The organism is Massilia sp. TWP1-3-3 (assembly GCF_049897805.1).
Classification (GTDB): domain Bacteria; phylum Pseudomonadota; class Gammaproteobacteria; order Burkholderiales; family Burkholderiaceae_D; genus Telluria_A.
Genome location: NZ_JAFCWX010000002.1, coordinates 1 through 57,671, shown reverse-complemented (window position 1 = coordinate 57,671; position 57,671 = coordinate 1). Strand labels below are relative to the sequence as shown.

General features: G+C 60.5%; 44 protein-coding genes, 4 tRNA genes and 1 pseudogene (1 of these 49 running past the window's edge). 36 read left to right on the top strand and 13 right to left on the bottom strand.

Features of this window, described 5'->3' with window-relative positions; translation table 11 throughout:
* From ahcY to metF, 3 genes are all read left to right on the top strand, one after another.
* Nucleotides 1-1,364, top strand: the 3' portion of a protein-coding gene (gene ahcY, locus ACP7D4_RS01970) for an adenosylhomocysteinase (RefSeq protein WP_426101652.1). Its footprint begins 61 nt before the window's first position; 1,364 of the gene's 1,425 nt are visible here — the last part of the coding sequence; its start codon lies beyond the left edge, outside the window; the stop codon is at nucleotides 1,362-1,364.
* 77 nt (nucleotides 1,365-1,441) lie between these two features.
* Complete coding sequence (locus ACP7D4_RS01965) at nucleotides 1,442-1,786, top strand: phage holin family protein (RefSeq protein ID WP_426101650.1); 345 nt, start codon at nucleotides 1,442-1,444, stop codon at nucleotides 1,784-1,786.
* Nucleotides 1,787-1,788: 2 nt separating this feature from the next.
* Complete coding sequence (gene metF, locus ACP7D4_RS01960; RefSeq protein WP_426101648.1) at nucleotides 1,789-2,622, top strand: methylenetetrahydrofolate reductase [NAD(P)H]; 834 nt, start codon at nucleotides 1,789-1,791, stop codon at nucleotides 2,620-2,622.
* A gap of 220 nt (nucleotides 2,623-2,842) precedes the next feature.
* Here metF and ACP7D4_RS01955 read toward each other — a convergent pair whose 3' ends face one another.
* Nucleotides 2,843-3,397 (bottom strand): 5-formyltetrahydrofolate cyclo-ligase, encoded by a 555-nt coding sequence (locus ACP7D4_RS01955; protein ID WP_426101646.1) that lies wholly within the window; start codon nucleotides 3,395-3,397, stop codon nucleotides 2,843-2,845.
* 105 nt (nucleotides 3,398-3,502) lie between these two features.
* On the opposite strand from ACP7D4_RS01955, the gene ACP7D4_RS01950 reads away from it, so the two are divergent.
* The 7 genes from ACP7D4_RS01950 to ACP7D4_RS01920 all read left to right on the top strand — a co-directional run bounded on the left by ACP7D4_RS01950 (nucleotide 3,503) and on the right by ACP7D4_RS01920 (nucleotide 12,170).
* Nucleotides 3,503-5,692 (top strand): transglycosylase SLT domain-containing protein, encoded by a 2,190-nt coding sequence (locus ACP7D4_RS01950; protein WP_426207629.1) that lies wholly within the window; start codon nucleotides 3,503-3,505, stop codon nucleotides 5,690-5,692.
* 43 nt (nucleotides 5,693-5,735) lie between these two features.
* Nucleotides 5,736-6,698, top strand: a complete 963-nt coding sequence (locus tag ACP7D4_RS01945; RefSeq protein WP_426101642.1) for a complex I NDUFA9 subunit family protein — start codon at nucleotides 5,736-5,738, stop codon at nucleotides 6,696-6,698.
* Nucleotides 6,699-6,776: 78 nt separating this feature from the next.
* Nucleotides 6,777-7,499 (top strand): glutathione S-transferase family protein, encoded by a 723-nt coding sequence (locus tag ACP7D4_RS01940; RefSeq protein ID WP_426101640.1) that lies wholly within the window; start codon nucleotides 6,777-6,779, stop codon nucleotides 7,497-7,499.
* Nucleotides 7,500-7,534: 35 nt separating this feature from the next.
* Nucleotides 7,535-8,779 (top strand): multifunctional CCA addition/repair protein, encoded by a 1,245-nt coding sequence (locus ACP7D4_RS01935; RefSeq protein WP_426207769.1) that lies wholly within the window; start codon nucleotides 7,535-7,537, stop codon nucleotides 8,777-8,779.
* A 132-nt stretch (nucleotides 8,780-8,911) separates the two neighbouring features.
* Complete coding sequence (locus ACP7D4_RS01930) at nucleotides 8,912-9,892, top strand: cytochrome-c peroxidase (protein ID WP_426207628.1); 981 nt, start codon at nucleotides 8,912-8,914, stop codon at nucleotides 9,890-9,892.
* Entirely contained in the window at nucleotides 9,889-11,409 is a 1,521-nt protein-coding gene (locus ACP7D4_RS01925; protein WP_426101636.1) for a DAHL domain-containing protein, read from the top strand. The genes ACP7D4_RS01930 and ACP7D4_RS01925 overlap by 4 nt, the downstream gene beginning before the upstream one ends.
* 125 nt (nucleotides 11,410-11,534) lie before the next feature.
* The gene (locus ACP7D4_RS01920) at nucleotides 11,535-12,170 is read left to right on the top strand and encodes a GNAT family N-acetyltransferase (protein ID WP_426101887.1); all 636 of its coding nucleotides are present in this window, start codon (nucleotides 11,535-11,537) and stop codon (nucleotides 12,168-12,170) included.
* Between the two features lie 201 nt (nucleotides 12,171-12,371).
* On the opposite strand, the gene ACP7D4_RS01915 is transcribed toward ACP7D4_RS01920, so the two are convergent.
* Nucleotides 12,372-12,881, bottom strand: a complete 510-nt coding sequence (locus ACP7D4_RS01915; RefSeq protein ID WP_426101885.1) for an Lrp/AsnC family transcriptional regulator — start codon at nucleotides 12,879-12,881, stop codon at nucleotides 12,372-12,374.
* A 126-nt stretch (nucleotides 12,882-13,007) separates the two neighbouring features.
* Here ACP7D4_RS01915 and hppD point away from each other — a divergent pair, with 126 nt between their 5' ends.
* From hppD to ACP7D4_RS01900, 3 genes are all read left to right on the top strand, one after another.
* Nucleotides 13,008-14,159, top strand: coding sequence for a 4-hydroxyphenylpyruvate dioxygenase (gene hppD, locus ACP7D4_RS01910; RefSeq protein ID WP_426207627.1), 1,152 nt, complete (start codon nucleotides 13,008-13,010; stop codon nucleotides 14,157-14,159).
* 22 nt (nucleotides 14,160-14,181) lie between these two features.
* The gene (locus ACP7D4_RS01905; RefSeq protein ID WP_426101632.1) at nucleotides 14,182-17,736 is read left to right on the top strand and encodes an indolepyruvate ferredoxin oxidoreductase family protein; all 3,555 of its coding nucleotides are present in this window, start codon (nucleotides 14,182-14,184) and stop codon (nucleotides 17,734-17,736) included.
* Nucleotides 17,737-17,834: 98 nt separating this feature from the next.
* Complete coding sequence (locus ACP7D4_RS01900) at nucleotides 17,835-18,230, top strand: DUF3224 domain-containing protein (RefSeq protein WP_426101630.1); 396 nt, start codon at nucleotides 17,835-17,837, stop codon at nucleotides 18,228-18,230.
* A 55-nt stretch (nucleotides 18,231-18,285) separates the two neighbouring features.
* Here ACP7D4_RS01900 and ACP7D4_RS01895 read toward each other — a convergent pair whose 3' ends face one another.
* Nucleotides 18,286-18,696 (bottom strand): MAPEG family protein, encoded by a 411-nt coding sequence (locus ACP7D4_RS01895; RefSeq protein ID WP_426207626.1) that lies wholly within the window; start codon nucleotides 18,694-18,696, stop codon nucleotides 18,286-18,288.
* Between the two features lie 150 nt (nucleotides 18,697-18,846).
* Here ACP7D4_RS01895 and ACP7D4_RS01890 point away from each other — a divergent pair, with 150 nt between their 5' ends.
* The gene (locus ACP7D4_RS01890) at nucleotides 18,847-20,607 is read left to right on the top strand and encodes a M14 family metallopeptidase (RefSeq protein WP_426207625.1); all 1,761 of its coding nucleotides are present in this window, start codon (nucleotides 18,847-18,849) and stop codon (nucleotides 20,605-20,607) included.
* A gap of 149 nt (nucleotides 20,608-20,756) precedes the next feature.
* A complete protein-coding gene (locus tag ACP7D4_RS01885; protein WP_426207624.1) occupies nucleotides 20,757-21,242 on the top strand; it encodes an outer membrane beta-barrel protein in 486 nt (161 codons plus the stop codon).
* 214 nt (nucleotides 21,243-21,456) lie between these two features.
* Here the strand turns inward: ACP7D4_RS01885 and ACP7D4_RS01880 are convergent.
* Nucleotides 21,457-21,621, bottom strand: a pseudogene (locus ACP7D4_RS01880) (tRNA 2-thiocytidine(32) synthetase TtcA); the annotation flags it as partial.
* Here ACP7D4_RS01880 and ACP7D4_RS01875 point away from each other — a divergent pair.
* Nucleotides 21,557-22,006: an outer membrane beta-barrel protein gene (locus ACP7D4_RS01875; RefSeq protein WP_426207768.1), complete on the top strand. Its 450-nt coding sequence runs from the start codon at nucleotides 21,557-21,559 to the stop codon at nucleotides 22,004-22,006. The pseudogene ACP7D4_RS01880 and the gene ACP7D4_RS01875 overlap by 65 nt on opposite strands.
* A gap of 128 nt (nucleotides 22,007-22,134) precedes the next feature.
* On the opposite strand, the gene katG is transcribed toward ACP7D4_RS01875, so the two are convergent.
* From katG to ACP7D4_RS01855, 4 genes are all read right to left on the bottom strand, one after another.
* Nucleotides 22,135-24,387, bottom strand: a complete 2,253-nt coding sequence (katG, locus tag ACP7D4_RS01870) for a catalase/peroxidase HPI (protein ID WP_426207623.1) — start codon at nucleotides 24,385-24,387, stop codon at nucleotides 22,135-22,137.
* 328 nt (nucleotides 24,388-24,715) lie between these two features.
* A complete protein-coding gene (gene ttcA / locus ACP7D4_RS01865) occupies nucleotides 24,716-25,633 on the bottom strand; it encodes a tRNA 2-thiocytidine(32) synthetase TtcA (RefSeq protein ID WP_426101620.1) in 918 nt (305 codons plus the stop codon).
* Nucleotides 25,630-26,028 carry a dihydroneopterin aldolase gene (locus tag ACP7D4_RS01860; protein WP_426101618.1) on the bottom strand — a complete coding sequence of 133 codons (399 nt, stop codon included), beginning with the start codon at nucleotides 26,026-26,028 and terminating at the stop codon, nucleotides 25,630-25,632. Before ACP7D4_RS01860 ends, ttcA begins: the two co-directional genes overlap by 4 nt.
* A 19-nt stretch (nucleotides 26,029-26,047) precedes the next feature.
* Nucleotides 26,048-26,848, bottom strand: a complete 801-nt coding sequence (locus tag ACP7D4_RS01855) for an SDR family oxidoreductase (RefSeq protein WP_426101616.1) — start codon at nucleotides 26,846-26,848, stop codon at nucleotides 26,048-26,050.
* A 38-nt stretch (nucleotides 26,849-26,886) separates the two neighbouring features.
* Between ACP7D4_RS01855 and ACP7D4_RS01850 the strand changes: the two genes are divergently transcribed.
* Nucleotides 26,887-28,053, top strand: a complete 1,167-nt coding sequence (locus ACP7D4_RS01850; protein ID WP_426207622.1) for a class I SAM-dependent methyltransferase — start codon at nucleotides 26,887-26,889, stop codon at nucleotides 28,051-28,053.
* 16 nt (nucleotides 28,054-28,069) lie between these two features.
* Here the strand turns inward: ACP7D4_RS01850 and ACP7D4_RS01845 are convergent, their stop codons facing one another.
* Nucleotides 28,070-28,564, bottom strand: coding sequence for a GNAT family N-acetyltransferase (locus ACP7D4_RS01845; RefSeq protein WP_426207621.1), 495 nt, complete (start codon nucleotides 28,562-28,564; stop codon nucleotides 28,070-28,072).
* A 113-nt stretch (nucleotides 28,565-28,677) separates the two neighbouring features.
* On the opposite strand from ACP7D4_RS01845, the gene ACP7D4_RS01840 reads away from it, so the two are divergent.
* Nucleotides 28,678-29,631 (top strand): J domain-containing protein, encoded by a 954-nt coding sequence (locus tag ACP7D4_RS01840; protein WP_426207620.1) that lies wholly within the window; start codon nucleotides 28,678-28,680, stop codon nucleotides 29,629-29,631.
* Nucleotides 29,632-29,910: 279 nt separating this feature from the next.
* On the opposite strand, the gene ACP7D4_RS01835 is transcribed toward ACP7D4_RS01840, so the two are convergent.
* Nucleotides 29,911-30,420 (bottom strand): chemotaxis protein CheW, encoded by a 510-nt coding sequence (locus ACP7D4_RS01835; protein ID WP_426101608.1) that lies wholly within the window; start codon nucleotides 30,418-30,420, stop codon nucleotides 29,911-29,913.
* Between the two features lie 254 nt (nucleotides 30,421-30,674).
* Between ACP7D4_RS01835 and ACP7D4_RS01830 the strand changes: the two genes are divergently transcribed.
* The 16 genes from ACP7D4_RS01830 to rpoC all read left to right on the top strand — a co-directional run bounded on the left by ACP7D4_RS01830 (nucleotide 30,675) and on the right by rpoC (nucleotide 50,266).
* Complete coding sequence (locus ACP7D4_RS01830; RefSeq protein ID WP_426101606.1) at nucleotides 30,675-32,258, top strand: DUF3369 domain-containing protein; 1,584 nt, start codon at nucleotides 30,675-30,677, stop codon at nucleotides 32,256-32,258.
* A 131-nt stretch (nucleotides 32,259-32,389) separates the two neighbouring features.
* Entirely contained in the window at nucleotides 32,390-34,021 is a 1,632-nt protein-coding gene (locus tag ACP7D4_RS01825; RefSeq protein ID WP_426101604.1) for a response regulator, read from the top strand.
* A 21-nt stretch (nucleotides 34,022-34,042) separates the two neighbouring features.
* Complete coding sequence (locus ACP7D4_RS01820; RefSeq protein WP_426207619.1) at nucleotides 34,043-35,560, top strand: HDOD domain-containing protein; 1,518 nt, start codon at nucleotides 34,043-34,045, stop codon at nucleotides 35,558-35,560.
* A 412-nt stretch (nucleotides 35,561-35,972) separates the two neighbouring features.
* Nucleotides 35,973-36,057 (top strand) — tRNA-Tyr (locus tag ACP7D4_RS01815).
* A gap of 57 nt (nucleotides 36,058-36,114) precedes the next feature.
* Nucleotides 36,115-36,188 (top strand) — tRNA-Gly (locus ACP7D4_RS01810).
* 43 nt (nucleotides 36,189-36,231) lie between these two features.
* Nucleotides 36,232-36,306 (top strand) — tRNA-Thr (locus tag ACP7D4_RS01805).
* A 100-nt stretch (nucleotides 36,307-36,406) separates the two neighbouring features.
* Nucleotides 36,407-37,609, top strand: coding sequence for an elongation factor Tu (gene tuf, locus ACP7D4_RS01800; RefSeq protein WP_426207618.1), 1,203 nt, complete (start codon nucleotides 36,407-36,409; stop codon nucleotides 37,607-37,609).
* 111 nt (nucleotides 37,610-37,720) lie between these two features.
* Nucleotides 37,721-37,796: transfer RNA gene (locus tag ACP7D4_RS01795), tRNA-Trp, on the top strand.
* 34 nt (nucleotides 37,797-37,830) lie between these two features.
* Nucleotides 37,831-38,217 carry a preprotein translocase subunit SecE gene (secE, locus tag ACP7D4_RS01790; protein ID WP_426207617.1) on the top strand — a complete coding sequence of 129 codons (387 nt, stop codon included), beginning with the start codon at nucleotides 37,831-37,833 and terminating at the stop codon, nucleotides 38,215-38,217.
* A 1-nt stretch (nucleotide 38,218) separates the two neighbouring features.
* Nucleotides 38,219-38,887: a transcription termination/antitermination protein NusG gene (gene nusG / locus ACP7D4_RS01785; RefSeq protein ID WP_426207616.1), complete on the top strand. Its 669-nt coding sequence runs from the start codon at nucleotides 38,219-38,221 to the stop codon at nucleotides 38,885-38,887.
* A gap of 240 nt (nucleotides 38,888-39,127) precedes the next feature.
* Nucleotides 39,128-39,559: a 50S ribosomal protein L11 gene (gene rplK, locus ACP7D4_RS01780; RefSeq protein ID WP_073223395.1), complete on the top strand. Its 432-nt coding sequence runs from the start codon at nucleotides 39,128-39,130 to the stop codon at nucleotides 39,557-39,559.
* Nucleotides 39,559-40,257: a 50S ribosomal protein L1 gene (gene rplA, locus ACP7D4_RS01775; RefSeq protein WP_426207615.1), complete on the top strand. Its 699-nt coding sequence runs from the start codon at nucleotides 39,559-39,561 to the stop codon at nucleotides 40,255-40,257. Before rplK ends, rplA begins: the two co-directional genes overlap by 1 nt.
* A 285-nt stretch (nucleotides 40,258-40,542) precedes the next feature.
* Nucleotides 40,543-41,085: a 50S ribosomal protein L10 gene (rplJ, locus tag ACP7D4_RS01770; RefSeq protein ID WP_426207614.1), complete on the top strand. Its 543-nt coding sequence runs from the start codon at nucleotides 40,543-40,545 to the stop codon at nucleotides 41,083-41,085.
* 61 nt (nucleotides 41,086-41,146) lie between these two features.
* Entirely contained in the window at nucleotides 41,147-41,515 is a 369-nt protein-coding gene (gene rplL / locus ACP7D4_RS01765) for a 50S ribosomal protein L7/L12 (protein ID WP_426207613.1), read from the top strand.
* 257 nt (nucleotides 41,516-41,772) lie between these two features.
* Nucleotides 41,773-45,879 (top strand): DNA-directed RNA polymerase subunit beta, encoded by a 4,107-nt coding sequence (gene rpoB, locus ACP7D4_RS01760; protein ID WP_426207612.1) that lies wholly within the window; start codon nucleotides 41,773-41,775, stop codon nucleotides 45,877-45,879.
* A gap of 148 nt (nucleotides 45,880-46,027) precedes the next feature.
* Nucleotides 46,028-50,266 (top strand): DNA-directed RNA polymerase subunit beta', encoded by a 4,239-nt coding sequence (gene rpoC, locus ACP7D4_RS01755; RefSeq protein ID WP_426207611.1) that lies wholly within the window; start codon nucleotides 46,028-46,030, stop codon nucleotides 50,264-50,266.
* A gap of 100 nt (nucleotides 50,267-50,366) precedes the next feature.
* Here rpoC and ACP7D4_RS01750 read toward each other — a convergent pair whose 3' ends face one another.
* Both ACP7D4_RS01750 and ACP7D4_RS01745 read right to left on the bottom strand, forming a co-directional pair.
* Nucleotides 50,367-52,103 carry a hypothetical protein gene (locus ACP7D4_RS01750; protein WP_426207610.1) on the bottom strand — a complete coding sequence of 579 codons (1,737 nt, stop codon included), beginning with the start codon at nucleotides 52,101-52,103 and terminating at the stop codon, nucleotides 50,367-50,369.
* A gap of 530 nt (nucleotides 52,104-52,633) precedes the next feature.
* Nucleotides 52,634-53,398, bottom strand: a complete 765-nt coding sequence (locus ACP7D4_RS01745) for an SDR family oxidoreductase (RefSeq protein ID WP_426207609.1) — start codon at nucleotides 53,396-53,398, stop codon at nucleotides 52,634-52,636.
* A gap of 532 nt (nucleotides 53,399-53,930) precedes the next feature.
* Between ACP7D4_RS01745 and ACP7D4_RS01740 the strand changes: the two genes are divergently transcribed.
* On the top strand, nucleotides 53,931-55,676 hold the full coding sequence (locus ACP7D4_RS01740; RefSeq protein WP_426207608.1) for a M4 family metallopeptidase: 1,746 nt from the start codon (nucleotides 53,931-53,933) through the stop codon (nucleotides 55,674-55,676).
* 164 nt (nucleotides 55,677-55,840) lie between these two features.
* Here the strand turns inward: ACP7D4_RS01740 and ACP7D4_RS01735 are convergent, their stop codons facing one another.
* Complete coding sequence (locus tag ACP7D4_RS01735; protein ID WP_426207607.1) at nucleotides 55,841-56,041, bottom strand: hypothetical protein; 201 nt, start codon at nucleotides 56,039-56,041, stop codon at nucleotides 55,841-55,843.
* A gap of 186 nt (nucleotides 56,042-56,227) precedes the next feature.
* Here ACP7D4_RS01735 and ACP7D4_RS01730 point away from each other — a divergent pair, with 186 nt between their 5' ends.
* Nucleotides 56,228-57,559, top strand: a complete 1,332-nt coding sequence (locus ACP7D4_RS01730) for a tetratricopeptide repeat protein (RefSeq protein ID WP_426207606.1) — start codon at nucleotides 56,228-56,230, stop codon at nucleotides 57,557-57,559.
* Nucleotides 57,560-57,671: the final 112 nt, after the last annotated feature.

The following is a 57,671-nucleotide window of genomic DNA, read 5'->3' as shown; positions in this document are numbered from 1 at the left end:
GGGGCGACAAGGAAATCAAGATCGCTGAAACCGAAATGCCCGGCCTGATGGCCATCCGCGAGGAATTCGCCGCCGCCCAGCCCTTGAAGGGCGCGCGCATCACCGGTTCGCTGCACATGACCATCCAGACCGCCGTGTTGATCCAGACCCTGGAAGCACTCGGCGCGCGCGTGCGCTGGGCGTCGTGCAATATCTACTCGACCCAGGACCACGCAGCAGCAGCCATTGCCGCCGCCGGCACTCCGGTGTTCGCCGTCAAGGGCGAAACGCTCGAGCAATACTGGGACTACACCCACCGCATTTTCGAGTGGCCAAGCGAGAACGGCCAGCCGGTCTACTCGAACATGATTCTCGACGACGGCGGCGACGCCACGCTGCTGCTGCACCTGGGCACGCGCGCGGAAACCGACATCTCCGTGCTCAACAGTCCGGGCTCGGAAGAGGAAATCTGCCTGTTCAATTCGATCAAGGCGCACCTGGCCAAGGATGCCACCTGGTATTCCAAGCGCTTGCCCCAGATCCTGGGCGTGACCGAGGAAACCACCACCGGCGTGCACCGCCTGTACCAGATGCACAAGGATGGCAAGCTGGCCTTCCCGGCAATTAATGTCAACGATTCCGTGACCAAGTCGAAATTCGACAACCTGTACGGTTGCCGCGAATCGCTGGTCGACGGCATCAAGCGCGCCACCGACGTCATGATCGCCGGCAAAGTGGCCGTCATCGCCGGCTATGGCGACGTGGGCAAGGGCTCGGCCCAGGCCATGCGCGCCTTGTCGGCCCAGGTCTGGGTCACGGAAATCGATCCGATCTGCGCACTGCAGGCGGCCATGGAAGGCTATCGCGTCGTGACCATGGATTACGCGGCCGAACACGGCGACATTTTCGTCACCTGCACCGGCAACTATCACATCCTGACCGAGCAGCACATGCTGGCCATGAAAGACCAGGCCATCGTTTGCAACATCGGCCACTTCGACAATGAAATCGATGTCGCTTCGCTCAAGAAATATGAGTGGGACAATATCAAGCCGCAAGTCGACCATGTGATTTTCCCTAGCGGCAAGCGCATCATCTTGCTGGCCGAAGGCCGCCTGGTGAACCTGGGCTGCGGCACGGGTCACCCGTCGTACGTGATGAGCTCCTCGTTCGCGAACCAGACGATCGCCCAGATCGAACTGTTCTCGCACATCGAGAAGTACCCGGTCGGCGTGTACGTGCTGCCCAAGCACCTGGACGAGAAAGTCGCGCGCCTGCAGCTCAAAAAGCTCAACGCCCAGCTGACCGTCCTCACCGACGAACAGGCCGCCTACATCACGGTCAACAAAGAAGGCCCTTACAAGCCCGACCACTACCGCTATTGATGCGAAAGCGGCCCTGGTCTTCCAAGACCCGGGCCGTTTTTTTATCGACCCACACTTACAAGAACAGGCCAGCCACCATGAACTTACTCTTTACCCTCTTGATCAACGCTGCAGCGCTGTTTGCCCTGCCATTTCTGATGAGCTCCGTGCATGTCAACAATTTCGGTACCGCCATCGTCGCGGCCATCGTGCTGGCCATCGTCAATACCCTGATCAAGCCCATTCTGGTGCTGCTGACCTTGCCCGTCACCGTCCTCACGCTTGGCTTGTTCATCCTGGTGATCAATGCCTTGCTGTTCTGGGCCGTTGCATCGTTCGTTGACGGCATCCACGTCGACGGCTTTGTCTCCGCCTTCATCGCTTCCATTATTTACAGCATTATTTCGTGGGCCTTGTCCGCACTGCTGTTGAACAAAGACTGACCATGGCCAGTAATAATTTCAGTATCGAATTCTATCCGCCCAAGACCCCGGAAGGCGCCGACAAGCTGCGCATCGCGCGCGCCAAGCTGGCGCAGCTCGAGCCGAAGTATTTCTCGGTGACCTTCGGCGCGGGCGGCAGCACCCAGCAGGGCACGCTCGATACCGTGCTCGACATCATGAGCGAGGGCCACGAGGCGGCGCCGCACCTGTCGTGCGTGGGCGGTTCGCGCGAATCGATTCGGGCCATCTTGCACCAATTCAAGGGGCACGGCATCAAGCGCCTGGTGGCCTTGCGCGGCGACTTGCCCAGCGGTTATGGCGGCGGCAGCGAGCTGCGCTACGCCAGCGAACTGGTGGAATTCATCCGCGCCGAAACCGGCGACTGGTTCCATATCGAGGTTGCGGCCTATCCCGAGGTGCATCCCCAAGCGCGCTCGCCGCAAGACGATCTGCTTGCCTTCGAGCGCAAGGTCAAGGCGGGCGCGAACGCGGCCATCACTCAGTATTTCTACAATGCCGATGCGTATTTCGCCTTCATGGACCAGGTTACTAAACTGGGCATCGACGTGCCGGTCGTGGCGGGCATCATGCCGATCACGAACTACACGCAGCTGATGCGTTTTTCCGACATGTGCGGCGCCGAGATTCCACGCTGGGTGCGCCTGAAACTGGCCAGTTTCGGCGACGACAGCGTTTCCATCAAGGCCTTTGGCCTTGATGTGGTTAGCCAGCTGTGCGAGCGCTTGTTGGCCGGGGGCGCGCCCGGATTGCACTTTTACAGCATGAACCAGGCGGCGGCTACCACCGCGCTGTGGCAGCGGCTGGTCAAAACCTAGCTGGAGCAGGCAGCATCAGGTTGTCATAAAAGTGTTGATAACCGCGTAGGTCGGGAAAGGCCGAAGGCCGCATCCCGACAAGCGCCGTCGAGACCTATGGTGGAACCCAGGGCCCGGCCCTTTTCCCCCCGGCCGCCGAGCCACGACAGTGTGACGGGGATTGTGCGCAGCCCCACAAAGGTTCTGCAATACGTTCATTGGCGAGGACGTTGGCTTGCAACTAGCCTTCAGTAATGATCATATCCAGCGCAACATCATGCGGCGCACCCGCAAACTCGGCCCGCAGGCAGGCATATGCCACGCCCACCGTTTGCGGACGCGGCGGCGCCTCCAGCGTGCGGTCGTAAAACCCGCCGCCGTAGCCGAGCCGGTAGCCTTGCCCATTAAAGCCCAGGCAGGGAATGAGCAGCACCGGCGGACGCGGCACCATGCGCAGCTGCGCTGGCACCGCCACCCCCATCCGGTCCTTGACCATGGCTTCGCCCGGCGTCCACTCGGCAAAGCCGAGCGCCGCGTCGCGCGCCAGCACCACGGGCAGCGCCAGGCGCACGCCGGCGGCGGCCAGGTCGGCGTACGCACCCGACAAGTCCGGTTCGCCGCGCAACGGCCAGTAGACGCCGAACGGCCCGGCCCGGCCTGCTTGGGCCGCACCCCACCAGGCCAGCACGCGCGCGCCGATGGCAGCGTCCCACAGCGCCCTTTGCGGCGCCGGGACGCCGGCGCGCAGCTGCGCGAGCGACTTGCGCAGCGCTGCCTTGTCGCCCAATGTTTCCATTGTTGTTTTGTGTACGCTGAGCGACAGTGGCGCCGTCTCGTCGCATGGTATTCTTGGTTCGCCTGTCATGGTTTTAATGATGCATAAATAGAGAGTTGGACACTGATGTATTTGCCGAAACTGATCACCGGCGCGACGCTCGCCGCAGCCTCCATCATGCCAGCTTCGGCGCAAGTGCCGCCGGCGGCGCCTGCAACGGTCCCTGCGACAGTCCCTGCCACCACTGCGCCCACCGCCGCGCCGGTCCAGCTCCAGGCGCCGCTTCAGCCGCGCGCTGCGGCGCCGGCAGGGCCAACGCATGGGCCTGCCGTCAATGCGGCGCCGCCGGCCGCCCCGCCAAGCTTTGACAGGGCACGGGCCGAGGTACACGCGCTCGCCATCGTCAGGGCGCAAGCTGAGCTGGCGGCGGCCCAGCTCCCCGACAACCGCGCCGACGACGACACCTTCATCGCCCTGCGCGAGGCCGCGCGCGCCGGCGACGCCGCCAAGGCCGATTCGCTCGCCGTGCGCCTGCCGCAGTACATGATTCCGTCCTACGTCGAGTACTACCGGCTCAAGCCGCGCCTGGCCACGGCCTCGCCCGATGAATTGCGCGCCTTTCTCGCGCGCTACCAGGGCACGGCAGTCGCCGACCGCCTGCGCAACGACTGGCTGCTGGAACTGGGCCGCGCGCGCGACTGGGCCAATTTCAGCCAGCAGTATCCGCTGTTCGTGCTTAATGACGACGTCCAGGTCAAATGCTATTGGCTCATGGCGCGCGTGGCGCGCGGCGAAAAAGTCGCCGACGAAGCGCGCGCCGCCTTGGCCTCGCCGCCGGCCTACGGCGAAGCCTGCAACGCGCTGATGGTGTCGCTGGCGCAGGCCGGCCAGTTCGACGCCAACGACTTGCTCGTCCAACTGCGCCTGGCCGGCGAAACCGGCTCCACCGGCCCGGCCAAGCGCGCCGCCGAGCTGCTGGGCGCCTCCGACACGCGCGCCGCCCAGGCGGTCGACTTCCCGGCGCTGGCCATGGCGCGCGGCATCGGCAGCACGCGCGCCGAGCACGAAATCTACCTGGTGGCGATCAGCCGCATGGCCCGTTCCAGCCTGAAGCTGGCGCTGATCGCCTTTGAAAAAAACCTGCCCAGTTTTACGCCCCAGGAGCAGGGCATCGGCTGGGCCGTGATTGCCCACGCGGCTTCGCTCAAGCATGATCCTGACGCCCACACTTACTGGAGCAAGAGCGCCGCAGCCCCCCTCACGCTCGAACAGATGCAGTGGAAAACCCGCATCGCCCTGCGCCGCCTGGACTGGAAAGCGGTCAAGGCCAGCATTGAAGCGATGCCCGGCTTTCTCAGCGCGCAGCCGGCCTGGACGTACTGGCTGGCGCGCGCGCTGCAGGCCGAAGGCGGCGCCGCGCGCAATGAGAGCGCTACTGCCAACGCCACCGCGATGTACCGCGGCATCGCCGACCAGCACAATTTCTACGGCCAGCTGGCGCTGGAAGAACTGGGCCAGCTGATCACCATCCCGCCACCGGGCGCGCCGCTCACCGCCGACGAAATCGCGCCCATGGCGGCCAATCCGGCGCTCAAGCGCGCACTGAAGTTTTTCAGCCTGCGCATGCGCGCCGAAGGCATGCGCGAGTGGAACTGGGAAGCGCGCAAGTTCACCGAGCGCGAGCTGCTGGCCGCGGCCGAATTCGCGCGCCGCAACGATGTGCTCGACCGCATGGTCTACACCTCCGAGCGCACCCGCACCCAGTTCGACTACACGCAGCGCTTTCCGGCGCCGCACAGCGACATCCTCAGCCCCACCACGCGCCAGCTGGGCCTGGACAAGGCCTGGGTCTATGGCCTGATCCGCCAGGAGTCGCGCTTTGTCATGGATGCCCGCTCCAGCGTGGGCGCATCGGGGCTGATGCAGGTGATGCCGGCCACCGCGCAATTCGTCGCCCGCAAGATCGGGCTCGATTTTGCCAAGGACAAGCTGACCGACCTGCGCACCAACCTGGTTCTGGGCTCGAACTACCTGAACATGGTGCTTGAAAACGCGGGCGGCTCGCAGCCGCTGGCCACCGCCGCTTACAACGCGGGCCCGGGGCGCATGCGCACCTGGCGCGCCTCGCTCGAGGCGCCAATGGAAGGCGCCATCTGGGCCGAGTCGATTCCGTTTCTCGAAACGCGCGTCTACGTCAAGAACGTGATGGCCAATGCGACCAATTACGCCGCCCTGTTCGACAACAAGCCGCAGTCGCTCAAGGCGCGGCTCGGGACCATTGCGCCACGCGGCGCCCAGGGCGCCGATCTCCCCTAACTTATTTCCCCTAACTTATCTCACCTAACTTTTTTGGAAAAAAATGGACATGCTGACGGTGGTGGTTTTCGGGGGTTCCGGTTTTATCGGCACCCACCTGGTGGCGCTTCTGTCGCAGTTGGGCGCGCGCGTGATCGTGCCGACCCGGCGCCTTGAACGCGCCAAGCACCTGATTTTTTTGCCGCGCGTTGAAGTGGTCGAAGTGAACATCGGCGACGACGCCGCGCTGCGCCGCCTGTTGCAGGGCAAGGATGCGGCCATCAACCTGGTGGGCCTGCTGCATTCGCGCCGCGGCACGCCCTACGGGGACGACTTCAAGCGCGCCCACGTGGTGCTGCCGCGCCGCATCGTGGCCGCCTGCGCCGCGCAAGGCGTGCCGCGCTACCTGCACATGAGCGCCCTAGGCGCGGCCGTGGACGGCCCGTCGATGTACCTGCGCTCCAAGGCGGACGGCGAAGTCGCCGCGCGCGCCGAGCCGGCGGTGGCCGCCACCATCTTCCGCCCGTCGGTGGTGTTTGGCGAAGGCGACCAGTTCCTCACCACCTTCGCGCGCTTGCAGCGCTTTTTGCCTTTTGTGCCGCTGGCCGGTGCCGAGACCGACTTCCAGCCGGTGTATGTGGGCGACGTTGCGCAGGCGTTCGCCAATGCCTTGTTGGAGCCGCGCACGCGCCATCAGGTCTACGAGCTGGGCGGCCCGCAGATTTATGCGCTGGCCGACCTGGTGCGCCTGGCCGGAAAATACGCGCACCACGAGCGGCCCGTGTTCGGCATTCCCGACGCGCTGGCCCGCTGCCAGGCCGCGTTTTTCGAACTGCTCTCTAGCGAGCCGATGATCAGCCGCGACAATCTGGACTCCATGAAGGTGGATAATGTTGTCGATCCGGCTATTCAAGCCACCACTGCCGCCGCTTTAGGGATTAAACTAACGCCACTTGAGGCGATCGCGCCGCGTTACTTGTTCTCGGCGGAGCGCTTCGATGACTTCCGCACCCGCGCCGGGAGGTGAATAAGCAGCCTGCGTTGGAAGGCAGGCTACGTCGCGCGTTATCATTTGCAAACCATCTTCGCGACTGACCGATCACACATGCAAACAACCCAACTTGACCCCACCCTGACCCAGACGCTCGACGACGCCAAAAAATCCGGCCTGACCCTCGTCATCGGCAACAAGAACTATTCATCCTGGTCGATGCGGCCGTGGGTGGCCATGACGGCTTTCGGCATCCCCTTCCACGAAGTGCGCCTGCTGCTCGACCAGCCCGACACCTCCAGCCGCATCGCCGAATATTCGGCGGCCGGCCGGGTGCCGGTGCTGATCGCCGGCGACATCACGGTCTGGGACAGCCTGGCCATCTGCGAATACCTGGCCGAGCAGTTCCAGGAAAAGCACATGTGGCCGCAGGACGTGGCCGCGCGCGCGTTGGCGCGCTCGGTCACGGCCGAAATGCACTCCGGCTTTACGGGCCTGCGCAGCGCCATGTCGATGAACATCCGCATGCACCTGCCCGGGCGCGGGCGCACGCCGGACGCGCAGGGCGACATCGGGCGCATCAGCGAGATCTGGGAAGAGTGCCTGTCGCGCTTTGGCCACCACCAGTTCCTGTTCGGCGACTTTTCGATCGCGGACGCGTTTTTCGCGCCGGTCGTGATGCGTTTTCGCACCTACGGCGTGGCGCTCGCGCCCGCGCTGCAGGCTTACTGCGACCGCATGCAGGCCCATCCCGCCGTGGCGCGCTGGGTCAGCGAAGCGCTGGCCGAAACCGAAACGGCGCCCCGGCACGACGACGAAATCCGCGGCAAGCCGTGACGCCAAGGTCAGGCAAGGTGAAGTGAGATGACATGATGAAGTCCTACATCGTGGGCGGCGCGGTGCGTGATGCGCTGCTCGGCATGCCGGTCCAGGACCGCGACTGGGTGGTGGTGGGCGCCACGCCCGAGGATATGCTGGCGCAGGGCTTTCGCCCGGTAGGCAAGGACTTTCCCGTCTTTTTGCATCCCGAAACGCAGGAAGAATACGCGCTGGCGCGCACCGAGCGCAAGACCGCGCCCGGCTACCGCGGCTTTGTGTTCCACACTTCGCCCGACGTCAAGCTCGAGGACGACCTGGTGCGGCGCGACCTGACCATCAATGCCATGGCGCGCGGGGCCGACGGCAGCATCGTCGACCCCTTCGGCGGCCAGCGCGATATCGCCGACAAGGTGTTTCGCCACGTCTCGGACGCCTTTCTCGAAGACCCGGTGCGCATCTTGCGCCTGGCGCGCTTTGCCGCGCGCTTCCCCGATTTTTCGGTCGCGCCCGAGACCAATGCTTTGATGCGCAAGATGGTCGAGCAGGGCGAAGTCGACGCGCTGGTGCCCGAACGCGTGTGGCAGGAAGTGGCGCGCGGCCTGATGGAGCAGCAACCGTCGCGCATGCTGACCGTGCTGCGCGACTGCGGCGCGCTGGCGCGCATCATGCCCGAACTGAACGTGCTGTGGGGCGTGCCGCAGCCGCCGGCGCACCATCCGGAAGTGGACACGGGCGTCCACATGGAGCTGGTGATCGACTACGCCGCCGAGCGCCGTTTCGAGCTGTGCGTGCGCTTCGCCGCGCTGATGCACGACCTGGGCAAGGGCGCCACCCCTCCCGCGACGTGGCCGCGCCACCACGGGCACGAACAACTTGGGCTGGCGCTGATCGACGCCCTGTGCGCGCGCCTGAAAGTGCCCAACGAATGCCGCGAGCTGGCCATCATGACGGCGCGCGAGCACGGCAACGTCAGCCGCGCCGAAGTTTTGCGCGCCAATACGCTCGTCACCCTGTTCGAACGCTGCGACGCGTTTCGCAAACCGCAGCGCTTCGCGCAAATGCTGCTGGCGGCCGAATGCGATTCACGCGGGCGCGGCGGCGAGGCAGACGACTTTCGCACCCGGCCCTGGCCGCACGGACCGTATCTGCAGGGTGCGCTGGACGCGGCGCGCGCAGTCAACGCCGGCGAGGTGGCGGCGCGCTGCGGCGATAACAAGGGCAATATCGCGCAGGCAGTGCACGTGGCGCGCGTCTCGGCGGTCAAGGCCTTGCTGCGCGAGAGCGATGCCGGGCAATGAGGGGCGCATAAGACAAACGACAACCAAGTTGTCGCGCTGTGCACGCGCTCTGGCGTATTTTTGTTCCGCGCGGCAATAAAATCCGCAAGCTGCTATCCTGAGCGCTGACTGTTTGCCATGGAAGGCGATTGCATGTCGTCCACCTTGCGTTTCGCACTATGCATTCTGGGCAGGCTCGGGTTGCTCGGTATGCTGGTCACCGGCGGCGCGCTCGCCCAGCCCTTGCTGGGCGAACCGATCCGGCCGTTGCCGCAGGCGAGCGGCGCCAATCCGGCCCGCGCCGCGCTCGGACGCGCGCTGTTTTACGACCTGCGCCTTTCGCGCGACAATAACCAGAGCTGCGCCAGTTGCCACCAGCTCCATCGGGGCGGGGCCGATACGCGCGCGCTGTCGCTGGGCGCCGGGGGCGTGGCCAACCGCTTCAATACGCCCACCGTCTACAACAGCACCTTCAACTTCCGCCAGACCTGGACCGGGCGCCATAACACCATCGATGGCTTGCTCGAGCACGTGATCAGCCGGCCCACCGGGCTGGCCTCGAGCTGGGTCATGGTCGCCTCGCGCCTGACCGGCGACGAGGCGATGACGAAGCAGTTCCAGGCCGTGTACGGGGCCGAGGCGAAGGCCGAAAACCTCAAGGACGCGCTCGGGCACTACCTCAAGTCCTTGAACACGCCGTCGCGCTTTGACCGCTACCTGCGTGGCGAGCGGGCCGCCATCTCGGTCGACGAAAAGAACGGCTACGCGAAATTCAAGAGTTTTGGCTGCGTCAGCTGCCACCAGGGCATCAACGTGGGCGGCAATATGTACCAGCGTTTCGGCGCCATGCGCGAGCCGGCTGCGGGCGCGCTCATCGCCGCCGACCAGGGACGGTTCGAACTGACCGGGCGCGAGGCGGACCGCCGCATGCTGCGCGTACCCAGCCTGCGCAACGTGGCGCTGACGGCACCGTACTTCCACAACGGTTCGGTGAACACGCTCGACGAAGCGGTCGACGCCATGTTCAAGTACCAGCTCGGGCGCGATGCCTCAAGCGCCGACAAGGCGCTGATCGTCGCCTTCCTGAAAACGCTGAACGGCGAAGTTTTGCCCCCGCGTGGAGCTGCGCCGTGAGAACCGGCCGGCGCATCGCCGTCATTGCCCTTTTGGTGACACTGTCGGTTACGCTGGGCTACCTGTTCAACCGCACCCGAGCCATCGACATCGACGCCCAGAATCGCGTGACGCTCGAATTGCGCGAGCTTGAAAAACTCGACGCCGGCTGGAACGTCGACATTTTGCGCTCGCACATCGGTCTTAATTCCGACTACGATCCCTTGACCGCACCGCTGGCGCGCATGCACCAGTTGCAGGAGCAGATCGCGCAAGCGCTGCCGATGACGCATGGCGCCGAGGCGGGCGTGGTCTACCAGGAGCTGGTGCGCGCGATGCAGGAAAAGGAGGACCTGGTCGAGCAGTTCAAGAGCCAGAACGCGGTGCTGCGCAATTCGCTGGTCTTCGTGCCGCCCGCGATCACCATTCTCAAGACTGAAATAAGCGGCTTCGAGTCGGCGCTGGTGCCGGCACGCACGGTGCTGGCATTGGACGCCGCGCTCAATACGCTGTTGACCGACGTGCTGCGCTTTAACCTGGTGCCCGACCCGCCGCTCGGCCAGCGCATCGATCGCAATATCGGCGCCATGCTGGTGCTGCGCGCCTGGTTTTCGCCCACGGTGCGCGAGCGGGTCGACGAACTGGCCGGCCATGCACGCGCCATCCTGCGCTACCGCGAGCTCGAGAATAACCTGGAACGCCAGATCGACAACACCGCCAGCGCCGAAACCATGGAACGCCTGGCGACGCTGTTCGACAAGTCGTTCGACCAGGTGCAGCTGGAACGCCAGCGCTACCGCGGCTACCTGTTCGCCTATTCGGGCCTGCTGCTGTTGCTGCTGGTGTTTTTTGCGCGCCGGCTGCGGCGCAGCTACGTGATCATCAACAGCGTGAACCGCGACTTGAAAAAGGCGAATGAAACGCTGGAGCTGCGCGTGGCCGAGCGCACTGCCGCGCTGGAAAGCAAGACCGAGCAACTGGAAAAGCTGGCCATGTACGACACGCTCACGGGCTTGATCAACTATGGCCAGTTCACGCAACTGCTGGACCGGGCGCTGCTGCGGGCGGCGCGCCGCAACGGCAGCGTGGTCGTCATGTTCATCGACCTGGATGGCTTCAAGGCCGTCAACGACACCTTCGGCCACGCCACCGGCAACGTGGTGCTGCAGGAAGTGGCGCGCCGGGTGCAGGACAAGCTGCGCAAGGAAGACGTGCTGGCGCGCCTGGGCGGCGACGAATTCGTGATCCTGCTTGAAGAAGTGCGCGACCGCGACGGCGCCGAGCGCGTGGGCCAGCTGGCGCTGGACCAGATCCGCGGCATTGGCAACGCCGCCGGGCACCCGGTGACCATTTCGGCCAGCATCGGCATCTCCAGCGCGCACGGGCCGCGTGGCCTGGCGCGCGGCGCGCAAGCTTTGCTGGCCGACGCCGACCAGGCCATGTACCTGGCCAAGCAGGAAGGAAAAAACCGGATGTGCGTGAGCGTGCAGGCGCGCTGGAACGAACGGCTGGCCGACACCGACGCCTTGCCAAGCTGAATTCACTAGAGCCCGTATTCCAAAACGTCCCTGCTATTACGCTACAATGAATCAATTGGTGCGATGCACAATAGCAGGAGGGTAACATGTTCAAAATGTCATTGCCGGTGCAAGTGAACCGCTTCATGGGCAGGCCGGACGGCGGGGGTAAGCGGCGCGCGGTGCTGGTCAAGCAGCTTGAAGAACGCGACCGGCGCCGCATGTCGAAGCACTTTCTGGGTCTGGCCGACAGTGACCGCTTACTGCGTTTTGGCAGTCAGTTGCCTGACGAGCTGGTGCAGTCGTACGTGGACCGCATCGATTTCGCGCGCGACACGGTCTACGGCGTGTACAACCGCGTGTTCAAGCTGGTGGCCGTCGGGCACTTGGCATTTGCCCCCAAGGAACAAGTGCTGGCCGGCGGCGCCCACACGAGCAAGGCCCGGATTGCCGAGTTTGGCGTGTCGGTGTCGGCCTCGGCGCGCGGGATGGGGATCGGGTCCAAGCTGTTCCAGCGGGCGGCGATTCATTGCCGCAATTCGGATGTGGATACCTTGTATATGCATTGTTTGTCGTCGAACCAGACGATGATGCATATCGCCAAGAAAGCCGGAATGGAAATCCAGCGCGACCGGGGCGAGGCGGATGCCTACCTGCGTTTGCTGCCGGCCAATCCGGGTACCATGCTGCAGGAAGCGATCGAGGAGCAGGTGGCCACGATTGATTACAACCTGAAGGCGAACAAGCGCTTTGCGCTGAAGTTTTTCGGGATGGGGCGGTAACGACCTTTTACATCGCCCTCGCGCACGCGGGGGCGGTGTGACGGATTGATCGAGCGATGGAACGTAGGTCGGATAAGCGTCAGCGCAATCCGACATGCGTCAACGTGACGCCTGTCGGATTGCGCTGACGCTTATCCGACCTACATTTCGACGTCCTCACGCTTATCCGACCTACGTTTCGACGTCCTCACGGCAGCACTGTCACATCAGCGGCAGCGCCGTCGTATCCTTGATCCTTTGCAGCGCAAAACTCGACTTCACATCGGCCACCGCCGGATGGCTCAGCAAGGTCTGCATCATGAACCGCGAAAAGTGGTCCATGTCTTCCACGTGCACCCTGAGCAGATAATCCATTTCTCCCGTCATCGCATAACAGGCCACCACTTCCGGCCAGTTCGCCACTGACGAGGCAAAGTCCGCATGCGGCGAACTGGTGGCCCGGCGCGCGCCGGCCGCATTGCTCGACGCTTCGCTGTGCTTTTCCAGCCGCACGTTCACATACGCCAGCAGCCCGAGCCCGATCTGCGCCGGGTCGAGCAGCGCCACATACTGGCGAATCACGCCCGCTTCCTCGAGCCGCTTGATGCGCCGCAGGCACGGCGACGGCGACAGGCTCACCCGGTCCGCCACGTCCTGGTTCGACAGCCGGCCGTCCTGCTGCAAAATTGCAAGAATTTTGCGATCTGTTTTATCCAGCTCAATTTTTGACATCATCTCTCCAAATTCTCATTTCTGACGCAATTATATTGCTCAAATTGCGCCGGCGTGGGCATGGTTTGAAATTTAATGCCGGGGCCTCCAGACTATACTGTGCCCTAATAAAATGAGGAGACTGTGATGCAATTTACGCCTTGGGACAACCCGATGGGGACCGATGGATTCGAGTTTGTCGAGTACGCCGCGCCCGATCCAAAAGCGCTTGGCGCGCTGTTCGAACAGATGGGTTTTACCGCCATCGCCCGCCACCGTCACAAGGACGTGACCCTGTACCGCCAGGGAGACATCAACTTCATCATCAACGCAGAAAAAGACTCGTTCGCGCAGCGCTTCGCGCGCACGCACGGCCCGTCGGTGTGCGCCATTGCGATCCGCGTCGAAGACGCCGCCTTTGCCTACAAGCGCGCGCTGGAACTGGGCGCCTGGGGCTTTGACAACAAGACCGGCCCGATGGAGCTGAACATCCCGGCCATCAAGGGCGTAGGCGACTCGCTGCTGTATTTCGTGGACCGCTGGCGCGGCAAGGGCGCCAACCCGGGCGCGGGTTCCGCAACCATCGGCACCATCGGCGACATCTCCATCTATGACGTCGACTTTGTCGCCATTCCGGGCGCAGTCGCCAACCCGGTCGGCAACGGCCTGACCTACATCGACCATTTGACCCACAATGTGCACCGCGGGCGCATGAAGGAATGGGCCGAGTTCTACGAGAACCTGTTCAACTTCCGCGAAGTGCGCTACTTCGATATCGAAGGCAAGCTGACGGGCCTCAAATCGAAGGCGATGACGTCCCCATGCGGAAAAATCCGCATCCCGATCAACGAGTCGTCCGACGACAAGTCGCAGATCGCCGAATACCTCGACGAGTACCACGGCGAAGGCATCCAGCACATTGCGCTCGGTACCGACAACATCTACCAGTCGGTCCAGCAGCTGCGCGACACCGGCATCGTGTTCCAGGATACGATCGAAACCTACTATGAGTTGATCAACCGCCGCCTGCCCGGTCACGGCGAAAACCTCGACGAGCTGCGCCGCCTGCGCATCCTGGTCGATGGCCACAGCAGCGACACCGAACGCGAACTGCTGCTGCAGATCTTTACCCAGACCGTGATTGGACCGATCTTCTACGAGATCATCCAGCGCAAGGGTGACCAGGGTTTCGGCGAAGGCAATTTCCGCGCACTGTTCGAGTCGATTGAACTGGACCAGATCAAGCGCGGCGTGCTGGTAGACACTGCAACAGAGAACACCACAAAAACAGCTGCCTGAGCGGCAGCACCGGAGACAAGACATGAACGCACCTCTCGACCCGTCCAAGCTGCAAGCCGAGCCTGAACACGCCATTTCGCTCGACGACAAATGGACCCTGGAGCGCGGCCGCGCCTTCATGACCGGCACCCAGGCGCTGATCCGCCTGCCGATGATGCAGCGCGAACGCGACCTGGCCGCCGGCCTGAATACCGCCGGCTACATCACCGGCTACCGCGGCTCGCCTGTTACGTCGGTCGACATGACGGCGGTGAAGGCGAAAAAATTCCTCGACGCGCACCACGTCAAGTTCCATCCCGGGATCAACGAAGACCTGGCCGCCACCGCCGTCTGGGGCACCCAGCAAACCAATCTGTTTGAAGACGCCAAATACGACGGCGTGTTTGGCATGTGGTACGGCAAAGGACCGGGCGTGGACCGCTGCGGCGACGTCTTCAAGCACGCCAACAATGCCGGCAGCGCCAAGTTTGGTGGCGTGCTGGTGCTGGCTGGCGACGACCATGCCGCGAAGTCCTCGTCCACCGCGCACCAGTCCGACCATATCCTGAACGCCTGCGGGATTCCCGTGCTGTACCCGGCGTCGGTGCAGGAATACATCGACTATGGTCTGCACGCGTGGGCCATGAGCCGCTACACGGGATTGTGGGTCTCGATGAAGTGCGTGACCGACATCATCGAGTCCGGCGCCGTGGTCGACTTTGACCCGGACCGCGTCAAGATCGAACTGCCGACCGACTTCGTGCTGCCGGAAGGGGGCCTAAATATCCGCTGGCCCGACACCGTGCTCGATATGGAAGTGCGGATGAACAGCTTCAAGTGGTACGCCGCCCTGGCGTATGCGCGCGTGAACAAGCTGAACAAAATCATCTGGGACAGCCCGAAGCCGAAGATCGGCATCATCACCGCCGGCAAGTCCTACCTGGACACGCGCCAGGCGCTGGCCGACCTTGGCATCGACGAGCAGGACGCGGCCGACATCGGCATCCGCCTGTACAAGATCGGCATGACCTGGCCGCTGGAATCGGAAGGCGTGCACGAATTTGCCAAGGGCCTGGACGAAATCCTGGTGGTCGAAGAAAAGCGCCAGATCCTCGAATACGCGCTCAAGGAAGAGCTGTACAACCTGCCTGACGGCCAGCGTCCGCGCGTGGTCGGCAAGTTCGACGACACGGGCGAATGGGCCAACAAGGGCGGCACCGGCCACGGCGACTGGCTGCTGCCGGCCACCTATGAATTGAACCCGGCCCTGATCGCGCGCGCAATTGCCAGCCGCATCTCGCACTACTGCGCCGGCCACCCGGTCGAGCAGCGGGTGAAAGAACGCATCGCGTTTTTGGAAGCCAAGGAGCTGGTGCTGAAAAGTTCGAGCCTCAAGCCGAATCCCGAGACCGACCGCACGCCGTACTTTTGCTCCGGTTGCCCGCACAATTCGTCGACCAAGGTGCCGGAAGGCTCGCGCGCGCTGGCCGGCATCGGCTGCCACTACATGGTGCTGTGGATGGACCGCGAAACGTCGACCTTCACCCACATGGGCGCCGAAGGCGTCACCTGGGTCGGCCAGGCCCCGTTCACCGATGAAAAGCACGTGTTCACCAACCTGGGGGATGGCACTTACTTCCACTCGGGTTTGCTGGCGATCCGCGCGGCGGTGGCGGCCAAGGTCAACATCACCTACAAGATTTTGTTTAACGACGCTGTCGCCATGACCGGCGGCCAGGTGTTCGACGGTCCGCTTGACCCGGGCATGATCAGCCGCCAGATCGCGGCCGAAAACGTGGGTCCGATCATCGTCGTCACCGACGAACCGGACAAATACCCGGACGACTATAACTGGGCGCCGGGCGTGACGGTGCGTCACCGCTCCGAACTGATGGAAGTGCAGCGCGAACTGCGCGAATGCCCGGGCGTGTCGGCGATGATCTACGACCAGACCTGCGCGTCTGAAAAACGGCGCCGCCGGAAGCGCAAGGAATACCCGGACCCAGCCAAGCGCGCCGTCATCAACGAGGCCGTGTGCGAAGGCTGCGGCGACTGCTCGGTGCAATCGAACTGCCTCTCGGTGGAGCCGCTGGAAACGGAACTGGGGCGCAAGCGCCAGATCAACCAGTCGTCCTGCAACAAGGACTTTTCGTGCGTGACCGGTTTTTGCCCGTCGTTCGTGACGGTTGAAGGCGGGGCGCTCAAGAAGCCGAAAAAGGCTGCGAATACCGAGGCTGCGCCGCCGGTGCTGCCAACGCCTGCGCTCAAGAGCACGGCTGAGCCGTACGGCATCCTGATCACCGGTATCGGCGGCACCGGTGTGGTCACCGTCGGCCAGATCCTGGCGATGGCCGCCCACGTCGAAGGCAAGGGCGCGATCGTGCTCGACATGAGCGGTCTGGCCCAAAAGGGCGGCCCGGTCATGTCGCACGTGCGCCTGGCCGACAAGCAGTCGGACCTGCATTCGACCCGCGTGGGCACCGGCAGCGCCAACCTGGTCATCGGCTGCGACCTGATCGTCACCGCCAGCCGCGACGCCTTGTCGCGCATGGGCGACGGGCGCACCTACGCGGCCATCAATTCCACCGGTTCCTCGACCGCTGCTTTTGTGAAGAACCCGAACTGGCAGTTCCCGGGCGCCTCGTCGCAAGCGGAAATCGTCAAGGCCTGCGGTGCTGAACTGGTGGACTTTGTCGACGCCGGCCAGATTGCCACCGCGCTGATGGGCGACTCGATCGCCACCAATATGTTCATGCTCGGGTATGCGTGGCAAAAAGGGCAGGTGCCGTTGACGGAAGCGTCGATCCTGCGCGCCATTGAGCTCAACAACGTGTCGGTCGCCTTCAACAAGACGGCGTTCAACTGGGGCCGTACGGCCGCGCACGACCTGGCGTCGCTGGTCAAGATGACGACGCCGGCCAAGGTGATCGAATTCAAGCGCACGCAGACGCTGGACGACATCATCAAAAAGCGCGTGGAACTGCTCACTGCATTCCAGGACGGCGCTTACGCCAACCAGTACAAGGTGTTTGTCGACCAGGTGCGCGCCAAGGAAGCCACGTTGGGCGGCGGCACGCGCCTGACCGAAGCGGTGGCGCGTTACTACTACAAGCTGATGGCGTACAAGGACGAATATGAAGTTGCGCGCCTGTACACCACCGGCGCGTTTGCCGAAAAGATTGCCAACATGTTCGAAGGCGACTACACTATAAAGTTCCATCTTGCGCCGCCGATGTTCTCCAAAACCGACGCCGAAGGGCATTTGGTCAAGAAGGAGTTCGGACCGTGGATGATGAAGGCGTTCGGCGTGCTGGCCAAGTTCAAGGGTCTGCGCGGCGGCGTGTTCGACGTGTTTGGCTACACGGCCGAGCGCAAGATGGAGCGTGCGCTGATCAAGGAGTATCAGGCGACCGTGGGTGCTTTGCTGGCTAAACTGAATGCGGACAATTTGTCGCAGGCTGTGGCCATTGCCAGCATTCCGGAAGATATCCGCGGTTACGGGCACGTGAAGGAGCGTCATCTGAAGGCGGCCAAGTCGAAGGAAGCGAGCTTGCTGGCCAATTTTGGCGCACCAAGCGGAGAACACCGGGCCGCGTAAGTAGTAACGTAGGGCGCGTAAGTAGTAACGTAGGGCGGAAAAGCGTTAGCGCATTCCCGCCCTACGTTTTTTGTGGCGCTAACTTTTACGGAGACAATATGAATCAAGTTGCCAAGGGCACGTTCGACCTCGTCATGGTCCCGCCCCCAGCAGGCGAGGGGGCAGGCCGCCTTGCGGTCGGGCGCATGCTGATGGACAAGCAGTACAGCGGCGACTTTACCGGCACCGGCCAGGGCGAGATGCTCTCGGCCGGCAACCCAGCCGCCGGCTCGGCCGGCTACGTGGCCATCGAACACGTCACCGGCAGCCTGCACGGGCGCAGCGGCAGTTTCGCACTACAGCACAACGGCACCATGCACAACGGCGCCAGCCACCTGGCCATCGCCATCGTTCCCGGCTCCGGCACGGGCGACCTGTTCGGCATCGAGGGCAAGCTCAAGATCGAAATCGTCGAACGCAAGCATTTCTACGAGATCGACTACACGCTCGATTGACTGTTCGATTGACTGTTCGATTGATGGCTCGATTGATTGCTCGATTAAGCAGCGCTCACTTCAAAATCGCGGCCAGCACCATCACCAGCCCGGCCAGCGACACGCCCCACGCCAGGGAGCGCACCACCGGCACGCCAAACGCGTACAGCGGCACATACAGTACGCGCGCGCCCAGGTAAGCGTAGCAGCCCCACAAGGTCAGCTCGCCTTCGCGCCCGCCCACATGCGCGATCAGTACCGCCGCGGCAAACAGCGGCAGCGTTTCAAACAGGTTGGCCTGGGCGCGCTGCATGCGCGCCGTGACCGGGCGCGGTGGCGGGGCCGCCGCGTCGCGCGGTCCCATGTTGTAAGTCAGGCCTGTTTCGGCCGTGCGCAGCGTCGCCACCAGCATAATCTGCACCAGCGCCAGCACCACGGTCCATCCCAGGATCATCAGTTCGGTTGTCAGCGTCATTGTCGTCATCATTGTCATCCTCGTTGTCATGTCAGGCATTGCGTCCGGCGGACCGGCACAGGATAGCAAAGATGTCGCAATATTCACGGTAAAAGCCGACTATAATTTCTGGTCAGCCGTGCGTACCGCGCATGGCGATCCTTTCTTGCCGGAGCCTTACCGATGATCCGTTCTGCGTTGCTGCTTGCCCTGCTGGGCGCCGTTCCCCTTTCCCATGCCGCGCCCTACCTCAAGACGGTCGCCGAGCGTTCCGCGTTCGTGCAGACCGGCCGCTACGACGAAGTCATCAAGCTGTGCGCCGCGTTCCAGGTGGCCTATCCCAAGGCCGTGCGCTGTATCGACTTTGGCACCACGCCCGAAGGGCGACCCATGAAGGCGCTGGTGGTCACCCGCACCGGCGCCATGACGGCGCAGGCGGCGGCCAAACGAGCCTTGCCGGTGGTGCTGGTGCAAGGCGGCATTCACGCCGGCGAGATCGACGGCAAGGATGCCGGCTTTCTGGCGCTGCGCGAAGTGCTCGAAAACCGCGCCGCGCCCGGCGCGCTGGACAAGCAGGTGCTGCTCTTTGTCCCGGTCTTTAACATCGATGGCCACGAGCGCTTCAAGAAGTGGAATCGCCCTAACCAGCGCGGCCCTGTCGAGATGGGCTGGCGCACCACCGCGCAGAACTTCAACCTGAACCGCGACTACGCCAAGGCCGACTCACCCGAGATGCAAGCCATGCTCAACCTGGTCAACGCCTGGGACCCGCTGGCCTACATCGACCTGCACGTGACCGACGGCGCCAAGTTCGAGCACGACGTCTCGATCCAGGTCGAGCCGGTGCATTCGGCCGACAGCGAGCTGCGCCAGATCGGACTGGCCCTGCGCAGCGGCGTGCTGGCCGATATTACGGCGCAAGGCTCGATGCCGCAGCCGTTTTACATGTCCTTTGTCGACACCGACAATCCAGCGTCGGGCTTTGCCGACGGCGTGTCGGACCCGCGTTTTTCGACCGGCTACTTCCCATTGCGCAACCGATTGGCCATGCTGGTTGAGACCCACTCCTGGAAGGATTACGCCACGCGCGTGCGCGTCACGCGCAACGCGGTGGTGGCTATCCTGGCGCAGGTGGCCGAGCACGGCACCGCATGGCGCCAAGCCACGCTGCAGGCCGACGCGCGCGCTGCGAAGCTGGCCGGGGCCGACCTGCCGCTGACCTACAAGACGACCGACAAGGTGCGCATGATCGACTTTCGCGGCTATGCCTACAGCCGCACCCCGTCCGAAGTATCGGGCCAGCTGATGACGCGCTACGACGAGACGCGCCCGCAAATCTGGCGCGTGCCGGTGCGCGACGAGATCGTGCCTGACGCGATGGCGCGCGCGCCCCTGGCCGGCTACGTGGTACCGCCGGCGCAGGCGGCGATGGTGAGCGCCAAGCTCAAGCTGCACGGGATCAGCTTCCGCACGCTGGTCGCAAGCAAGGACAGTTTCGCCGTCGAGACCTTCCGCGCCGAGAAAGCCACCTTTGGCGCCGGCTCGGTCGAAGCGCACCAGCGCCTGGCGCTGGCGGGACAGTGGAAGGCCGAACCGCGCACGCTGGCCAAAGGCTCGCTGTTTGTGCCGGTCGGCCAACCGAAGGCACGCTTGGTGCTGGCGCTGTTCGAACCGCTGGCGCCCGATTCAATGGTGGCGTGGGGCAACTTTAACAATGCTTTCGAGCGCAAGGAATACATGGAGGATTACGTGGCCGAAGACGTCGCGCGCGCGATGCTGGCGGCCGACCCGGCGCTGGCGGCGCGCTTTCAGTCCCGGCTCGATACCGACCCGGCCTTCGCCAAAAGCGCTGCGGCGCGGTTGGAATTTTTCGCCCGGCTTCACGAATCGTGGGATGAACGCTACAGTTTATATCCGGTCATGCGCACCGCCGTGGCGCCTTGACGCCCCGCAATAGTGCAAAAATCGAAGTAAACCTCTATCGAATTGAACCACGGGCAATATTTCTGTGTTCCATTTTCATGTAATAATGTGGACCCTCGGTCAATACGAGTGATTGACCGCTTCTATTCACATATTCAAAAGGCAACATCATGTTCAAGAAAATCATCATTGCTTCGGCCCTGACCCTGCTGGCATCGACTTCGTTCGCACAGTCCGCCGCTACCCCTCACGTGTACGCTGGCGTCGATGTCGGCAGCGTCGACGTTGACGGTTACGACAAGGAAACCAGCGCTGGCGTTTTCGCCGGCTACAGCTTCAACGAAAACTGGGCAATCGAAGGCGGCTACCGTCAGGCAAAGTTTGACCTGTTCAAAGTGAAGCAAACGCACCTGTCGGTTGTTGGCACGCTGCCATTGAGCAATGGTTTCAATATCTTCGGTCGCGTTGGCTACAACGACATCAATGCCAAGCGTAACGTTACCGGCGGTTCGCTGACGGCGGATCTGGATTCCGGCGCCCTGTACGGCGTAGGCGTAGGCTATGCATTCACGCCAATGATCACGGGTCGCGTTGAGTACCAGCGTCCAGTCAGCGACGCTAACATCGTCACCGCTGCCGTGTTGTTCGCATTTTAATAGCGTTATCTAAAAAACCCGTTTCGGCGGTGATGCCGTTCAGCGCAGACTGAACGGCATTTTTTATTAAGCGGTGGTAAACCGTTTCATCTGGAGTCAGCGTTGCGCGCGATGTCCGGCGCTGTTTTCTACTTTTGGGCAAGCGATCCTGAGCCGCGCGACTGGCCTGGCGAGCAAGCTGCAATCGCACTGCAATTGGAGTACTGCTGCGGGCTTAACCCCGCTGCAGCGATATGGTCCCCATCACCGGCGTCGAGCACGGCTCTTCATCAAAAGCGATGTCCCCCAACGGATTGGCCACCCCGTCAGCCTTGATGTCCTTGAAGCCAAACAAGTTCGCATCCATCAGGTGCGACGGCACCACCGTCGACAGCGAGGTCGACGGTTACGACCGTGAAACCGGCGCTGGCCTGTTTCTTGGTTATCAGTTCAACGAAACCTACGGTCTGGAAGTGGGCTATGCCCGCCTGGCCGACTTTGATGCCGCTCCTGGTGTCAACGTCAAGCTGAACCAGATGTCCTTGTCGGGTATTGCTACTCTGCCACTGGGCAACGGTTTCAACGTGTTCGGCCGTCTGGGCTACAACCGCATCGACGCCAAGGCTAGTGGAAGCAGCCGCAGCGCTACGGAAGATACCTCCGGCGCGCTGTATGGCATCGGTCTGGGCTACAACTTCAGCCCAACCATTGCTGGTCGCGTTGAATTCCAGAAAGCAAGCAGCGATTCGACCAGCGCAGTTGCTGCGATCGTGTTCAAGTTCTAATTGCTTGATGCCTGTAAAAAAACCCGCTTCGGCGGGTTTTTTTACGTCAGTAACAAGCGGTGTAAGGGCTACCTGGCCGACCCAGCTTAACGCACGCCGACCGGCCAAGTGGCAAACGCCAGCGCGCCCTACGCGATGTCGAAACGGTCGAGATTCATCACCTTTGTCCACGCAGCTGCAAAGTCATGGACGAACTTTTTCTCGGCATTGCTAGCTGCGTACACTTCCGCGATGGCGCGCAACTGCGCGTTCGAGCCAAAAACCAGGTCGATCCGCGTTGCCGTCCAGCGCGCTTCGCCCGTCTTGCGGTCGCGCCCTGCGAACTGCTCGCCTGCGGCCGAGACAGCGCTCCACTCGGTGCGCATGTCCAGCAGGTTGACAAAGAAGTCATTGCTCAAGGTGCCCGGCCGGTTGGTGAACACGCCCTCGGTTTTGTGGCCGACATTGGCGCCCAGCACCCGTAGACCGCCGACAAGGACCGTCATTTCCGGACCCGTCAAGGTCAGCAGTTGGGCGCGGTCAATCAACAAGGCTTCCGCCGGTACGCTATAGCGCGTCTTTTGGTAATTCCGGAAACCATCGGCGATCGGTTCGAGTGGATTGAACGAGGCAACATCGGTCTGCTCCTGCGAGGCGTCCATCCGGCCGGGAGCGAACGCGATGCCAAGCACGTGGCCGGCATGCTGCGCTGCCAGCTCCACGCCTGCGTTACCGGCCAGGACGATCAAGTCTGCCAACGACAGCTTCTTGCCACCCGTCTGTGCGGCGTTGAAATCGGCGCGGATCTGCTCCAGCCCCTGCAATACGGTGGCCAGTTGTTCTGGCTGGTTGACGGCCCAGTCTTTTTGGGGCGCCAGGCGAAGCCGCGCGCCGTTCGCGCCACCGCGTTTGTCCGAGCCCCGGAAGGTGGACGCCGACGCCCATGCCGTCGAAACCAACTGGGACACCGTCAAGCCCGATGCCAGCACGGTTTGCTTCAAGGCCGCGACGTCGGCTTCGTCGACGAGCGCGTGGTCGAGTGCAGGGATCAGGTCCTGCCAGATGAGTTCTTCCGCCGGCACCTCGGGGCCGAGATAGCGCGTGCGTGGCCCCATGTCGCGGTGGGTCAGCTTGAACCAGGCGCGCGCAAAGGCGTCGGCAAACTGGTCGGGGTTGTCCAGAAAGCGGCGCGAAATCAATGCATAGGCCGGGTCCACGCGCAAAGCGAGGTCGGTGGTGAGCATCGTCGGGCGGTGCCGCTTGGTCGGGTCATGTGCATCCGGGATCAGGCCTTCACCGCCGATAGCTACCCACTGGTGCGCGCCGGCGGGGCTCTTGGTCAGTTCCCACTCGAAGCCAAACAGGTTTTCAAAAAAGTTGTTGCTCCACTGCGTAGGCGTCTTGGTCCAGGTTACTTCCAAGCCGCTGGTGATGGTGTCGCCGCCCTTGCCGCTGCCAAAGCTGTTGCTCCAGCCGAAACCCTGGGCTTCGAGACCGGCTGCCTCAGGCTCATGCGAAACGTGCTCGGCGGGAGCCGCGCCATGGGTTTTGCCAAAGCTGTGTCCGCCGGCGATGAGGGCCACGGTCTCTTCATCATTCATGGCCATGCGCGCAAAGGTGTCACGAATATCGAAGGCGGCCGCAAGCGGGTCGGGCTTGCCGTCCGGGCCTTCGGGGTTCACGTAGATTAAGCCCATCTGTACTGCGGCCAGTGGATTTTCCAGGTCGCGCGTGTGGGGCACTTCGCTGTCATCGTCCTTGACGAGTACGCCGTGCGCCTCCGCGCTTCCCGGGGAACCAGTCGCATAGCGTACGTCGCCGCCCAGCCATTTTGTCTCGCGACCCCAATAGACATCATGGTCCGGCTCCCACACATCCTGGCGCCCGCCGGCGAAGCCGAAGGTGGTAAAGCCCATGCTTTCCAAGGCGACGTTGCCGGTAAGTACAATCAAGTCTGCCCATGAAATCTTGTCACCGTATTGCTGCTTGATCGGCCACAGCAGGCGGCGTGCCTTGTCCAGGCTCACATTGTCCGGCCAGCTGTTCAGTGGCGCAAAGCGTTGCTGCCCGCGGCCAGCGCCACCCCGGCCATCGCCGATGCGGTAGGTGCCGGCACTGTGCCAGGCCATGCGCACGAACAGGCCGCCGTAGTGCCCGAAGTCCGCCGGCCACCAATCCTGGGAGTCGGTCATCAAGGCGGTGAGGTCTTTTTTCAGCGCCGCCAGGTCGAGGCTCTTGAACGCCTCGGCATAGTTGAATTGCCCGCCCATGGGGTCGGACTTGGCGGAGTGTTGATGCAGCAGATCAAGGCGCAATTGCTGCGGCCACCAGTCACGGTTGGTCGTTCCAACACCCGCTGCTGCACTGAAGGGGCATTTCGCTTGGGTCGTTTCGGTACTCATGTCGGACTCCGGTTTTCGCAATAAATTGCTAATGTAAATGGCAGGGGAAATCAGGTTGACTACACGCTCGTCTGGCGCGATCGATCACGATAAGAACTCATGCCCTGCTGGTTTTCGTGCATGGAAAAGTATGTGTGCTTGGCACAGCCTTTGGAGCATAGCGACATCTTCCCAATTGGCATAATTGATCATTCAAATATGCGGCATAGGTAATCGCTATCGTTGGGCGAAAGTCAGCGTGGTGTGCGCAAGCGGGTACCGCAAGTGGCGCAATTGCGGTACCTGCGATTGCGGCAACTTGAAGTGGCGGTGGCTTGAAATTGCTGGCTTAAACCTGCTGCAGCGAAATGGTTCCCATCACCGGCGTCGAGCATGGCTCTTCATCGAAGGCGATGTCGCCCAGCGGGCTGGCCACGCCATCGGCCTTCATATCCTTGAAGCCGAACATGTCGCGGTCCATCAGGTGCGACGGCACCACCGTCGACAGCGACGAGAAAATGCTCTCCACGCGGCCCGGGTGCTCGTTTTCCCACTTGCGCATCAAGGCCTTGATCTGCTTGCGCTGCAAATTTTCCTGGGAGCCGCACAGGTCGCACGGAATGATGGGGAACTGCTTGACCTCGGCGTAGCGGGTCGAATCTTCTTCCTTTACATACGCCATCGGGCGGATCACCATGTGCTTGCCATCGTCCGAGACCAGTTTGGCCGGCATGCCCTTGAGCTTGCCGCCGAAGAACATATTCAGGAAGAAGGTTTCAAGGATGTCGTCGCGGTGGTGGCCCAGCGCAATCTTGTTGCAGCCGAGCTCATCAGCCACGCGGTACAGGATGCCGCGCCGCAGGCGCGAGCACAGCGAACAGGTCGTCTTGCCTTCCGGGATCAGGCGCTTGACGATGCTGTAGGTATCCTGGTTTTCGATATGGAAAGGCACGCCCAGGCGGGTCAGGTAGGCCGGCAAGATATCGGCCGGGAAGTTCGGCTGCTTCTGGTCCAGGTTGACCGCGATCAGCTGGAAATTGATCGGCGCGCGCTCGCGCAGCGTCATCAAGATGTCGAGCAGCGCGTAGCTATCCTTGCCGCCGGACAGGCACACCATGATCTTGTCGCCGTCTTCGATCATGTTGAAGTCGCCGATCGCCTGGCCGACCAGGCGGCACAGGCGCTTGTGCAGCTTGTTGTTTTCGTAGGCGAGCTTGTCGTCGCTACGCTGCACTGCGCCCTGTGCCATCACAGCCGCCTCGCTCATGCTGCTTCCTTGATCTGGAATACTTCCACGCCCACGCCTTCGCAGTCCGGATAGACGTCCGGCTTCATGGTCGAGACCCGCACCGCGCGCACGTTCGGGTGGGCCAGCATCGCGCGCACCACGTCGTCACACAGCGTCTCTTGCAAATGCACGTGGCCTTGCGCCATGCGGTTGGCGATTGTCACGCGCATGAAGTCGTAATCGACCACTTCGTCCAGGTGGTCATCCTTGGGCGTGGACAGCGCCAGCGGGATGTACAGATCGACGTTGATCAGGACGCGCTGCTCGCCCTTTTTCTCAAAATCGTGCACGCCGATGTTGACCATCACTTCGTAGTTGCGCAAAAAGAGGCGGCGGCAGTCTTGCAGGCTTGGGTGGGTCAGTGCGGATAACATAATTTTCTTTCGTGTTGGTTTATTTGGTCAGGAACATCACGTCGCGCGGCAGCGGCATCAGGTGCTGGCCGCCGTCGACAAGGAGGGTGGTGCCGGTCACGGCGCGCGCGCCGGCCAGGTAGCAGACCGCGTCGACGATGTCTTGCGGATTGCTTGATTGGCCCAGCGGCGTGGCCTGGTGCGCCTTGTCAAAGCCGCCTTCGGTCTGCTCGCCCGACACCAGCGTCAGGCCGGGCGCCACGCCCACCACGCGTACGGTGGGCGCCAGTGCTTGCGCCAGCATCGTGGTGGCCGTGTGCAGCGCGGCCTTGGACAGGGTGTACGACAAAAAGTCGGGATTCATGTTGTACAGCTTTTGGTCGAGCAGGTTGATGACCACGGCCTGGCCGCCGCTTGGTGTGGCCGCGTGCAGCGCCTGCGCCAGCAAAATGGGCGCGCTGACGTTGGCCTGCATGTGCGCGGCCAGCAGCGCGGGCGAAAAATCGGCCGCGCTGTCGTACTCGAACTGGGAAGCGTTGTTCACCACGCAGAGCACCGGGCCCAGCGCGGCGCTCGCGCGCCCCAGCAGCGCGCGCACGGCGGTTTCGTCGCTCAGGTCGCACTGCACCAGCGCGGCGCGCCGGCCAAGCGCCTCGACGCCCGCCGCGGTGGCGCGCGCGTCCTCGTGCGAGGCGCGGTAGTGCACGGCCACGTCCCAGCCGGCCTTGGCCAGCCCGAGCGCGATGGCGCGCCCGATGCGCTTGCCGGCGCCGGTCACCAGCGCCACGCGCGCGTTTGCGATTGCTTGTTCGTCCGCTTGTTCGTCCGCTTTGTCGTGCATATTTTGTCGATGCGTCCCGTTGTGGCTACAATGCCGAAATGTCCTTAACCTTACCCGTCCCCGATAGCGACGCGCTGGCCGCGTCCCACGCCCTGCAGCACCAGATTGCCGCCGAAATTGCGCAGCACGATGGTCCCATGGGCGGCGCGATCCCGTTTTCCCGCTTCATGGAACTGGCGCTGTACGCGCCCAAGCTGGGCTACTACAGCGGTGGCGCCGCCAAGCTGGGCAAGGATGGCGATTTTACAACCGCGCCGGAGATATCATCCCTGTTCGGCGCCGCGCTCGCCCAGGTTGCAGCCCCTATTATCGCCCAAAGTTCACCCAATATCCTTGAATTCGGGGCCGGCACCGGGAAACTGGCGCGCGACGTGCTGACCGCCATGGCGCAGCAGGGCGTGCGGATCGACAGTTACGCCATCATCGAACTGTCGGGCGAACTGCGCGCGCGCCAGCAGGAAGCACTCCGAGATTTTCCGCAGGTGACGTGGCTGGACGACTTTCCGGCCGCGTTCAGCGGCGTGGTGCTGGCCAACGAGGTGCTCGACGCCATGCCGGTGCAACTGGTGCGCAAGGACGCCGACGGCTGGCGCGAACTGTACGTGACGGTCGAAGACGGGGCCTTTGCCTTTACGCCGCGCGCACCCGATGCGCAGCTGCAGCAGCGCATCCAGACCCAGATTCCCGATGGCGAATCCTTGATCGAAGGCTATCTGACCGAAGTGCATGCCGTTGGCTGCGGCTTCATGGCCACGCTCGCGCGCATGCTGGCGGCGGGCAAGGGCGCGGCGATCCTGGTCGACTACGGCTTTCCGGCGCACGAGTACTATCTCGACCAGCGCATCGGCGGCACGCTGATGTGCCACTACCGCCATCATTCGCATCCCGAACCGTTTTACCTGCCGGGGCTGCAGGACATCACTGCCCACGTCGACTTTACCGCCATGGCGCTGGCGGCGCAGGACGCCGGGGCCGACGTGCTGGCCTACATGAACCAGGCGTCGTTCCTGCTGGCGGCGGGCATTGGCGAGCTGCTGCTCAAGCTCGATCCGGCCGACCCCAAGCGCTACCTGCCGCAGGCGAGCGCCGTGCAAATGCTGGTGTCGCCGGCCGAAATGGGCGAGCTGTTCAAGGTGCTCGTCGTCGGGCATGGCGTGACTTTGCCTGCGGCCGTGATGGCGGCCGATCGCACCCACCGCCTGTAGGCGGCGCGCTTACCGCTTACGGGGCGAGACGCTTCAGGTAGATGCTGTAAGCGACGCCGTGAATGTCGGGCGCATCCGCATGCCACGTGAAACCCATGCGCTGGTACATCAGCAGCGCAACGGACATCAGGGCGCTGGTGTGCAGCGCAAACACGGGCGCCTGGTCGCGCCTGGCGCAGTCGATGCAGGCGTGCGCCAGCGCCCGGCCAACGCCCAGGCCGCGTGCCTCGGGCGCCACCACCAGCATGCGCATGATCGGCCAGGCCGGATCGAAAAACGCGCTCTTGATCTGGTGCGGCCCGATGTACGCGACCGCGCCGACCAACTGCGCGTTGCGCTCGGCAATGATGATTTCGCCGTGCGCCGACAAGGCCGACATGGCGCCGATCTTGTTGTTGAAACCGGGCCAGTCGGAATATGCAGATTCAAATTGGGCAAATGCGCTCACGGCGAGGGCATTGATTGCCGCGGCATCGGCGGGAGCATAGGGGCGCAAATTGATCGTATCCATCTGCGCAGTATGGCCTTGATGGCGGGCTCGGGCAAATGCCGGTGCGTCGCCTGGCGAGCGCCGGTGTGGTATCGGCTATCATGAAGCCAACAAAACGTCCGCATTGCCCATCCATGGCTCGAATCCACACGCACTATGACAACCTGAAAGTGTCGCGCAAGGCGCCGCAGGAAGTCATTCGCGCGGCCTACAAGGCGCTGAGCCAGAAGTACCATCCGGACAAGAACCCGCACGACGAGAAGGCCGCGCGCATCATGGCGATCCTCAACAGCGCCTACGGTACGCTGGCCGACCCGGTGCGGCGTCATGAACACGACGAGTGGATCGCGGCCGAGGAATGGGAAATCGACTGGCTGGAAAGCACCCGCGCCGACGACGGGCGCGAGCTCGCGCACGGCGAGGGGGGCCAGTGGCGCCCGGAACTGATCGACGACGCCGTCACGCCGCGCCTGCGGCGCAATCCGCTCTGGTGGCTGTCGCTGGCGCTGTGCCTGGCGCTTGGCTGTGCGGCGGGGGTGTTGCTGATGATCCAATTGAAAGTGGCGCCGGTGCCGACACTGGCGCCGGTGGTCAGCGTGGCCGCCGTGGCGCCGCCGCCGGTGGTGCCGGTTGACGACCCGCTGCACGATGGCTGGGCCGTGAGCCAGGCGCCGGTGCCTGACGCGGCCCGTTCGCCCGAGGTCCTGACGCTGGGCATCACCGAGCTGGTGATCCCCAAGCGCGCGCCCGACTGCGACATGGCATTGACCATGCTGGCCTCGCCCAATGGCGAGGCATGGCCGGCGCAGTCGGGTTATGTGGACGGCTTCCCGGTGGGGAACCAGGGCAAGGAGATGCAGATTGTGCTCGACAATGGGGCCAATTCCTCGCCCGTGCTGGTGAAGGTGTATGACCTGGAGCGGCGCTCGAATGTGCGGCACGTGTTTGTGCTGGCGAACCAGAGCATGACGGTGGAGAACCTGGCGGCGGGCAGGTATGAGGTGCGCTATCAGAATATCGCGGTTGGGGGCAGCAAGGAGGAGTGCTTGGTGCGCAGGGCGCCAGCGGTGGTGCGGGCGGAGCCTTGAGGGGGTATTGGCGGCTCTTGGCGGAATGCGCATGCGCTTTTCCGCCCTACATGTATCGCTGACCGCTGACCGCTGACCGCTGACCGCTGACCGCTGACCGCTGACCGCTGACCGCTGACCGTAGGGCGGAAAAGGGCTAGCCCGCATTCCGCCATGAGCCGCCACTACCTATTCAAATTTTCCATTGACCGATCCCGCTCACGATGTTATTGGCGGCTCATGGCGGAATGCGCTGCGCTTTTCCGCCCTACATGTATCGCTGATCGCCATGCGCCGCCGTCAGGTATTCAAATTCTCGATCAGCCCCATCTCGCCCGACGACATCAGCTTGTCAATGTCCACCAAAATGAGCATCCGCTCATCGATCGTCCCCAGCCCGATCATGTAGTCCGAATTGAACGCGGCTCCCATCTCCGGCGCCGGCTTGATCTGGTCCGGCGTGAGCGTGGTGACGTCGGACACGCTGTCGACCACCATCCCCATGATGCGCCCGCCAATATTGAGGATGATGACCACGGTGAACTGGTCATACACGGGCGTGCCCAGGTTGAACTTGATCCGCATGTCGATGACGGGGATAATAATGCCGCGCAGGTTGATCACGCCCTTGATGAATTCCGGCGCGTTGGCAATGCGGGTGACCGCTTCGTAGCCGCGGATTTCCTGCACCTTCAAAATGTCGATGCCGTATTCTTCGGAGCCGAGCGTGAAGGCCAGAAATTCGCGCCCGGCCGCTTCCTTGCCGGCGCCGGCATGGGCGGACGTGTTGGACGATTGGGTGTAGCTCATGGCAGTGCTTCCTTATGATTAATGCAAGGCGGCGCGGGCCGTCCAGCCTTACCGGTCAAGCGTAGCAGAGTCCGTGAGCAATTACGAGTAACACTGTTGCCGTCTTGCAAAATAAGAATGACCGAGGCTGGACTTGGTTGCTACTTTGTTTATAATAAAAAATGGTTAATTGACGGTGCCGCTGCTGTCGGCGCCACAGGCCCGCAGGAAACGCCTTATCCGCATCGCGCCCACCGCCCCTTTGAGGAGCCCGTATGACCGACCAGAGCGCAGACGCCGACGACAACTGGCTGCTTGACGAAGATGACGAAGCCGAGGGCGCCGCCCAGGCTGCCATCGACCAGCGCCTGTGGCGCGTGCTGATCGTTGACGACGACGTCGACGTGCACGCCGTCACCCGGCTGGCGCTGCGCAACGTCAGTTTCAAGGGCCGCGAGCTGGAGCTGTTTTCGGCCTACAGCGGGGCGCAAGGCTTCCAGATCCTGCGCGATACGCCCGACATCGCGCTGGTGCTGCTCGACGTGGTGATGGAAACCGACGACGCCGGCCTGATCCTGGCGCGCCGCATCCGCGAAGAATTGTCGAACCAGATCGTGCGCGTGGTGCTGCGTACCGGCCAGCCCGGCCAGGCGCCCGAGCAGCGCGTGATCATCGAATACGACATCAACGACTACAAGGCCAAGACCGAGCTGACCACGCAAAAGCTGTTCACCACGGTAATCTCGGCGCTGCGCGCCTACGAGAGCTTGATGATGCTTGAGCGCAGCCGCATCGGCCTGGGCAAGATCCTGGCTGGCGCCACCAATCTGTACCAGATCCATTCGCTGCGCGAATTCGCCTCGGGCGTGCTGAACCAGGTCAGCGCGATTCTCGACGTGGGCGCCGACGGCGTGCTGTGCGTGATGTCGGCCGACGCCGGCGCGCCCACGGTGGTGGCGGCCACCGGCAATTACGCGCCGCTGGCCGAGAACGAGACCATGCCGCCCGACCATCCGCTGCTGCCGGCCATTCACAAGGCCTTCGCCGAAAAACACAGCCAGTTCGAGCATCCCGCCAACGTGCTGTTCATCCACACGCTGGAAGCGCGCGAGCTGTGCATTTCGGTCACGCCGCCGTGGCCGCTGGCCGCCATCCAGCGCGACTTGCTTGAGGTATTTTGCGAACGCATCGCCGCCGCTTTCGACAACCTGTACATGTTCGGCCAGCTGCGCAAGGCGCAGGAAGCGACCGTGGTGGCGCTGGCCGACCTGGCCGAGTTTCGCGACCATGGCACCGGCGGCCATGTGCGCCGGGTGCAGAACCTGACCTCCCAAATCGCCGAGCGTATGAAGGAGCGCGGCGTGCAAGACCCGGAACTGACGCCCCAGCTGCTGGAAATGATCGGCCTGGCCAGCATCTTGCACGACGTGGGCAAGGTGTCCACGCCCGACCAGGTGCTGCTCAAGCCGGCCGCCCACAACGCCGAGGAGCGGCGCGTGATGCAGACCCACGCGCAAATCGGGCGCGCCATCCTCGAGCGCGCCGCCAGGATGGTCGACGGCGTGAGCTACCTGACCTACGGCGCGCTGATCGCAGGCGGCCACCACGAACACTTTGACGGCGCCGGCTACCCGAATGGGCTCAGCGGGCGCGCCATTCCGCTGTGCGCGCGCATTGTCGCCATCGTCGACGTGTTCGACGCGCTGCTGCACCGCCGTCCGTACAAGGAACCGTGGCCATACAGCGACGTTGTGGTGTACATCCGCGAGCGGCGCGGCACCCAGTTCGACCCGGATGTGGTCGACGCGCTGCTCGACGTCATCGAGCGCCATCCGCTAGCGCCCGCCGAAGGCGACTAGCGCTGTCGCATTCCAGCATCGAAAGGGGCAAAGCCGCCATTCGTTTCGGCTTTCGCGAGTGGAAAACGCCCTTTTTTGTTCCTCTGGCGTAATATGCTGAGGAGACGAAGCAGCTTGACTGGAACCCAGAAATGAACGAACTCGACGGATTGTCCGCACTGATTATCGAGCCGCACCAGGGGATGCGCGCGAGCATCCACAACATGCTCAATTTGTGCGGCCTGACCAAGATCGAACATGCGGGCGGCTCCAACGCCGCCGTCAAGCTGGTCACGACCAGGAGCTTCGACCTGATTTTGTGCGAGTACGATCTGGACGGCGGCCAGGATGGCCAGCAGTTGCTCGAAGACATGCGCCACCACAAGCTGATTGCCTTGTCGACCATGTTTTTCATGGTGACGGCCGAAGGCAACGCCGGCAAGGTGACCAGCGCGGCCGAGCTGACGCCGACCGACTACATCCTCAAGCCGTTCACGGCCGACCGCTTGCTCGAGCGGATCGCGCGCGCGCTCGACAAGCGCAACGCTTTCATGCCCGTGTTCCAGTTCATGGAAGTAGGCAACCAGCGCGACGCAATCGCCGCCTGTCTGGCCGGCATCAAGGCCCATCCCCGCTACGCGATCGACTTCATGCGCCTGCGCGCGGAATTGCACATGTTGCTGGGGGAGCCGGCGGAAGCCGAACCCATCTATCAGCAATTGTTCGACGCCAAGCAGATCGGCTGGGCGCGCCTTGGCGTAGCCAAGACGCTGTTCATGCGCGAGCGCTTTACCGAGGCGCAGGCGATCCTCGAAGCGCTGCTTGAAAACAACAAGAAATTTGTCGACGCCTACGACTGGCTGGCCAAGACCCACGCCGCGGTAGGCGAACTGGAAAAGTCGCAGGCCACGCTGACGGAAGCGGTGGCGGTGTCGCCGCACGCGGTGCGCCGCCTGCGCAAGCTGGGCGAAGTGGCGCTGGAAATGGGCGACACCGAGACGGCCGAACGCGTGCTCAAGCAGGTAGTGAGCAAGGCCAAGTATTCGGAATTTCGCGATCCGGAAGACCACGTCAAGCTGGTGCAGACGCTGGTAAAAAAAGGCGATCCGGTGCAGGCGGCCGCCGTGATTCGCGACCTCGACAAATCAATGGGCGGACAGAAAAATACGGACGTGTGCAGCGCCATTTCGTCGGCCATGGTGCATGAATACACGGGCAACGATGTGCGCCTGGCCGAGTCGCTGGCCAGTGCCCTGGCCGCCTGCAAGGATAGCCAAGGCTTGTCGTCGGACGTCAAGATGGAGCTGGCGCGCAACTGCCTGCAAAACAATATGGAGGAGGGCGCTTCCGACGTCATGCGCGACGTGATGCGCAACGCGCCGAATAACGCGGCCATGACGAAAGCGATGGGCGTGTTTGAAAAAGCCGGGCGCGGCGAACTGGCCAGCGCCATTGCCCAGGAAAGCCGCCAGGCCGTGGTGGAACTGGTGGCCGCCGGCGCGGTCAAAGCCAAGGAAGGGGACTACCGCGGCGCCGTCGCGCTCATGGTCGAGGCCGTCAACAAGCTGCCGGATAATCCGCAAGTGGTGTTCAACGCGGCCGTTGCCGTGCTCAAGTGCCTGGAAAACATGGGCTGGGAAGAACGCATGGGAAACTACGCGCTCACGCTCATCGAGACCGTGCGCCGGCTTGACCCGGTCAACCCCAAGCTGCCCGCGCTGGCCGGCCTGCATCAGCAGATCCTGAAAAAATACGACAAGGGTACGCGCGCCAAAAAGGCGTAGCGGTCCGGATCAAGAGCGAGCATGGCGAGCAACGAAACGCGCAAGGTGCGCGCATCCCTGATGAGCAAGGTGTGCGGCGACGAGGCCATGTTTGCACTGGGCACCTCGGTCGCGCAAGTGGTGCAGATGGCCTCGTCGGACGACCAGGGCACGCACGAGCTTGCCTATTACGTGCTGTCGGACGCCGCGCTCACGCAGCGCATCTTGCGCCTGTCAAACACGGCCACCTACCGCACGGCGTCGGGCACCAACGTCACCACCATTTCGCGCGCCATTTCCTTGCTCGGCTTTGACAACGTCAAGACCACCGCGCTGGCCATGCTGCTGGTGGACGCGCTGTCGAACAGCGCCCACGCGCAAAGCGTGCGCGTGGAGCTGGAAGGCGCGCTGTGCGCCAGCCTTGTGGGGCGCGAAATGGCGCGCCACAGCCCTTACCAGGGCGCCGAGGAAGCGTCGATTGCGGCCTTGTTCATGAACCTGGGTCCGCTGCTGGTAGCCTCGCACGAACATGACCGCTATCGGGAAATCAATGCGCTGCTGGTGGGTGGCGAGCACAACCTTGCGCAAGCTTCGCAAATGATCCTTGGCTGCAGCTACGACACCTTGTCGCAGGCCGTCATGGCCGAGTGGAAAATTCCCGATGTGATCGTGCGCGCGGTGGCGCCGTTGCCGGCCGGGGTGCAAAAAGGGGCGGCCAACCGCGGCGAATGGATGCGCCAGGTGGCCTCGTTCGGCATGGAAGTGGCGCGTCTGCTGGGCCGCTCGGCCGATCCCCATCGCAGTCACGAGGCGCGCGCGCTGCAGCAGCGCTACGGGGCCGCGCTCAATCTGGACGCCGAGCAGATGGGCGCGCTGTTCGATACCGTGCAGGGCGAAATGACACAACTGCTGCAAAGCATGAACATGCAGCCGCAGCCCAAGCTGGCCGAGGCGGTGCAGGAGGGCTTGCCGGACGTGCTGTTTTTGGCCACCATGGGCCATGACGAACTCGATGCCGGTGCCTGCCACCCCAGCGGCAAACCGATGAATGCGCGCGACCTGCTGCTGGCCGGGGTACAGGATGTGACGCAGATGCGGGCGTCGGGCAGCGGCAAGGTCAATGAGCTGATCCTGGCGGTGCTGGAGACCTTGTACCGCAGCATGGGTTTCCGGTTCGCGACGGTGTGCCTGAAGGATGCGCGCAGCGGGCAGTACCGGGCGCGGCTGGCGTTCGGGGACGACCAGCAAAAATTGATGGCGGGCTTTGCGTTCCCGGTGGCGTCATCGCGCGATCTGTTTCACCTGGCGATGGAAAATGATGCCGATTTGATGATTGCGGATACCTCTTCGGTCAAGATCCGCGATTTGCTGCCGGAATGGCATCGCGCGCTGCTGCCTGACGCGCGCAGCTTTATCGTGTTGCCGCTGGTGGTGGGGAAGGTGCAGTTGGGATTGTTCTATGCGGACCGCAAGGCGATTGCGCCGGAGGGTGTGCCGCCGGACGAGACGTCGCTGATCAAAGCGCTCAAGGGGCAGATATTGGTCGCGCTGACGCCGTAGTCCGGCGACGCCCCCGCGTGCGAGGGTGTAGCAAAACGTTTCGCGACCTTCTGGCTGCGCAAACGATCGCCACACTTGGCAACTCGAAAACCAAAACCACATCGTCCTCGCGTACGCGGGGACCCATGGAACCGACGAGCCGCAGTTCTCTAAATTCGAGCTGATCACTGAATTGCATTGATTCGAATAAAACTATTGGCATCCTTTCTATGGGTCCCCGCATGTGCGAGGACGATGTGGCAGGAAAAAACTTCAACGCAAAGCTCACATTTCCTCGCGCACCCCTTGCACTCCCTATCTCTCTCCAGTTACAATCACGCCCCGAAGCAAGACGTCAACGCATTTGCGCAAAACACCCGCCAAATAAAGTTGACAGTAGTTTGCGCTTGCTTCATACTCTGCGGTTCCTCGCGGAGGGGTGGCCGAGTGGTTAAAGGCGACAGACTGTAAATCTGTTCTCTATGAGTACGCTGGTTCGAATCCAGCCCCCTCCACCAAGATGTTGTTGGAATGTTGCAGTCGGTGAAAAAGTTTTAAGTAAGAAGAGTTTCCTCGCGGGTGTAGCTCAATGGTAGAGCAGAAGCCTTCCAAGCTTACGACGAGGGTTCGATTCCCTTCACCCGCTCCAGCCTTCTTGAGCAACGCGTAGCACAAACATCGCAAGACAATTAGCCCTTTTAGCTCAGTGGTAGAGCACTCCCTTGGTAAGGGAGAGGCCACGTGTTCAATCCACGTAAAGGGCACCAGAATTTAGCATCACTGGTCGGCAGTATTTTCAAAGACAGTCAGGCTGGAACGTCATGCGACGTGCCTGAAAATCATTTAAAAAATAGTTAGGAGTCTAAAATGGCAAAAGGTAAATTCGAACGGACCAAGCCGCACGTTAACGTCGGTACCATCGGACACGTCGACCACGGCAAGACCACCCTGACCGCAGCAATCGCTACCGTCCTGTCGAAGAAATTCGGCGGCGAAGCAAAAGCCTACGACCAGATCGATGCAGCACCAGAAGAAAAAGCGCGCGGTATCACCATCAACACCGCCCACGTCGAGTACGAAACGGCTAACCGCCACTACGCTCACGTCGATTGCCCAGGCCACGCCGACTATATCAAGAACATGATTACCGGCGCAGCGCAGATGGACGGCGCGATCCTGGTGTGCTCGGCAGCTGACGGCCCGATGCCACAGACCCGCGAGCACATCCTGCTGGCCCGTCAAGTTGGCGTTCCATACATCATCGTGTTCCTGAACAAGTGCGACCTCGTCGATGACGCAGAGCTGCTGGAGCTGGTTGAAATGGAAGTGCGCGAGCTGTTGTCGAAGTACGAATTCCCAGGCGACGACCTGCCAATCATCAAGGGTTCGGCACGTATGGCCCTCGAAGGCGACACCGGCGAAATGGGTGAAGTGGCGATCATGGCTTTGGCCGATGCACTCGACAACTACATCCCAACGCCAGAGCGCGCCATCGACGGCGCATTCCTGATGCCAGTGGAAGACGTGTTCTCGATCTCGGGTCGCGGTACCGTTGTAACCGGCCGTATCGAGCGCGGTATCGTCAAAGTCGGCGAAGAAATTGAAATCGTCGGCATCAAAGACACCGTCAAGACCACTTGCACCGGCGTGGAAATGTTCCGCAAGTTGCTCGACCAGGGTATGGCCGGCGACAACGTTGGTCTGCTGCTGCGCGGCACCAAGCGTGAAGATGTGGAGCGCGGTCAAGTGTTGGCCAAGCCAAACTCGATCAAGCCGCACAATCACTTCACCGGTGAGATCTACGTCCTGTCGAAAGACGAAGGCGGCCGTCACACCCCGTTCTTCAACAACTATCGCCCACAGTTCTACTTCCGTACAACGGACGTGACCGGTTCGATCGAGTTGCCAGCGGACAAAGAAATGGTTATGCCAGGCGATAACGTGTCGATCACTGTCAAGCTGATCAACCCGATCGCGATGGAAGAAGGCTTGCGCTTCGCAATCCGCGAAGGTGGCCGTACGGTAGGTGCTGGCGTTGTTGCCAAGATCCTGTCGGAAGCCGGCAAGTAAGTATTAGCAGTAACAGGGGAGGCCACCGCAAGGGTGCTTCCCCTTTGAAATCGAAGCTTGCCCGGACGCGCGTCTGGTGCTAGAATAATTGATTCCGCTGAAGTTTTACGTAGGGACGTAGCTCAATTGGCAGAGCGTCGGTCTCCAAAACCGAAGGTTGGGGGTTCGATGCCCTCCGTCCCTGCCACCGTTCTGGTGCAGGGCACCGAAAGTAAAAAAGTATGTCTAATCAATCCGTGCAAACCGTTAGCACGTCGAACGACAAGATCAAAATCGCACTGGCAGTCGTTGCCGCGATCGCAGGCGTCGTCGGGTTCTTCTACCTGAAGGGCATGAATAAACCAGCTTACATGTGCGCAGGCGCATTGGTAGCTGGTTTGGTTTTTGCCGTCCTGCTTTTGTGGAGCTCCGCTACTGGCCGTGATTTCTTGAACTTCGCCAAAGAATCCGTTCGCGAAACCAAGAAGGTCGTGTGGCCTACTGGTAAGGAAGCGCGCCAGATCACCTTGATCGTGTTTGCCTTCGTTGCCGTCATGGCGCTGTTCTTGTGGGGCACGGATCAGGTTCTTCAATTCCTGTTGTACGACTTGATCCTGGGTTGGAAATAATATGAGCGAAATAGTACAGGATGACGCGGCACCGGGTGAAGACGTCCCCGCGCAAGAAGTGACGGATGCAGTCGCGGCAGAAGCAGTAGCGGCACTCGCAGCAGAAGCTGCGGCGCCAGCAGTAAGCGTACCAGTCAGCAACAAGCGCTGGTATGTCGTGCACGCTTATTCCGGCATGGAAAAGAGCGTCATGCGCGCACTGACCGAGCGCGTCGAACGCGCCGGCATGCAAGAGCAGTTCGGCCAGATCTTGGTTCCTGTCGAAGAAGTTGTAGAAATGAAGAATGGCCAGAAGTCGGTCACCGAACGTCGTTTCTTCCCAGGCTACGTGCTGGTTGAAATGGAAATGACGGACGAGACCTGGCACCTGGTCAAGAACACGAGCAAGGTCACTGGTTTTATTGGTGGCAAGTCGAACAAGCCGACGCCGATCCCAGCGCGCGAAATCGACAAGATCATGCAGCAGATGCAAGAGGGCGTAGAAAAGCCGCGTCCGAAAGTACTGTACGAAGTGGGCGAGCAGGTACGCATCAAGGATGGTCCGTTCACCGATTTCAACGGCAATGTCGAAGAAGTCAATTACGAGAAATCTAAAGTGCGTGTCTCGGTCACCATTTTCGGTCGTGCAACGCCAGTCGAACTCGAGTTCGGCCAGGTAGAAAAAGTTTAAGTTGTGAGGGCGCGGTAGTTTTGTAGCGCCTCCCACACATCGTCCTCGCGAACGCGGGGACCCATAGAACGGTTGCTCAGTGCCGATGTTCCATGGGTCCCCGCCTACGCGAGGACGATGTAGCTAATTTGGTCAAGCGCGTAATTGGGGCGCCGCAGTTGTAAAGCGGAATTCAATAAGAGGAGCCCTGCCATTGCTGTACCGGCGGGGCGCTACTACTCATCCAAGATAGGAGCCATCATGGCAAAGAAAATCATTGGTTTTATCAAGCTGCAAGTACCAGCTGGTAAAGCAAACCCATCCCCACCGATTGGCCCAGCACTGGGTCAGCGCGGCCTGAACATCATGGAATTCTGCAAGGCGTTCAACGCCCAGACCCAGGGTCAAGAGCCAGGTATGCCAATTCCAGTCGTGATCACGGCGTTCGCGGACAAGTCCTTCACTTTCGTGATGAAGACGCCTCCAGCGACTTACCTGATCAAGAAATTTGCCGGCATCACCAAAGGTTCGCCAACGCCACATACCACCAAGGTAGGCAAGCTGACCCGCGCTCAAGCTGAAGAAATCGCAAAAATCAAACAGCCGGATCTGACCGCTGCCGACATGGATGCCGCAGTGCGCATCATCGCCGGTTCCGCTCGTTCGATCGGCATCACGGTAGAGGGTGTGTAATGGCTAAGCTTTCCAAACGCGTCAAGGCAATCAAGGCAAAAGTCGACCGTAACAAGTCCTACGCCTTTGACAATGCAGTATCCCTGGTTAAAGAATTCGCAACCGCCAAGTTCAACGAGTCGATCGACGTGTCGATCCAGTTGGGCGTCGATCCTAAGAAGTCGGATCAGGTTGTTCGTGGTTCCGTCGTTCTGCCAGCAGGCACCGGCAAGACCGTTCGCGTTGCAGTATTTGCAACCGGCGAAAAAGCGGAGCAGGCTAAAGCTGCCGGCGCCGACATCGTTGGCATGGAAGACCTGGCTGAGATGGTTAAAGCCGGCAACATGCCTTTCGACATCGTCATCGCGTCGCCAGACACCATGCGTATCGTCGGTACCCTGGGCCAGATCCTGGGGCCACGTGGCCTGATGCCTAACCCGAAAGTCGGCACTGTTACTCCTGACGTCGCTACCGCCGTGAAAAACGCGAAAGCCGGCCAGGTGCAGTACCGTACCGACAAGGCAGGTATCATCCACGCAACGATCGGCCGCAAGTCGTTCGCTGACGCTGACCTGAAGGCCAACCTGGTTGCCCTGATCGAAGCGCTGAACAAGGCCAAGCCAGCAACGTCGAAAGGTGTTTACCTGCGCAAGGTTGCCGTTTCGTCGACGATGGGCGCTGGCGTTCGCGTTGATCAGACTTCGCTGGCTGCTGCTTAATCAGCATCTGAGCTGCAAGAATTAAGTCCTCGATGCAAATCGAGGCGAATCTTTGGGATGGTCCGGTGGTGTAAACCACTGCCGGCCAGACAATCAAAGACCGTTGGGCCGATGGCATCAAGCAGGCTGGAGGTTAATAGACCACCCAACGCAGATGGTGCACCCGAACATGTTTTGTTAGTCCCGCTGCGTGAATTCATCCGCCCAGTTGTACTTCTAAACGTCGGACGCCGTTGTTCGAACCGATGCAAGGCATTCGCCGCGCATCATTTTAGGAGGTTGACCGTGGGTCTCAATCTGAATGACAAAAAGGCAGTAGTCGAAGAAGTTTCCGCAAAAGTAGCAACTGCGCAAACGATCGTTATCGCCGAATATCGTGGCATCCAGGTTGGTCACTTGACGAACCTTCGTGCCAAAGCGCGCGCCCAGGGCGTGTACCTGCGTGTTCTGAAGAACACGCTGGCACGCCGCTCTGTTGAAGGTACGCAGTTTGCTAACCTGGCCGATTCGATGTCCGGTCCGTTGATCTATTCGATCTCGGACGATGCCGTTGCAGCAGCTAAAGTCATCGCTGACTTCGCTAAAACCAACGACAAACTGGTCATCACCGCAGGTAACTACGCAGGCAAAAAGCTGGATAAAGCAGCTGTTGTCGCGTTGGCAAGCATTCCTAGCCGTGAAGTACTCATCGCCCAGTTGTTGGGTCTGATGTTGTCGCCGGTGTCGAGCTTTGCACGTGGTCTGGCTGCACTTGCAGCGAAAAAGAGCGAAGGTTCTGCTCCTGTTGCCGAAGAAGCAGCAGTAGAAGAAGCTCCAGCGGCCGCTTAACAGCGCAGCTGATCTTTTTTAGTCAAAACCAATCTATATTCAAAATAATTAGGAGTTTCAAATGGCAATCAGCAAAGACGACATCCTGGCAGCAGTTGGCGAAATGTCCGTAATGGACCTGAACGACCTGGTCAAGGCATTCGAAGAAAAGTTTGGCGTGTCGGCAGCAGCAATGTCGTCGGGCCCAGCAGCCGGCCCAGCCGCTGTTGTTGAAGAGCAGACCGAATTCAACCTGATCCTGTCGGATTTCGGCGCGAACAAAGTCGGCGTCATCAAAGCAGTTCGTGAAATCACCGGCCTCGGCTTGAAAGAAGCTAAAGACCTGGTCGATGGCGCACCTAAGACCGTTAAAGAAGCAATCACGAAAGCGGATGCAGAAGCTGGCAAAGCCAAGCTGGAAGCCGCTGGCGCGAAAGCAGAAATTAAGTAATTTAGTTGTTGGCGCGGTAAGTTTGCGCCGGAGTCAAAGCTTGCGGTTCTCTCCCGAAAGGGCGCGAATGCGGCTTTGGCTCTTTTGTCGTCCCTGTCGTATTTGTGGCTGAATAAAGCCATGCTTAAGTTTTAGGCAGTAGTATTCGCAGTTCTTCTTATCATCATGACGGGAAGTTCGAGAATTGAGGGCTTGCGTGTGGTAGTCACACTGGCAATTCCTGAATTCTCATCCTTTTAGTCACTCACGGAGTGTCCATGCACTACTCATTTACTGAGAAGAAACGCATTCGCAAATCATTCGCGAAGCGCGCCAACGTTCACAACGTTCCCTTCCTTCTGGCTACCCAGCTTGAATCTTACGAGAATTTCTTACAGGCCGACACAATTGTGTCGAACCGCAAGAATGATGGCCTGCAGTCGGCTTTTACCTCGATTTTCCCTATCGTGTCGCACAATGGTTTTGCGCGCCTCGAATTCCTGTCGTATGTCCTGGGCACTCCCGCCTTTGACGTCAAGGAATGCCAACAGCGTGGCCTGACGTTCGCGTCACCGCTGCGCGCCAAGGTTCGCCTGGTGATTCTGGACAAGGAATCGCCGACCAAGCCTGTGGTCAAGGAAATGAAAGAGCAGGAAGTCTACATGGGCGAATTGCCGCTCATGACGACCACCGGTTCGTTTGTCATCAACGGTACCGAGCGCGTGATTGTGTCGCAGCTCCACCGTTCCCCTGGCGTGTTCTTCGAGCACGACCGCGGCAAGACCCACTCGTCGGGCAAATTGCTGTTCTCGGCGCGTATCATTCCTTACCGCGGTTCGTGGCTGGACTTTGAGTTTGACCCGAAAGACATTCTGTTCTTCCGCGTCGACCGCCGCCGTAAAATGCCTGTGACGATCTTGCTGAAGGCAATCGGCATGTCGCACGAGCAGATCCTCGCGAACTTCTTCGTGTTCGACAATTTCAACCTGCGCTCCGAAGGCGCGGAAATGGAATTTGTCGCCGAGCGTTTGCGTGGCGAAGTCGCGCGTTTCGACATCGTCGACAAATCCGGCAAGTCGCTGGTGCTGAAAGACAAGCGCATCAACGCCAAGCACGTGCGCGACATTGAAGCAGCTGGCATCAAGCACATTTCCGTGCCTGAAGACTACCTGCTCGGCCGCGTGGTGGCCAAGAATATCGTCGACGCCGATACCGGCGAAGTGGTCGCTTCGGCCAACGATGAGCTGACCGAAGACTTGATGGGCCGTTTGCGCGAAGCAAACATTTCCGAAATCCAGACGCTCTACACGAACGACCTGGATCAGGGCGGCTACATCTCGCAAACGCTGCGTATCGACGACACCGCCGACCAGATGGCCGCCAAGGTTGCCATCTACCGCATGATGCGTCCTGGCGAGCCGCCGACCGAAGATTCGGTCGAGGCACTGTTCAACGGCCTGTTTTACAGCCCTGAGCGCTACGACCTGTCGGCCGTTGGCCGCATGAAATTTAACCGTCGTATCGGTCGTGACGAACTGACCGGCATGATGACACTGTCGAACGATGACGTTCTGGCCGTGATCAAGATTCTGGTGGAACTGCGCAATGGCCGCGGCGAAGTCGACGATATCGATCACCTCGGTAACCGTCGCGTTCGTTGCGTGGGCGAGCTGGCCGAAAACCAGTTCCGCGCCGGCCTGGTGCGTGTTGAGCGCGCCGTCAAGGAACGCCTCGGCCAAGCCGAAGCGGACAACCTGATGCCGCACGACCTGATCAACTCGAAGCCGATTTCGGCTGCGATTCGCGAGTTCTTCGGTTCGTCCCAGCTGTCGCAGTTTATGGACCAGACCAACCCGTTGTCGGAAATCACCCACAAGCGCCGCGTATCCGCTCTGGGCCCTGGTGGTCTGACGCGCGAACGCGCCGGCTTTGAAGTGCGCGACGTGCACCCGACCCACTACGGCCGCGTGTGCCCGATCGAAACGCCAGAGGGACCGAACATTGGTCTGATCAACTCGCTGGCACTGTTTGCCCGTCTGAACGAATACGGCTTCCTCGAGACGCCGTACCGCAAGGTCGAAAACAGCATGGTCACCGACAAGATCGACTACCTGTCCGCGATTGAAGAAGGCCGCTACATCATCGCCCAGGCGAATGCGACCATCTCGTCGGAAGGCACTCTGTCGGATGAACTGGTGTCCGCACGTGAAGCAGGCGAGACGATCCTGGTGTCCCCGGAGCGTATCCAGTACATGGACGTGGCGCCGGGCCAGATCGTGTCGGTTGCGGCATCGCTGATTCCGTTCCTCGAGCACGATGATGCAAACCGCGCATTGATGGGTGCAAACATGCAGCGCCAGGCAGTTCCTTGCCTGCGCCCTGAAAAAGCGTTCGTCGGTACCGGTATCGAGCGCACCGTTGCGGTCGACTCGGGCACCACCGTGCAAGCCTTGCGTGGCGGCGTGGTTGACTACATCGATGCAGGCCGTGTGGTGATTCGCGTCAACGACGATGAAGCCACCGCTGGCGAAGTCGGCGTCGACATCTACAACCTGATCAAGTACACCCGTTCGAACCAGAACACCAACATCAACCAGCGTCCGATCGTGCAGGTCGGCGACCGTGTCGCCAAGCGCGACGTGATCGCCGATGGCGCATCGACCGACCTGGGCGAATTGGCTCTGGGCCAAAACATGCTCGTGGCGTTTATGCCATGGAATGGTCTGAACTTCGAGGATTCGATCCTGATCTCGGAAAACGTCGTCAAGGATGACCGCTACACCTCGATTCACATCGAAGAGCTGTCCGTCGTTGCACGCGATACCAAGCTGGGCGCTGAAGAAATTACGCGCGACATCTCGAACCTGGCTGAGAACCAGCTGGCTCGTCTGGATGAGTCCGGTATCGTCTACATCGGCGCTGAAGTGCAGGCCGGCGACACCCTGGTCGGTAAAGTTACGCCAAAAGGCGAGACCCAGCTGACCCCTGAAGAAAAGCTGCTGCGCGCAATTTTCGGCGAAAAAGCTTCGGACGTCAAAGATACGTCGCTGCGCGTGCCTTCGGGCATGGTCGGCACCGTGATCGACGTCCAGGTCTTCACCCGCGAAGGCATCGTCCGCGACAAGCGCGCCCAGCAGATCATCGATGATGAGCTCAAGCGCTTCCGCCTCGACCTGAACGACCAGATGCGTATTGTTGAAGGCGATGCCTTCCAACGTCTGGAAAAAATGTTGATCGGTAAAGTTGTCAACGGCGGTCCTAAAAAGATGGCCAAGGGCCAGGCCATCAGCAAAGAGTACCTGGACGATCTGGACAAGTACCACTGGTTCGACATCCGCCCGGCGGACGACGATGCTGCCACTGCTCTGGAAGCGATCAAGGAATCGATCGCCGAGAAGCGCCACCAGTTCGACCTGGCCTTTGAAGAAAAGCGCAAGAAGCTCACGCAAGGCGACGAGCTGCAGCCAGGCGTGCAAAAGATGGTCAAGGTCTACCTGGCCGTCAAGCGCCGCCTGCAGTCGGGCGACAAGATGGCCGGCCGTCACGGTAACAAGGGTGTGGTTTCCCGTATCGTGCCTGTTGAAGACATGCCTTACATGGCCGACGGTACGCCAGCTGACATCGTGCTCAACCCGCTGGGCGTTCCTTCCCGGATGAACGTGGGTCAGATTCTCGAGACTCACCTGGGTTGGGCTGCCAAAGGCTTGGGCCTGCGCATCGGCGAAATGCTGGCTGCGCAAGCGAAGGTCATTGAGGTGCGCAAGTTCCTCAACCAGATCTACAACGAAACGGGCAAGTCGGAAGACCTGGACAACTTCAGCGATGACGAAATCATGACGCTGGCGGACAACCTGAAAAAAGGTGTTCCGTTTGCCACGCCAGTGTTCGACGGCGCGCACGAGTCGGAAATTCGCCGCATGCTGGACTTGGCGTATCCTGATCCGATCGCCAAGAAACTGGGCATGACGCCATCGAAGAACCAGGTCACGATGTATGACGGCCGTACCGGCGAAGCGTTCGAGCGCAAGGTTACTGTTGGCTACATGCACGTGCTCAAGCTGCACCACTTGGTTGATGACAAGATGCACGCACGTTCGACCGGTCCTTACTCGCTGGTAACGCAGCAGCCACTGGGCGGTAAAGCCCAGTTCGGCGGCCAGCGCTTCGGTGAGATGGAAGTTTGGGCACTGGAAGCATACGGCGCATCGTACGTGCTGCAAGAGATGTTGACTGTCAAGTCGGATGACGTGAACGGCCGTACCAAAGTGTACGAAAACCTGGTCAAAGGCGACCATGTGATCGACGCGGGTATGCCGGAATCGTTCAACGTGCTGGTCAAGGAAATTCGTTCGCTGGGTATCGATATCGACCTCGAGCGGAACTAATTTCCACCACGTCGTCCTCGCGAACGCGGGGACCCATGTCCGCCGCGTCGCGCGGCAATATGGGTCCACCGCCAACGCGAAGATGACGGAGCAGTTGCCGGCGCGTTGTTAGTTAGACGTATTAGAATTTAATCACCTGGAGTGATACATGAAAGCTCTGCTCGATCTATTCAAGCAAGTGCAGCAAAACGAGACGTTTGACGCGATCAAGATCGGTCTGGCGTCGCCTGAAAAAATCCGTTCGTGGTCCTACGGCGAAGTCAAAAAGCCGGAAACCATCAACTACCGTACCTTCAAGCCAGAGCGCGATGGTCTGTTCTGCGCCAAGATTTTTGGTCCAATCAAGGACTACGAATGCCTGTGCGGCAAGTACAAGCGCCTCAAGCACCGCGGTGTCATCTGCGAAAAGTGCGGCGTTGAAGTTACCCTGGCAAAAGTGCGTCGCGAGCGCATGGGCCACATCGAACTGGCGTCGCCTACCGCGCACATCTGGTTTCTGAAGTCGCTGCCGTCGCGTCTGGGCATGGTCCTGGACATGACGCTGCGGGACATCGAACGCGTGCTGTACTTCGAAGCATACGTCGTGACCGATCCGGGCATGACGCCGCTCAAGAAGTGCCAGATCATGTCAGAAGACGACTACGCCGCCAAGTACGAAGAGTACGGCGACGACTTCACCGCCTTCATGGGTGCCGAAGGTATCCGTGAACTGCTGCGCTCGATCGACATCCACCGCGATGCCGAAGCCTTGCGCGTGGAACTGAAGGAATCGAAGTCCGAAGCGAAGATCAAGAAATACGCCAAGCGCCTCAAAGTGCTTGAGGCATTCCAGCGTTCGGGCATCAAGCCGGACTGGATGATCATGGAAGTGCTGCCAGTGCTGCCGCCGGAATTGCGTCCGCTGGTACCGCTTGACGGCGGCCGCTTTGCAACGTCCGACCTGAACGACCTGTATCGCCGCGTCATCAACCGTAATAACCGCCTGAAGCGCCTGATGGAATTGCGCGCGCCGGAAATTATTACGCGTAACGAAAAGCGCATGCTGCAAGAAGCGGTCGATTCGCTGCTGGACAATGGCCGGCGCGGTAAAGCGATGACCGGCGCCAACAAGCGTCCGCTGAAGTCGCTGGCTGAAATGATCAAGGGTAAGGGCGGCCGTTTCCGTCAAAACTTGCTGGGTAAGCGCGTCGACTATTCGGGCCGTTCCGTCATCGTCGTGGGTCCTCAGCTCAAACTGCACCAGTGCGGCTTGCCGAAACTGATGGCGTTGGAACTGTTCAAGCCATTCATTTTCAACAAGCTCGAACTGATGGGTCTGGCAACGACGATCAAGGCCGCTAAGAAATTGGTCGAGATTCAAGAGCCGGTCGTGTGGGACATCCTGGAAGACGTGATCCGTGAACACCCGGTCATGCTCAACCGCGCGCCTACGCTGCACCGCCTTGGTATCCAGGCTTTCGAGCCGGTCCTGATTGAAGGCAAGGCCATCCAGCTGCACCCACTCGTCTGCGCCGCGTTCAACGCCGACTTCGACGGTGACCAGATGGCTGTCCACGTCCCGCTGTCGATCGAAGCACAGATGGAAGCGCGTACGCTGATGCTGGCGTCGAACAACATCCTGTTCCCGTCAAACGGCGAGCCGTCGATCGTTCCTTCCCAGGATATCGTGCTCGGTCTGTACTACGCGACCCGCGAAGCGATCAACGCCAAGAACGAAGGCATGTTGTTTACCGACGTGTCGGAAGTCATTCGCGCCTACGACAACAAGGAAGTGGAACTGACGACGCGCATTACCGTGCGTATCGTCGAGAACCCGAAGAACCTTGAAACCGAAGAATTCGTGCGCACCGTCACGCGTTACGAAACCACGGTTGGCCGTGCGATCTTGTCGGAAATCTTGCCTAAAGGCTTGCCGTTCAGCGTGCTGAACCGCGCCCTGAAGAAGAAAGAGATTTCCAAGCTGATCAACACGTCGTTCCGCAAGTGCGGCCTGCGTGCCACGGTGGTGTTTGCCGACAAGCTGATGCAGTCCGGTTTCCGTCTCGCAACGCGCGCCGGTATCTCGATCTGCGTTGACGACATGCTGGTACCGCCACAAAAAGTCACCTTGATTTCCGCTGCAGAGCAGGAAGTCAAACAGATCGAACAGCAGTATTCGTCCGGTCTGGTCACCGCTGGCGAGCGTTACAACAAGGTCGTCGACATCTGGGGCAAGACCTCGGACGAAGTCGGCAAGGCCATGATGGACCAGCTCAAAGTAGAAGACGTCATCCGCCGCGACGGCACCAAGTCGACGCAGGAATCGTTCAACGCGATTTACATGATGGCCGACTCGGGCGCCCGCGGTTCGGCAGCCCAGATTCGCCAGTTGGCTGGTATGCGAGGCCTGATGGCCAAGCCGGACGGTTCGATTATCGAAACGCCGATTACCGCGAACTTCCGCGAAGGTCTGAACGTGTTGCAGTACTTTATTTCGACCCACGGCGCTCGTAAAGGTCTGGCCGATACGGCACTGAAAACGGCAAACTCGGGTTACCTGACGCGTCGCCTGGTCGACGTGACCCAGGATCTGGTTGTGATCGAGGACGATTGCGGCACCACCAACGGCGCGCTGATGAAGGCGATGGTCGAAGGCGGTGAAGTCATCGAGCCATTGCGCGACCGTATCCTTGGCCGTGTGAACGTGAACGACATCGTCAATCCTGAATCCCAGGAAACGCTGTACGAAGCGGGCTCGCTGCTGGACGAAGACATGGTCGAAGAAATTGAACGCCTGTCGATCGATGAAGTCAAAGTACGTACGCCACTCACTTGCGACACGCGCTTCGGCCTGTGCGCCATGTGCTACGGCCGCGACCTGGGCCGCGGCTCGATGGTCAACTCCGGTGAGGCAGTCGGTGTGGTTGCTGCGCAGTCGATTGGTGAGCCGGGTACCCAGCTGACCATGCGTACCTTCCACATTGGTGGTGCGGCATCGCGTGCGGCAGTCGCCTCGTCGGTGGAAGCGAAGTCGAACGGTACCATCCGTTTCACCGCAACCATGCGTTACGTTACCAACGGCAAGGGTTCGCAGATCGTCATCAGCCGTTCCGGCGAAGTGCTGATCACCGACGACCATGGCCGTGAGCGTGAGCGTCATAAAGTGCCGTACGGCGCGACGCTGATCGTCAAGGATGGCAACGTGATCAAGGCCGGTACGGCCCTTGCAACGTGGGATCCGCTGACTCGTCCGATCATCACCGAGTACGCTGGTACCGTGCGCTTCGAGAACGTCGAAGAAGGCGTTACCGTAGCGCGCCAGGTCGATGATGTGACCGGTCTGTCGACCCTGGTGGCGATCGATGCAAAACGTCGCGGTTCGCTGACCAAGACGCTGCGTCCGCAGGTCAAACTGCTGAACGACGTCAACGAAGAAGTCAAGATCGCCGGCACCGAGCACTCGGTGGCGATTGGCTTCCAGGTTGGCGCGCTGATCATGGTGAAAGATGGTCAGTCGGTATCGGTCGGCGAAGTGCTGGCACGTATCCCGACCGAATCGCAGAAAACGCGCGACATTACCGGTGGTCTGCCAAGGGTTGCCGAGCTGTTCGAAGCGCGTTCGCCGAAGGATGCCGGTATGCTGGCTGAAGTGACCGGTACGGTTGCGTTCGGTAAAGAGACCAAGGGCAAGCAGCGTCTGGAAATCACGGACATGGACGGCAACAAGCACGAGTTCCTGATCACCAAGGACAAGCAAGTGCTGGTACACGACGGCCAGGTAGTGAACAAGGGCGAGATGATTGTGGATGGCCCGGCCGATCCACAGGACATTCTGCGTTTGCTGGGTATCGAAGCGCTGGCGCGTTACATCGTTGACGAAGTGCAGGACGTGTACCGTCTGCAGGGCGTGAAAATTAACGACAAGCACATCGAAGTGATCGTGCGCCAGATGCTGCGCCGCGTGCAGATCGTGGAAGCGGGCGACGCGAATTACATCGTTGGTGAACAGGTTGAGCGTTCGGAACTGCTGGACGAAAACGACCGCGTGACCGCCGCCGGCAAGATCCCTGCAACGTACGAAAACGTACTGCTGGGTATTACCAAGGCATCGCTGTCGACCGACTCGTTCATCTCGGCTGCATCGTTCCAGGAAACCACGCGTGTTCTGACCGAAGCTGCGATTATGGGCAAGCGCGATTCGCTGCGCGGCCTGAAGGAAAACGTCATCGTCGGTCGCCTGATTCCTGGCGGTACCGGCTTGGCATTCCATCGCGCCAAGAAGGAAAAAGAAGCGTGGGAAGTCGAAGAGCGCAAGGCCCTGCTCGATGCGGAGAAAGCATCGATGTCGGCGGACTTGCAATCGCTGGAAGACACTGCGGTTCAGCAGCATGGTGGTGACGAAGCGTAAGTTTCGTTATTCCCGAAATGAAAAACGGCGCCTGCGGGCGCCGTTTTTTTTAGCTCTGATTGGCTTGGTAACTGCTCCCAGCGGCCTATTATTCAAACGTTCATGGAATTAAGAAGCTGAGCTCATCCTTCATTGGCATTATGGGTGCAAACAACTGATGATATGTGCGTCCTACGGCGCCTGTGAATTGCCTCAGTTGAGGACGGAATTCTTTTTTACCGTGAGCCAACACGTGGACGTTTGAAATGCCGGGATAGGGATCGATGAAGTAGATTAAACTGATGCCAAGTTGGAATGCCTTTTTCGCGCATAATTCGCAGGGACTCGCCGTTGTGAACAGGAACCCTCCTTCGGCTACCTGACCCGTCCCTCTCGCAAGTTGAAGAAATGCGTTCTCCTCGGCATGAAGCGATCTAGTGTGCACCTGATTCTTCTCGTCTTTTAATTCGTTGTAGTTGGCTTTGAAGCAGTAGGATAAATTGCGCCCTTCATAATGAGGCAGCTGAAGGCGCGCCAATGGCTGCGCCAAAATATGGGTTCTGAATTCCTCACCGTTTTCATATTCGCTAAAGGCATTTGGATCTTGTTGAGAGAATAAGTGGCGAACGTTACGCAGCGCGCATGGTACCTGACCTCGAGGCACGTCGTTCCAGCCGATCGACTTTACGGAATAGCCACTATCAGCTACTACGGCGCCCACCTGCCGGGAAATGCATCCTGAGTTAAGCTTTGCTGTGAAAGCCGCTTGCATGCATCTCTCAATATTCGTCGGGGTGATTAGTCCGGGGTGCATCATCAAACTTATGTAACGCAGTACTTGCTCTTTTAGGGAATGGGGGCTATGCGCTGAGGAGCTGTCGTTTTCGTTAAACAAATAGATATCTGCGTTCTCGATTGAGGACTGAATGTCCTGGGATACAAGCAAGTCATACCCCTTCAACTTCTCGCCTTTCTTCTCTCGAGGATACTCTTTGATGTCCAAGCGTACAATCTCATCCGCTCTGAATTGTTGATCTATGAGCCTTTGCTTACGGTCATTATCAGACGCGGTCACCGCGAGCAGATAAAAATAGGCGTATCGTTCTTGCAGATACCTAGCCTCGAAGGGATGGCGAATTGCATCGATAACGAGATAGGTTGGGGAACCGCTTTTTTCATCCTCGTATATGCAGAAATCAATTAGCTTTTCAAGAACTCGAGGGATGGTGAAGAGTTTCTCCGGATCGTTTTGCACGTCATAGGGTGCCCCCGATCGTCGAATATTATCCCCAACGGTTTGAAAGAACAGGGAGTCTAAATTTGGACTCTGCTCCGTAAGTGCCTTGCGAAACATTTTTGAGAAAACTGGCAGTGCGCCAAATATGAAGGCGGTAACTGAAGCCATCTCATCGCGACGTTCATAAGACGGATCCCATAATTTCGACTCGTTAGCAGACGATGAGGCTGCATTGAATATTGTTTCTAAACTTGCAAGTGGCTCGAGATTCGTACCTCCGAGTTGCGGGTGTTCATTGCAAAGATTGTTGATGAAGGTTAGAAATGAGCTAAACCCGTAGAGTGCCACGTGCCCTGCTATCAGTTCGCTTACTGAAATTTTTCTAAACGGGTGCCAGTTGGTTGCGATCCAATCGATTACCACCCGAAATTTTCGATCTTCGTGTGTGACCGGGGGAATCGGCGGATGCCGGATATTTAATTCTTCAAATTTTGATTCTTGGAGAATAGTTGCCAATGTCGTACATCCGCTCCCTGTGCGGCCTGTTAGCCCAAGAATTAGCAGTCGTTTCCGATGATTGAAGAGTTGCTTTAAACCAGATGCTACTTTTAAGTCGCCCATAACCCACCCCGTTTTTCAGTGAAACTCATTTTAGTCTAGTTCTTGACGGAAATGCAATTTACTGAAGGTGATAAGGTTACACGGGAAAACTTCTCTATTCCTAGTTGGTTATCTCGGAATACAAGAGATTCTGTCTAGTCGCTACGCGAAACGGGTAAGGACACGCGATGGGGTTGGGAATCACTCCAGGTCGCGCCACCGCTCGGAGGCAGTGCTGACACAGATGGACAAATTGACGGTCCTTTCGGGTATGTCAGCAGGCGGGACGGGGCGGCGCGGCACCGGGGCCAAGCCAAGCGCGAGGCGACAAAGGTCGGGTCTCAGACATGGCATGGGGTCAGGACATGGTACTGGGTCAGCGACATGGGGTCAGGATCAGCGGCACGGGGTCAGTGCGAAAATTGGACACGTGCTCATCAGGAACGGAACTGGCTGCCGTCAAAAAACGCACGACGCTTGTTGACTCCGTCGTTTCTTGTGCATCATTAGTGAGTCCCCGAAATGCAAGACCCTGGCCTGCCTATTCCCGATCACGTCCGATTGATGGAAATCCCCCCATCGGCCAACATGCTCGACCCCGTCGTAAAACTCGAAGCATCGGACGCGAGATAAAGCACCGATCGTGCAATCTCCCCCGGCAATGCCAGCCGCTTCAACGCGTGCAGCCCTTCAACGAAAGCACGCGTTTCCGGTGTATTGCTGAAGCTGCGCCCCAATGGCGTGTCCGTTCCGCCGGGAAGAAGCGCATTGGCACGGATTCCGTGCGATCCATACTCCACGGCGATTACTTGCATGAGTCCAATCAAGCCAGCCTTGCTGGCCGCATAGGCCCCCATGCCTGGAAAGCTTGCCGTATGGCCGACGAAGGTCGAGGTAAAAATGATCGAGCCGCCGCCGCGTTTTACCATCGCTGGAATTTGATATTTTGCACCGAAAAAGGCGCTGGTCAGGTTTGTGTCCAATACCGCATGCCAGGCCTGCGCTGACATATCCGGTACCGGCACACTTTCCCCGGTCGCGCCGACGTTATTGAAGGCAATGTCGAGTCCCCCAAAGCGATCTACTGCAGTATCCACCAATGCACGGGCGAGTTGCTCCTCCCTGATGTCTCCCGCGACGGCAATCGCCTGGCCGCCCCCGCGTTCAATCTCGTTCACCAGCTTGTCCAGCGCGTCTTGACGACGCCCGGTCACCACCACCTTGGCTCCCTCCTTCGCGAACAGCTTCGCCGTCTCGTAGCCAATGCCCGAACTCGCCTCCGTTACGATCGCCACGCGTCCTGATAACTGATTCATTTTCCGGCTCCTTCTTGATTTGTTTGAGCCTCTCAGCATAGTGACGCGGTTCGCTCTGCTCTATCCGTTTCTTGCTTCTGATTGCCTGCACAATGTCCACACTGTGGCCCCCTGGCCCCAACCGTCAGTCCGCTGGCCTCTTGCGTGCCCGCTGCCTCGCGTCCCATGACCCCGTCCAGAACTGCACGCCGCATTTTGCATTTCGCGAAAAGTGGCAGCCGTCCGCTTTCGATGATTATTTGGTGTACACCCTGTTTAAGCCAACGTTCAGCATGTGTATACAACTATGCATTCGTCATAATTTGTTCAGCGTGCCAGATATCGGTATCAAACAGGCACTTGTAAATGCTAAACAGAATGTTTTATGACACGAAAAACGACTAAAAATACACACCGCGACACACTTCGACTCAATTGATCAGTTCAATTGACCAAGCTCAGCTTAACGTCGTAGCCTGAATCGATGCGCATAGCGACGCATCCGCCTGTGATCCAGGTGCACCCATAAAACACTAATCTTCTTGGAGTAAACATGAATTTGCAAAAGACTTTGCTGGCTGCCGCCATTGCTGCCTTGCCATTGCTGGCTGCTGAATCGGCGTTCGCAGGAAACCAACTCATGGGCGACCCGGTCGCAATTTCGGCCTCGTCACAAGCGCAGCTGGTTGGTACCCTGATGGCGCAGCGCGGCAAAAACGGTCTCGGCGCGGATCACGGCTTCGCCGTCGCCGCGCAGCACCCGGGCGTCTCCGGCACCACCGTCTCGCGCTTGAACCATACCTACAAGGGTGTGCGCGTATTCGGTTCCGAATCGGTGGTCGTCACCGGCGCGCGCGGCGAAATCATCAGCGAGTCGATCGCCGACCGCCGTTCGCCGCTGGCCCGCAACAACGGCTTTAGCGCGATCAACGTGAATGCTTCCCTGACCGCCCAGGCCGCCATTGCCAAGGCTTCCGGCTCCGTGCAGAAAGGCGTTGCCATCGATCCGCCTAGCGCCGAACTGATGCTTTACCCGATCATCAAGGAAGAGCGCATCCCGTCCGCCCTTAACAAGGCTGAAAGCGAACTGAATGCCATGGATCTGGAACAGGTCGTGTCCGGCTACGAGCTGGCCTACCTGGTCAAGACCCGCACTGCGGCCGGTGAGCGTCGCGTGTTCCACGACACCATCGTCAGCGCCAAGACCGGCGCCATCCTCGCCCAGTGGGATGCGCTGCAAAGCGTGGCCGCTACCGGCTACAGCCAGTACAACGGCACGGTTCCGCTGAACACCAAGCTGGTCGGGTCGACCTACCAGATGATCGACACCTCGCGCGGCATCTCCGGCACTTACGGGGGCATGGCAATTACCAACGCCAATCACGGCACCACTGCCGGCGCCGTGTACACGGACACCAACAACAGCTGGGGCGACGGCGCACAGTATATCGCCGGCGGCAGCACCACCAGCGCCAATGGCCAGACCGCCGCGGTCAACGCCATGTGGGGCCTGATGAACACCTACGACATGTACAAGAACGTGCTGGGCTGGCGCTCGCTGAACGGCCAGAACACGGCGACCTACATCGCCGTGCACGTCAACACCGCTTACGACAATGCCTATTACACCGACACCTGCCGCTGCATGTACATCGGCGACGGTGGCAGCAGCTTTAACAACCTGGGCTCGATCGACGTGATTGGCCACGAGATGTCGCACGGTATCACCGCTGCCACGTCGAATCTGACCTACAGCGGCGAGTCGGGTGGCCTGAACGAGTCGAACTCCGACATCGGCGGCGAAATGACCGAAGCCTACGCGCGCGCCGGTGGCACCGGCAGCGTCATCCCGGCCACCGGCAACGACTGGGTGACCGGCAAGGAAATCGCCAAGAACGGCTTGCCCCTGCGCTACTTGTACAAGCCTAGCAAGGATGGCGCAAGTCCGGACGCATGGAGCACCTCGCTCGCGGGCTTGAACGTGCACTACAGCAGTGGCCCCAACAACCGCATGTTCTACTTCCTGGCCAAAGGGTCGAGCGCGACCAGCACCAGCGAGTATTACAGCAAGTATCTGGTCCAGTCGCCAAGGGCCATGGTCGGCATCGGCAGCGACAAGGCGATGCGGATCTGGTTCAAGGCGCTGAGCACCAAGTTCACGTCGTCGACCAACTACGCCGACGCGCGCAACAAGGTGCTGGCCGCCGCGCAGGAATTGTATGGCGTCGGTAGCCCGGAAGCGAAGGCGGTTCAGCGCGCTTATGCGGCAATCAACGTCGGCGCCGATATCCCTGGGTAGGCATGGTCCGGCCGTCCCATAGGACGGCCGTTGTGATACGAAGCGCTCCCGCCCCGTGTGGGTGCGCTTCGTTTTACGGTAAACGAGCAAGTATCGTTATCCCGCAATGAAAACGGCGCCGTGGTGAAATCCGGTGCCGTTTTTTTCGTAGAGCAAAGTCCTCTTCATCTAAGGGAACGTTGCCAGTAGAACCCACAGATAACGCTGCCGACGAATCCGACGGCTGCCAGAATAATAGCGACCGGCTGGGGTCGCACCCAGATCAGCGACAGTGTGGCAAGGGTGATGCCGATCACGATCATCAGGACAATACGCCACTCGGCAACGTCTTCGAAACAGCCAACAATAAACTCGAGAATGTCCAATGTGAGCTCCGATATGACAAATAAATAAACCAGGCTGCGCGACCTTGCGAAGCCGTAGTAGTGTCAATGTACCATCTTTTGTTCCAACGTTGCCGAAACGAATGTCCGCGGATGCATCGGCCTGATGATGCGAGAATGTTGGCGGTACAATCAGGCAATCCGACCCGCGTTCAATAATGGAACCTGATGCTGTCACTTCGCACGAGAATATTTTCCTCCATCGCCGCCATGCTCATTTCGGCGGCAGTTCAAGCGGATCCCGGCACAGCATGCGATCTCGCCGCCGGCAAGAAATACCAGCAGAGTCAGGATTACCCACGCGCCATTGCGTGTTATCAGGAAGGCGCCGCCAAGGGCAATGGAGAAGCTTATTTGCTTCTCGGGTATATGTACCTGGAAGGCGTCGGCGTTTCCAAAGACATCACCAAGGCGAAGGAGTTGCTGTTGCAGGCGGAGGCCAAAAACGTGGCGCGAGCCGTGTACAGTCTGGGCGCGATGCAGGAAAAGGGCGTGGGCCAGAAACCCGATTTCCCGGCTGCTGTGGAGTATTACCGCAAGGCCGCCAATCTCGGTCTGCGCGAGGCGCAGGCAGCTTTGGGGCGGCTGTACTTCAGCGGAAAAGTAGCTCCCAACCCGGAGGAGGGCGAGCGCTTTTTGACCCTGGCCGCGAACGCCGGCGACCTTGCAGCTCAGTTCAATCTGGGACTGCTCTACTACAACGGTTTCAAGGAAAAGACGCACCTCGGTCAGGCGCTCATCTGGCTGGAACGCGCGGCATTACATGGTGACCGAACCGCGCCGCAGGCCGTTGGCGCCATGTATGCCGATGGGCGTGGCGTCAAAGGTGACGCGAAGCGCGCTTATACCTGGTTCCTGATTTCGGAACGCGTCGGCAACCCCGACGCCAAAAGCGCCCTGGCGCAATTGCAAGGCAGCCTGAGTGATGCCGAGCGGGAGGATGCGCGTAAGGGCATGCAAGTTTGGCTTGACCGGCAAACGCTGGTGCAGGCGCAAAAAGCCGGCCCTTTGCCCAGTGCCGCCAACCCCCTGCGTTCGCGTTGCGCCGTGCTCGTGCGCAAGATGGCGCCCGGCGAACAGGCCGGCGTTGACGGGGCAACGCATTTCAGGCGATTGATCGACCTTACCAATCAAAGCATCACGGGAGCCATGGCGGCTCAAATGTCGGGCTACCGGCTGATCATCCTTCAGCTCGATCCGGCCGATGCGGCACGCGCGGGCGAGCATATGAACACGGCCATGCGCCGGCACGATTGCGGCCAGGCTCTTGAACTGACCCACGAGTACGACCGTGTGCCTGGCGGCGGTGGATATTTGCAATACACGCTTACCGCTTACAAGCGCCCCGCCAATGGTGCCGTCAATGCTGAAATTGCTCGCACAAAAATCTATCGAACGGACATGGGTGAAGCGTTCAAGAGCCTGAATTTTAGCGTGCTGGCGGCCTTCTTCATCGACGATATGAATGCAGCGGGATTTCTTTCCGAAATCTCCATCTAGTGTAGTGCGTCAAACAGATTGAAGCTTATTAAGTTTGGCACGAGCGCGCGTGACTTTGGCAAGAATGTCGGTCGCTTTCGCGGTCCATATATACGGTTTCGGTGCCATATTA

Excerpts from the sequence above, each read along its gene's own strand:
- rpoC (WP_426207611.1), top strand. The coding sequence starts at position 46,028 with ATGAAAGCTCTGCTCGATCTATTCAAGCAAGTGCAGCAAAACGAGACG.
- ACP7D4_RS01745 (WP_426207609.1), bottom strand. The coding sequence starts at position 53,398 with ATGAATCAGTTATCAGGACGCGTGGCGATCGTAACGGAGGCGAGTTCG.
- metF (WP_426101648.1), top strand. The coding sequence starts at position 1,789 with ATGGCCAGTAATAATTTCAGTATCGAATTCTATCCGCCCAAGACCCCG.
- ACP7D4_RS01945 (WP_426101642.1), top strand. The coding sequence starts at position 5,736 with ATGGACATGCTGACGGTGGTGGTTTTCGGGGGTTCCGGTTTTATCGGC.
- ACP7D4_RS01935 (WP_426207769.1), top strand. The coding sequence starts at position 7,535 with ATGAAGTCCTACATCGTGGGCGGCGCGGTGCGTGATGCGCTGCTCGGC.
- ACP7D4_RS01820 (WP_426207619.1), top strand. The coding sequence starts at position 34,043 with ATGGCGAGCAACGAAACGCGCAAGGTGCGCGCATCCCTGATGAGCAAG.
- ACP7D4_RS01730 (WP_426207606.1), top strand. The coding sequence starts at position 56,228 with ATGCTGTCACTTCGCACGAGAATATTTTCCTCCATCGCCGCCATGCTC.
- ttcA (WP_426101620.1), bottom strand. The coding sequence starts at position 25,633 with ATGAGCGAGGCGGCTGTGATGGCACAGGGCGCAGTGCAGCGTAGCGAC.
- ACP7D4_RS01955 (WP_426101646.1), bottom strand. The coding sequence starts at position 3,397 with ATGGAAACATTGGGCGACAAGGCAGCGCTGCGCAAGTCGCTCGCGCAG.
- ACP7D4_RS01915 (WP_426101885.1), bottom strand. The coding sequence starts at position 12,881 with ATGTCAAAAATTGAGCTGGATAAAACAGATCGCAAAATTCTTGCAATT.
- rplA (WP_426207615.1), top strand. The coding sequence starts at position 39,559 with ATGGCTAAGCTTTCCAAACGCGTCAAGGCAATCAAGGCAAAAGTCGAC.
- ACP7D4_RS01845 (WP_426207621.1), bottom strand. The coding sequence starts at position 28,564 with ATGGATACGATCAATTTGCGCCCCTATGCTCCCGCCGATGCCGCGGCA.
- ACP7D4_RS01920 (WP_426101887.1), top strand. The coding sequence starts at position 11,535 with ATGGGCAGGCCGGACGGCGGGGGTAAGCGGCGCGCGGTGCTGGTCAAG.
- secE (WP_426207617.1), top strand. The coding sequence starts at position 37,831 with ATGTCTAATCAATCCGTGCAAACCGTTAGCACGTCGAACGACAAGATC.
- ACP7D4_RS01905 (WP_426101632.1), top strand. The coding sequence starts at position 14,182 with ATGAACGCACCTCTCGACCCGTCCAAGCTGCAAGCCGAGCCTGAACAC.
- ACP7D4_RS01930 (WP_426207628.1), top strand. The coding sequence starts at position 8,912 with ATGTCGTCCACCTTGCGTTTCGCACTATGCATTCTGGGCAGGCTCGGG.
- katG (WP_426207623.1), bottom strand. The coding sequence starts at position 24,387 with ATGAGTACCGAAACGACCCAAGCGAAATGCCCCTTCAGTGCAGCAGCG.
- rplK (WP_073223395.1), top strand. The coding sequence starts at position 39,128 with ATGGCAAAGAAAATCATTGGTTTTATCAAGCTGCAAGTACCAGCTGGT.
- rplL (WP_426207613.1), top strand. The coding sequence starts at position 41,147 with ATGGCAATCAGCAAAGACGACATCCTGGCAGCAGTTGGCGAAATGTCC.
- ACP7D4_RS01825 (WP_426101604.1), top strand. The coding sequence starts at position 32,390 with ATGAACGAACTCGACGGATTGTCCGCACTGATTATCGAGCCGCACCAG.
- hppD (WP_426207627.1), top strand. The coding sequence starts at position 13,008 with ATGCAATTTACGCCTTGGGACAACCCGATGGGGACCGATGGATTCGAG.
- ACP7D4_RS01850 (WP_426207622.1), top strand. The coding sequence starts at position 26,887 with ATGTCCTTAACCTTACCCGTCCCCGATAGCGACGCGCTGGCCGCGTCC.
- ACP7D4_RS01860 (WP_426101618.1), bottom strand. The coding sequence starts at position 26,028 with ATGTTATCCGCACTGACCCACCCAAGCCTGCAAGACTGCCGCCGCCTC.
- ACP7D4_RS01950 (WP_426207629.1), top strand. The coding sequence starts at position 3,503 with ATGTATTTGCCGAAACTGATCACCGGCGCGACGCTCGCCGCAGCCTCC.
- ACP7D4_RS01890 (WP_426207625.1), top strand. The coding sequence starts at position 18,847 with ATGATCCGTTCTGCGTTGCTGCTTGCCCTGCTGGGCGCCGTTCCCCTT.
- ACP7D4_RS01965 (WP_426101650.1), top strand. The coding sequence starts at position 1,442 with ATGAACTTACTCTTTACCCTCTTGATCAACGCTGCAGCGCTGTTTGCC.
- ACP7D4_RS01875 (WP_426207768.1), top strand. The coding sequence starts at position 21,557 with ATGTCCTTGAAGCCAAACAAGTTCGCATCCATCAGGTGCGACGGCACC.
- ACP7D4_RS01900 (WP_426101630.1), top strand. The coding sequence starts at position 17,835 with ATGAATCAAGTTGCCAAGGGCACGTTCGACCTCGTCATGGTCCCGCCC.
- tuf (WP_426207618.1), top strand. The coding sequence starts at position 36,407 with ATGGCAAAAGGTAAATTCGAACGGACCAAGCCGCACGTTAACGTCGGT.
- ACP7D4_RS01855 (WP_426101616.1), bottom strand. The coding sequence starts at position 26,848 with ATGCACGACAAAGCGGACGAACAAGCGGACGAACAAGCAATCGCAAAC.
- nusG (WP_426207616.1), top strand. The coding sequence starts at position 38,219 with ATGAGCGAAATAGTACAGGATGACGCGGCACCGGGTGAAGACGTCCCC.
- ACP7D4_RS01830 (WP_426101606.1), top strand. The coding sequence starts at position 30,675 with ATGACCGACCAGAGCGCAGACGCCGACGACAACTGGCTGCTTGACGAA.
- ACP7D4_RS01750 (WP_426207610.1), bottom strand. The coding sequence starts at position 52,103 with ATGGGCGACTTAAAAGTAGCATCTGGTTTAAAGCAACTCTTCAATCAT.
- ACP7D4_RS01740 (WP_426207608.1), top strand. The coding sequence starts at position 53,931 with ATGAATTTGCAAAAGACTTTGCTGGCTGCCGCCATTGCTGCCTTGCCA.
- ACP7D4_RS01895 (WP_426207626.1), bottom strand. The coding sequence starts at position 18,696 with ATGATGACGACAATGACGCTGACAACCGAACTGATGATCCTGGGATGG.
- ACP7D4_RS01940 (WP_426101640.1), top strand. The coding sequence starts at position 6,777 with ATGCAAACAACCCAACTTGACCCCACCCTGACCCAGACGCTCGACGAC.
- ACP7D4_RS01840 (WP_426207620.1), top strand. The coding sequence starts at position 28,678 with ATGGCTCGAATCCACACGCACTATGACAACCTGAAAGTGTCGCGCAAG.
- ACP7D4_RS01835 (WP_426101608.1), bottom strand. The coding sequence starts at position 30,420 with ATGAGCTACACCCAATCGTCCAACACGTCCGCCCATGCCGGCGCCGGC.
- ACP7D4_RS01885 (WP_426207624.1), top strand. The coding sequence starts at position 20,757 with ATGTTCAAGAAAATCATCATTGCTTCGGCCCTGACCCTGCTGGCATCG.
- rpoB (WP_426207612.1), top strand. The coding sequence starts at position 41,773 with ATGCACTACTCATTTACTGAGAAGAAACGCATTCGCAAATCATTCGCG.